Source organism: Flavobacterium cauense R2A-7 (genome assembly GCF_000498475.1).
In the GTDB taxonomy this organism is placed as follows: domain Bacteria; phylum Bacteroidota; class Bacteroidia; order Flavobacteriales; family Flavobacteriaceae; genus Flavobacterium; species Flavobacterium cauense.
This window is the reverse complement of the sequence record NZ_AVBI01000024.1, coordinates 1-57,671: the sequence shown is the minus strand read 5'-3', so window position 1 is coordinate 57,671 and position 57,671 is coordinate 1. Positions and strand designations below refer to the sequence as shown.

General features: G+C 38.3%; 52 protein-coding genes (1 of these 52 running past the window's edge). 36 read left to right on the top strand and 16 right to left on the bottom strand.

Annotation, left to right across the window (positions count from 1 at the left end):
• Together FCR2A7T_RS13615 and FCR2A7T_RS13610 are read right to left on the bottom strand one after the other, a co-directional pair.
• Nucleotides 1-1,324: the 5' portion of a YfhO family protein gene (locus FCR2A7T_RS13615; protein WP_023571882.1), read on the bottom strand. The gene continues 1,100 nt to the left of window position 1, outside the view; the window shows 1,324 of its 2,424 coding nt (coding positions 1-1,324); it begins with the start codon at nucleotides 1,322-1,324; its stop codon lies off the left edge, out of view.
• A gap of 100 nt (nucleotides 1,325-1,424) precedes the next feature.
• A complete protein-coding gene (locus FCR2A7T_RS13610) occupies nucleotides 1,425-1,694 on the bottom strand; it encodes a DUF4834 family protein (protein WP_023571881.1) in 270 nt (89 codons plus the stop codon).
• 119 nt (nucleotides 1,695-1,813) lie between these two features.
• Between FCR2A7T_RS13610 and FCR2A7T_RS13605 the strand changes: the two genes are divergently transcribed.
• Both FCR2A7T_RS13605 and FCR2A7T_RS13600 read left to right on the top strand, forming a co-directional pair.
• Complete coding sequence (locus tag FCR2A7T_RS13605) at nucleotides 1,814-2,764, top strand: transporter (protein WP_023571880.1); 951 nt, start codon at nucleotides 1,814-1,816, stop codon at nucleotides 2,762-2,764.
• 1 nt (nucleotide 2,765) lies between these two features.
• Nucleotides 2,766-3,884: a hypothetical protein gene (locus tag FCR2A7T_RS13600; protein ID WP_023571879.1), complete on the top strand. Its 1,119-nt coding sequence runs from the start codon at nucleotides 2,766-2,768 to the stop codon at nucleotides 3,882-3,884.
• A 294-nt stretch (nucleotides 3,885-4,178) separates the two neighbouring features.
• Here FCR2A7T_RS13600 and FCR2A7T_RS13595 read toward each other — a convergent pair whose 3' ends face one another.
• A complete protein-coding gene (locus FCR2A7T_RS13595; RefSeq protein ID WP_023571877.1) occupies nucleotides 4,179-5,438 on the bottom strand; it encodes an aminotransferase class I/II-fold pyridoxal phosphate-dependent enzyme in 1,260 nt (419 codons plus the stop codon).
• A 443-nt stretch (nucleotides 5,439-5,881) separates the two neighbouring features.
• Here FCR2A7T_RS13595 and FCR2A7T_RS13590 point away from each other — a divergent pair, with 443 nt between their 5' ends.
• From FCR2A7T_RS13590 to FCR2A7T_RS13535, 12 genes are all read left to right on the top strand, one after another.
• Nucleotides 5,882-6,475: a TetR/AcrR family transcriptional regulator gene (locus FCR2A7T_RS13590; RefSeq protein WP_023571876.1), complete on the top strand. Its 594-nt coding sequence runs from the start codon at nucleotides 5,882-5,884 to the stop codon at nucleotides 6,473-6,475.
• The gene (locus tag FCR2A7T_RS13585) at nucleotides 6,475-7,728 is read left to right on the top strand and encodes a TolC family protein (protein WP_035118695.1); all 1,254 of its coding nucleotides are present in this window, start codon (nucleotides 6,475-6,477) and stop codon (nucleotides 7,726-7,728) included. The genes FCR2A7T_RS13590 and FCR2A7T_RS13585 overlap by 1 nt, the downstream gene beginning before the upstream one ends.
• Nucleotides 7,729-7,738: 10 nt before the next feature.
• Nucleotides 7,739-8,614, top strand: coding sequence for an HlyD family secretion protein (locus tag FCR2A7T_RS13580; RefSeq protein WP_023571874.1), 876 nt, complete (start codon nucleotides 7,739-7,741; stop codon nucleotides 8,612-8,614).
• A 24-nt stretch (nucleotides 8,615-8,638) separates the two neighbouring features.
• Nucleotides 8,639-9,103: a hypothetical protein gene (locus FCR2A7T_RS13575; RefSeq protein WP_051369568.1), complete on the top strand. Its 465-nt coding sequence runs from the start codon at nucleotides 8,639-8,641 to the stop codon at nucleotides 9,101-9,103.
• Nucleotides 9,100-9,387 carry a hypothetical protein gene (locus tag FCR2A7T_RS13570; RefSeq protein WP_023571873.1) on the top strand — a complete coding sequence of 96 codons (288 nt, stop codon included), beginning with the start codon at nucleotides 9,100-9,102 and terminating at the stop codon, nucleotides 9,385-9,387. The genes FCR2A7T_RS13575 and FCR2A7T_RS13570 overlap by 4 nt, the downstream gene beginning before the upstream one ends.
• Before the next feature lie 31 nt (nucleotides 9,388-9,418).
• Nucleotides 9,419-10,315 (top strand): ABC transporter ATP-binding protein, encoded by an 897-nt coding sequence (locus tag FCR2A7T_RS13565; protein ID WP_023571872.1) that lies wholly within the window; start codon nucleotides 9,419-9,421, stop codon nucleotides 10,313-10,315.
• Nucleotides 10,316-10,327: 12 nt separating this feature from the next.
• Nucleotides 10,328-11,068, top strand: a complete 741-nt coding sequence (locus FCR2A7T_RS13560) for an ABC transporter ATP-binding protein (protein WP_023571871.1) — start codon at nucleotides 10,328-10,330, stop codon at nucleotides 11,066-11,068.
• A 31-nt stretch (nucleotides 11,069-11,099) separates the two neighbouring features.
• Entirely contained in the window at nucleotides 11,100-12,203 is a 1,104-nt protein-coding gene (locus FCR2A7T_RS13555; protein ID WP_023571870.1) for an ABC transporter permease, read from the top strand.
• A 9-nt stretch (nucleotides 12,204-12,212) separates the two neighbouring features.
• A complete protein-coding gene (locus tag FCR2A7T_RS13550; protein ID WP_023571869.1) occupies nucleotides 12,213-13,334 on the top strand; it encodes an ABC transporter permease in 1,122 nt (373 codons plus the stop codon).
• Nucleotides 13,335-13,417: 83 nt separating this feature from the next.
• Complete coding sequence (locus FCR2A7T_RS13545) at nucleotides 13,418-13,990, top strand: non-canonical purine NTP diphosphatase (protein WP_035118694.1); 573 nt, start codon at nucleotides 13,418-13,420, stop codon at nucleotides 13,988-13,990.
• A 99-nt stretch (nucleotides 13,991-14,089) separates the two neighbouring features.
• On the top strand, nucleotides 14,090-15,985 hold the full coding sequence (locus FCR2A7T_RS13540; RefSeq protein WP_023571867.1) for a DEAD/DEAH box helicase: 1,896 nt from the start codon (nucleotides 14,090-14,092) through the stop codon (nucleotides 15,983-15,985).
• A gap of 77 nt (nucleotides 15,986-16,062) precedes the next feature.
• The gene (locus FCR2A7T_RS13535; protein WP_023571866.1) at nucleotides 16,063-16,833 is read left to right on the top strand and encodes a carboxypeptidase-like regulatory domain-containing protein; all 771 of its coding nucleotides are present in this window, start codon (nucleotides 16,063-16,065) and stop codon (nucleotides 16,831-16,833) included.
• Between the two features lie 101 nt (nucleotides 16,834-16,934).
• On the opposite strand, the gene FCR2A7T_RS13530 is transcribed toward FCR2A7T_RS13535, so the two are convergent.
• The gene (locus tag FCR2A7T_RS13530; protein ID WP_023571865.1) at nucleotides 16,935-17,615 is read right to left on the bottom strand and encodes a TrmH family RNA methyltransferase; all 681 of its coding nucleotides are present in this window, start codon (nucleotides 17,613-17,615) and stop codon (nucleotides 16,935-16,937) included.
• A 58-nt stretch (nucleotides 17,616-17,673) separates the two neighbouring features.
• Here FCR2A7T_RS13530 and FCR2A7T_RS13525 point away from each other — a divergent pair, with 58 nt between their 5' ends.
• The 5 genes from FCR2A7T_RS13525 to FCR2A7T_RS13505 all read left to right on the top strand — a co-directional run bounded on the left by FCR2A7T_RS13525 (nucleotide 17,674) and on the right by FCR2A7T_RS13505 (nucleotide 23,874).
• Nucleotides 17,674-18,204, top strand: a complete 531-nt coding sequence (locus FCR2A7T_RS13525; protein WP_023571864.1) for an RNA polymerase sigma factor — start codon at nucleotides 17,674-17,676, stop codon at nucleotides 18,202-18,204.
• Nucleotides 18,204-19,004 carry an anti-sigma factor gene (locus FCR2A7T_RS13520; RefSeq protein WP_035118693.1) on the top strand — a complete coding sequence of 267 codons (801 nt, stop codon included), beginning with the start codon at nucleotides 18,204-18,206 and terminating at the stop codon, nucleotides 19,002-19,004. The genes FCR2A7T_RS13525 and FCR2A7T_RS13520 overlap by 1 nt, the downstream gene beginning before the upstream one ends.
• Before the next feature lie 185 nt (nucleotides 19,005-19,189).
• Nucleotides 19,190-19,870 (top strand): SIR2 family NAD-dependent protein deacylase, encoded by a 681-nt coding sequence (locus FCR2A7T_RS13515; protein WP_035118690.1) that lies wholly within the window; start codon nucleotides 19,190-19,192, stop codon nucleotides 19,868-19,870.
• Nucleotides 19,871-19,952: 82 nt separating this feature from the next.
• Nucleotides 19,953-21,296, top strand: a complete 1,344-nt coding sequence (gene purB, locus FCR2A7T_RS13510; protein WP_023571862.1) for an adenylosuccinate lyase — start codon at nucleotides 19,953-19,955, stop codon at nucleotides 21,294-21,296.
• Nucleotides 21,297-21,633: 337 nt separating this feature from the next.
• Nucleotides 21,634-23,874, top strand: a complete 2,241-nt coding sequence (locus tag FCR2A7T_RS13505; RefSeq protein WP_023571861.1) for a cation:proton antiporter domain-containing protein — start codon at nucleotides 21,634-21,636, stop codon at nucleotides 23,872-23,874.
• Between the two features lie 69 nt (nucleotides 23,875-23,943).
• On the opposite strand, the gene guaB is transcribed toward FCR2A7T_RS13505, so the two are convergent.
• The 3 genes from guaB to FCR2A7T_RS13490 all read right to left on the bottom strand — a co-directional run bounded on the left by guaB (nucleotide 23,944) and on the right by FCR2A7T_RS13490 (nucleotide 27,428).
• Nucleotides 23,944-25,416: an IMP dehydrogenase gene (guaB, locus tag FCR2A7T_RS13500; RefSeq protein ID WP_023571860.1), complete on the bottom strand. Its 1,473-nt coding sequence runs from the start codon at nucleotides 25,414-25,416 to the stop codon at nucleotides 23,944-23,946.
• Nucleotides 25,417-25,506: 90 nt separating this feature from the next.
• Nucleotides 25,507-26,370 (bottom strand): hydroxymethylglutaryl-CoA lyase, encoded by an 864-nt coding sequence (locus FCR2A7T_RS13495; protein ID WP_023571859.1) that lies wholly within the window; start codon nucleotides 26,368-26,370, stop codon nucleotides 25,507-25,509.
• A 38-nt stretch (nucleotides 26,371-26,408) separates the two neighbouring features.
• Complete coding sequence (locus FCR2A7T_RS13490) at nucleotides 26,409-27,428, bottom strand: quinone-dependent dihydroorotate dehydrogenase (RefSeq protein WP_023571858.1); 1,020 nt, start codon at nucleotides 27,426-27,428, stop codon at nucleotides 26,409-26,411.
• A gap of 190 nt (nucleotides 27,429-27,618) precedes the next feature.
• Here FCR2A7T_RS13490 and FCR2A7T_RS13485 point away from each other — a divergent pair, with 190 nt between their 5' ends.
• On the top strand, nucleotides 27,619-27,915 hold the full coding sequence (locus tag FCR2A7T_RS13485) for a hypothetical protein (protein WP_023571857.1): 297 nt from the start codon (nucleotides 27,619-27,621) through the stop codon (nucleotides 27,913-27,915).
• A 42-nt stretch (nucleotides 27,916-27,957) separates the two neighbouring features.
• Here FCR2A7T_RS13485 and FCR2A7T_RS13480 read toward each other — a convergent pair whose 3' ends face one another.
• Both FCR2A7T_RS13480 and FCR2A7T_RS13475 read right to left on the bottom strand, forming a co-directional pair.
• On the bottom strand, nucleotides 27,958-29,004 hold the full coding sequence (locus tag FCR2A7T_RS13480) for an RluA family pseudouridine synthase (RefSeq protein ID WP_035118687.1): 1,047 nt from the start codon (nucleotides 29,002-29,004) through the stop codon (nucleotides 27,958-27,960).
• On the bottom strand, nucleotides 28,994-29,623 hold the full coding sequence (locus FCR2A7T_RS13475) for a PASTA domain-containing protein (protein WP_023571855.1): 630 nt from the start codon (nucleotides 29,621-29,623) through the stop codon (nucleotides 28,994-28,996). Before FCR2A7T_RS13475 ends, FCR2A7T_RS13480 begins: the two co-directional genes overlap by 11 nt.
• A 189-nt stretch (nucleotides 29,624-29,812) precedes the next feature.
• On the opposite strand from FCR2A7T_RS13475, the gene FCR2A7T_RS13470 reads away from it, so the two are divergent.
• From FCR2A7T_RS13470 to FCR2A7T_RS13455, 4 genes are read left to right on the top strand one after another with little or no spacing between them, the layout of a single operon-like run.
• Complete coding sequence (locus FCR2A7T_RS13470) at nucleotides 29,813-30,787, top strand: D-alanine--D-alanine ligase (RefSeq protein ID WP_023571854.1); 975 nt, start codon at nucleotides 29,813-29,815, stop codon at nucleotides 30,785-30,787.
• Between the two features lie 3 nt (nucleotides 30,788-30,790).
• The gene (gene coaD, locus FCR2A7T_RS13465; protein ID WP_023571853.1) at nucleotides 30,791-31,246 is read left to right on the top strand and encodes a pantetheine-phosphate adenylyltransferase; all 456 of its coding nucleotides are present in this window, start codon (nucleotides 30,791-30,793) and stop codon (nucleotides 31,244-31,246) included.
• Nucleotides 31,247-31,253: 7 nt separating this feature from the next.
• Complete coding sequence (locus FCR2A7T_RS13460) at nucleotides 31,254-32,987, top strand: M14 family zinc carboxypeptidase (protein ID WP_023571852.1); 1,734 nt, start codon at nucleotides 31,254-31,256, stop codon at nucleotides 32,985-32,987.
• 2 nt (nucleotides 32,988-32,989) lie between these two features.
• Nucleotides 32,990-33,211, top strand: coding sequence for a hypothetical protein (locus tag FCR2A7T_RS13455; RefSeq protein ID WP_035118683.1), 222 nt, complete (start codon nucleotides 32,990-32,992; stop codon nucleotides 33,209-33,211).
• Between the two features lie 49 nt (nucleotides 33,212-33,260).
• Here the strand turns inward: FCR2A7T_RS13455 and FCR2A7T_RS13450 are convergent, their stop codons facing one another.
• The gene (locus FCR2A7T_RS13450) at nucleotides 33,261-34,610 is read right to left on the bottom strand and encodes a DEAD/DEAH box helicase (RefSeq protein ID WP_023571850.1); all 1,350 of its coding nucleotides are present in this window, start codon (nucleotides 34,608-34,610) and stop codon (nucleotides 33,261-33,263) included.
• A gap of 389 nt (nucleotides 34,611-34,999) precedes the next feature.
• Entirely contained in the window at nucleotides 35,000-35,599 is a 600-nt protein-coding gene (locus FCR2A7T_RS13445; RefSeq protein WP_023571849.1) for an NUDIX hydrolase, read from the bottom strand.
• A 7-nt stretch (nucleotides 35,600-35,606) separates the two neighbouring features.
• Here FCR2A7T_RS13445 and pyrE point away from each other — a divergent pair, with 7 nt between their 5' ends.
• Together pyrE and FCR2A7T_RS13435 are read left to right on the top strand one after the other, a co-directional pair.
• Nucleotides 35,607-36,254 (top strand): orotate phosphoribosyltransferase, encoded by a 648-nt coding sequence (gene pyrE, locus FCR2A7T_RS13440; RefSeq protein ID WP_023571848.1) that lies wholly within the window; start codon nucleotides 35,607-35,609, stop codon nucleotides 36,252-36,254.
• Between the two features lie 27 nt (nucleotides 36,255-36,281).
• Complete coding sequence (locus FCR2A7T_RS13435) at nucleotides 36,282-36,674, top strand: hypothetical protein (protein WP_023571847.1); 393 nt, start codon at nucleotides 36,282-36,284, stop codon at nucleotides 36,672-36,674.
• A 54-nt stretch (nucleotides 36,675-36,728) separates the two neighbouring features.
• Here FCR2A7T_RS13435 and FCR2A7T_RS13430 read toward each other — a convergent pair whose 3' ends face one another.
• On the bottom strand, nucleotides 36,729-37,460 hold the full coding sequence (locus tag FCR2A7T_RS13430) for a biotin--[acetyl-CoA-carboxylase] ligase (RefSeq protein ID WP_023571846.1): 732 nt from the start codon (nucleotides 37,458-37,460) through the stop codon (nucleotides 36,729-36,731).
• Nucleotides 37,461-37,555: 95 nt separating this feature from the next.
• Between FCR2A7T_RS13430 and rsfS the strand changes: the two genes are divergently transcribed.
• The 8 genes from rsfS to FCR2A7T_RS13390 all read left to right on the top strand — a co-directional run bounded on the left by rsfS (nucleotide 37,556) and on the right by FCR2A7T_RS13390 (nucleotide 43,629).
• Nucleotides 37,556-37,927: a ribosome silencing factor gene (gene rsfS / locus FCR2A7T_RS13425; protein ID WP_023571845.1), complete on the top strand. Its 372-nt coding sequence runs from the start codon at nucleotides 37,556-37,558 to the stop codon at nucleotides 37,925-37,927.
• 12 nt (nucleotides 37,928-37,939) lie between these two features.
• The gene (gene ftsH, locus FCR2A7T_RS13420; RefSeq protein ID WP_023571844.1) at nucleotides 37,940-39,874 is read left to right on the top strand and encodes an ATP-dependent zinc metalloprotease FtsH; all 1,935 of its coding nucleotides are present in this window, start codon (nucleotides 37,940-37,942) and stop codon (nucleotides 39,872-39,874) included.
• Between the two features lie 113 nt (nucleotides 39,875-39,987).
• Nucleotides 39,988-40,590 carry a hypothetical protein gene (locus FCR2A7T_RS13415; protein ID WP_023571843.1) on the top strand — a complete coding sequence of 201 codons (603 nt, stop codon included), beginning with the start codon at nucleotides 39,988-39,990 and terminating at the stop codon, nucleotides 40,588-40,590.
• 1 nt (nucleotide 40,591) lies between these two features.
• Nucleotides 40,592-41,410, top strand: a complete 819-nt coding sequence (locus FCR2A7T_RS13410) for a phosphatidate cytidylyltransferase (RefSeq protein ID WP_023571842.1) — start codon at nucleotides 40,592-40,594, stop codon at nucleotides 41,408-41,410.
• Nucleotides 41,391-42,050: a phosphatidylserine decarboxylase family protein gene (locus tag FCR2A7T_RS13405; protein ID WP_035118678.1), complete on the top strand. Its 660-nt coding sequence runs from the start codon at nucleotides 41,391-41,393 to the stop codon at nucleotides 42,048-42,050. The genes FCR2A7T_RS13410 and FCR2A7T_RS13405 overlap by 20 nt, the downstream gene beginning before the upstream one ends.
• 2 nt (nucleotides 42,051-42,052) lie before the next feature.
• The gene (locus FCR2A7T_RS13400; protein WP_023571840.1) at nucleotides 42,053-42,334 is read left to right on the top strand and encodes an acyl-CoA-binding protein; all 282 of its coding nucleotides are present in this window, start codon (nucleotides 42,053-42,055) and stop codon (nucleotides 42,332-42,334) included.
• 33 nt (nucleotides 42,335-42,367) lie between these two features.
• The gene (locus tag FCR2A7T_RS13395; protein ID WP_023571839.1) at nucleotides 42,368-43,150 is read left to right on the top strand and encodes a superoxide dismutase; all 783 of its coding nucleotides are present in this window, start codon (nucleotides 42,368-42,370) and stop codon (nucleotides 43,148-43,150) included.
• 32 nt (nucleotides 43,151-43,182) lie between these two features.
• On the top strand, nucleotides 43,183-43,629 hold the full coding sequence (locus tag FCR2A7T_RS13390) for a PepSY-like domain-containing protein (protein WP_023571838.1): 447 nt from the start codon (nucleotides 43,183-43,185) through the stop codon (nucleotides 43,627-43,629).
• A gap of 48 nt (nucleotides 43,630-43,677) precedes the next feature.
• Here the strand turns inward: FCR2A7T_RS13390 and FCR2A7T_RS13385 are convergent, their stop codons facing one another.
• The gene (locus tag FCR2A7T_RS13385) at nucleotides 43,678-46,308 is read right to left on the bottom strand and encodes a valine--tRNA ligase (protein ID WP_035118757.1); all 2,631 of its coding nucleotides are present in this window, start codon (nucleotides 46,306-46,308) and stop codon (nucleotides 43,678-43,680) included.
• A gap of 339 nt (nucleotides 46,309-46,647) precedes the next feature.
• On the opposite strand from FCR2A7T_RS13385, the gene FCR2A7T_RS13380 reads away from it, so the two are divergent.
• A complete protein-coding gene (locus FCR2A7T_RS13380; RefSeq protein WP_023571836.1) occupies nucleotides 46,648-47,082 on the top strand; it encodes a DUF1573 domain-containing protein in 435 nt (144 codons plus the stop codon).
• Nucleotides 47,083-47,129: 47 nt separating this feature from the next.
• On the opposite strand, the gene FCR2A7T_RS13375 is transcribed toward FCR2A7T_RS13380, so the two are convergent.
• Nucleotides 47,130-48,446, bottom strand: a complete 1,317-nt coding sequence (locus FCR2A7T_RS13375) for a PDZ domain-containing protein (protein ID WP_035118673.1) — start codon at nucleotides 48,444-48,446, stop codon at nucleotides 47,130-47,132.
• 128 nt (nucleotides 48,447-48,574) lie between these two features.
• Here FCR2A7T_RS13375 and FCR2A7T_RS13370 point away from each other — a divergent pair, with 128 nt between their 5' ends.
• Nucleotides 48,575-49,765: a pyridoxal phosphate-dependent aminotransferase gene (locus FCR2A7T_RS13370; RefSeq protein WP_023571834.1), complete on the top strand. Its 1,191-nt coding sequence runs from the start codon at nucleotides 48,575-48,577 to the stop codon at nucleotides 49,763-49,765.
• Nucleotides 49,766-50,022: 257 nt separating this feature from the next.
• On the opposite strand, the gene FCR2A7T_RS13365 is transcribed toward FCR2A7T_RS13370, so the two are convergent.
• Together FCR2A7T_RS13365 and FCR2A7T_RS15375 are read right to left on the bottom strand one after the other, a co-directional pair.
• Nucleotides 50,023-57,378, bottom strand: a complete 7,356-nt coding sequence (locus FCR2A7T_RS13365) for a PKD-like domain-containing protein (RefSeq protein ID WP_023571833.1) — start codon at nucleotides 57,376-57,378, stop codon at nucleotides 50,023-50,025.
• 157 nt (nucleotides 57,379-57,535) lie between these two features.
• On the bottom strand, nucleotides 57,536-57,671 hold a 136-nt coding region (locus FCR2A7T_RS15375), incomplete at its 5' end, for a T9SS type B sorting domain-containing protein (protein ID WP_131494804.1).

Below are 57,671 nucleotides of genomic sequence, written 5' to 3'. Positions count from 1 at the left end.
TCCATAAGGCTTTAAAACGGGCTTTTTCCTCTTCCTTAAAGAAAGCCTGTAATCCTAAAATAGCCATTACCGGAATACACAATTCCAACACCACCTGTATTGAGGAAACGGCACGGAATTTATCGTACATCGGTACAAAATCAATAAAGAAATCCGTCAGCGCCGGAAAGTTTTTTCCCCAGGAAAGCAGCAAAGACAAAATTGCACCGCCCAAAAAGGCGTACTTTATTTTTCGTTTATCGACAAACATGCCCAAAACAAACAGGAAGAAAACAATTGCCCCGATATACGCCGGAGCCGCCACTATAGGCTGATCGCCCCAATAGGTTGGTACCGAAGACGCAAACTCTTTCGCTTCCGTTGGCGCAGCACCCTGACTTAAAACAAAATCATACATTGGCGAATTTTCTCCCACGTTTTCATTATTCGAACCACCGAATAAACGAGGGGAAATTAAATTCAAGCTTTCTGCAATCCCATAACTGTATTCCGTTATATAATCATACGGCATTGAAGATGTTGTATTGTTTTTAGAGCCATCCGGATTGAACGTCAATTCGCTTTTTCCACGCATACTGAAATCAGCATACTCGGAAGTCGCCATTAAATTCGTCGCATTCGCACCAATCGCCAAAACAGCGGCTAACGCAAATACTCCAGAGGTGATTCCAATACTTTTATAATCTTTATTTCGGATGTATTGAATGATAAAATAAATACCGATAATCAATAGCAAAAACAACAGATAATAAGTCATCTGAAAGTGGTTCGCATTGATTTCAAACGCTACAGCAATCATGGTTAGCAATCCACCCGCTATGTATCGCTTCTGATACACCATAATTACACCTGCCACAACCATTGGCATATAGGCAATGGCGTGCGCTTTGGCATTGTGTCCGACACCCAAAATAACTATCATATAGGTAGAAAAACCAAAAGCGAGCGCTCCGAAAAAGGCTTTCAGATTATCGACTTTTAACGCTTTGAGTAAGATGAAAAAACCAACAAAATAAAGGAAAAGATAATCGGCAGGACGCGGTAAAAAGCGAATCAGATTATCGAGTTGTTTGATGTAATTATGCGGATAATTGGCTCCCAACTGATAGGTTGGCATTCCACCGAAAGCACTATTCGTCCAATAAGGTTCATCTCCAGTTTCTTTTCTGAAGTCATTTTGTTCCTTCGCCATTCCGGTATATTGTGCAATATCGCTCTGGTAGATTTTTTTACCCTGCATTACCGGATAAAAATAAAGTAAGGATATAACCGTAAAGCCGATTACAACTAACAAATAAGGATAAATCTTGTTCAGGTTTTTCATATAACTGCTTCAATTAGCTTAAAAATCAGGCTAAAATAGCAATAAAAACCCTTTAAAAAAAGAAAACGAATAACTCGGCTGTTATTCGTTTTAAGTAAAGTTATTCAATTTCTTCAAAATCAATGTACTCGCCTACTTTCTTCTTCTCCTGAGGCTTTTCGAAATTGGAAGATGGCTGTTGATTTTGCTGTTGCTGTTGTTGCTGATTTCTATAGTGTTGCTGTTGTTGTTGGAAATTCTCTTCAGCTTTTTTTACTACTTGCTGTAAAAAATACGGTGCCAACAAACGCATAACGAATTTTAATGCATAATAAATAAAAAGAATCCAAACTAAAGCTTTTATTAAACCTGTAAATGATGCTGTTTCCATCTTAAATCTAAATTTTGTCAAATTTAAGCAAAGCTACATTTAAAAATAAAAACTGTTTCTTAAAATAATAATAAATTAACTATTTTTGGAAGGCATAATTTAATCGAAACACAAACAACATGCTTCAGATAAAAACAAAACTACTTGGTTTTTTATTGCTAACCACAGGAATCACCTTTGCGCAGTATACCGATGAAATCAACTCCAACCGTCCCGGAAAATCATTCGGTGCGTATTCCATCGGAAAAAAGGTTATTCAGGCGGAATCCGGTATTTTTTATACCAAAGAAAAGCATCGCCTTTTGGAGTCGGAAGCCAAAGGTTTCGGATTGGATCTTGCGCTGCGTTACGGTGCACTTTTGGAACAATTGGAATTCATTGCAGAAATGCAATACCAAACCGACACCTATTCTTCGCCATATTTAGACGAAAAACGAAACGGGTTCAAACAGCTGACCGTTGGTGCAAAATATTTGTTTTACGATCCGTGGAAAAACTATAAAGAAAAAGTAAACGTTTACAGCTGGAAAGCCAATAAAAAATTCAAATGGCGTAAATTGTTACCTGCAGTAGGTGCTTATGCCGGGGCAAATTTCAATATTGGCGACAATCCGTATACGTTCCCGACAGATCCTAAAGTGAGTCCGAAATTAATGTTGGTTTTACAAAATCACTTCGGATCAAGAACGGTACTGACCACAAATATTATCGCTGATAAATTTACAACCGACTATCCTACATACGGATACATATTAACACTAAGCCGAGGAATCGACGAACATTGGTCGATGTTTATTGAAAATCAGGGGTATAAAAGCGATTGGTATGCCGACAGTATTTTACGTGGCGGAGCGGCTTATCTGTTAAAAAAGAACATGCAGATTGATGCTTCCATCGGAACCAATATCAAAACCACACCTTCTATTTTCGGAGGTGCAATCGGATTTTCCTGGCGCTTTGACAAATCTTACAAGCCTGTTGAAATTCAGAGCGAAAAAGAAGTAAAAGGAGCTTCCAAAGGAAAAAAAGCCGAAATGGAAAAGAAAAAACGTTCAGACGAAGTACAATAATATGATTACCGTAAAAGAAGTAAGCTCTAAAAAGGAACTCAAAGAATTCGTATTGTTCTCCTTTGAACTTTTTAAGAACAATCCATATTGGATTCCACCGATTATTGCTGACGAACTCGAATCTTTTGACAAAGAAAAGAATCCTGCGTTCGCATCAGCTGAAGCGCATTTTTATCTCGCCTACAAAAACGATAAAATTGTCGGTAAAATCGCCGTGATTATCAATTGGGATGAAGTAAACCAATTGGGTAAAAAGAAAGTGCGATTTGGCTGGTTTGATGTTATCGACGATATCGAAGTGACTAAAGCGTTACTTGAAAAAGCATTCGAACTGGGCAGAAAACACCATATGGATCATATAGAAGGTCCGATGGGTTTTTCTAATTTAGACAAAGTTGGTGTGCTTACGGAAGGTTTTGATCAATTGGGAACCATGATTTCCTGGTACAGTCCGCCCTACTACAAAGAACATTTCGAGCAACTGGGAATGGTTACGGAAAAAGAATACATTGAAAGTTATTTTTCAATGGCAGCCGTAAATCCGGCACCTTTTCAACGCGCCAGTAAAATGGTGAAAGACCGCTACGGGTTGAAAGTTTTAAATTTTACAAAAACGGCCGACATCATGCCTTATGTGGATCAGATGTTCGATTTATTTAACGAAACGTATGCCCGATTGCAATCGTTTGTGGCTATAAATGAAGAAACCAAAAGTTATTTCAAAAAGAAATACATCAACTTTATGAATCCGGAGTATATTAAATTCATTATGGACAGTAATGATAACATGATCGGATTTACCATAGTGATGCCTTCATTCGAGAGAGCACTGCAAAAAGCGAAAGGGAAACTGTTCCCTTTTGGATTCATTCATCTGTTACAGGCCAAAAAAAATGCAAAAGAAGTGGTTTTTTACCTGATCGGCGTACATCCGGACTACCAGAATAAGGGCGTGACCGCAATTATATTTGACGAATATTACAAGGTTTTTGAAGAAAAGAAAATTGAGAAATTCATCCGTACACCGGAATTGGTAGAAAATCTGGCAATGCAAAATCTCTGGAAAAATTTTGATCCGACCATTCACAAAAGAAGAAAAACCTATCGAAAAAACATCTGATTCTAAATCAGAATGCCGATAAGGCAATAATTACCAATATCGCATAGAGTACCATCAGGACAATTTCGAGACGTTCGTTTTTTTGCAGTGGTTTCATAGACATCATTTTAAATAAAAATACAATCAAAACCCGATGTCTTCCGGATAACTTTCTGAAAAGCGGTTTTTAGTTTATGAAACCCTTATTTCCGTTTACGAACAGTCTTAAAACTTTATTTATTTCCGATAATTTAAAATTAAAAAGCCATCTGAAAACAGATGGCTTTTTAATTTATTTTGAATTTCGCTTTTTAATTAAGAAACGTCAACTGTGGTTTCTTCAGCAATTTTCTTGTAAGTTCCGTTAACCAATTTCTCACGAATTGCTTCGAAAGCGGTTAACGTTTCGTTGATATCTTCTAAAGTATGCGATGCTGTTGGAATCATACGCAACAAGATAATCCCTTTTGGAATTACCGGATACACCACAATAGAAAGGAAAATACCGTAATTTTCACGAAGATCATTTACCATTACCATGGCTTCCGGAATTGAACCTTCCAAATACACCGGCGTGATACAGGTATTGGTATCCCCAATGTTGAATCCTTTTTCTTTTAATCCGTTTTGTAACGCATTTACGTTTTCCCAAAGTTTATCTTTGATTTCAGAAGAATTACGCAACAACTCCAAACGTTTCAAAGAACCGATGGTCTGAATCATTGGCAACGCTTTAGCAAACATTTGCGAACGTAAATTGTATTTTAAATAATCGATAATGTCTTTATCTGCCGCTACGAAAGCTCCGATATTCGCCATTGATTTTGCGAAGGTTGAGAAATAAACATCGATTCCGTCCTGACAACCTTGCTCTTCTCCTGCTCCTGCACCTGTTTTACCAAGTGTTCCGAAACCGTGTGCATCGTCCACCAACAAACGGAAGTTGTATTTTTCCTTCATGGCAACGATTTCTTTCAGTTTTCCTTGCTGACCGCGCATTCCAAAAACACCTTCTGTAATGAATAAGATTCCGCCACCCGTTTCTAAAGCCATTTTGGTTGCACGCTGAAGATTTTTCTCCATGCTTTCCAAATCGTTATGCTTGTAGGTAAAACGTTTTCCCATGTGCAAACGAACACCATCAATGATACAAGCATGAGAATCTACGTCATAAACGATAATATCATTTTTAGTTACCAAAGCATCGATAATGGAAACCATTCCCTGATAACCGAAGTTTAACAAATAAGCTGCTTCTTTCATTACGAAAGCCGCCAATTCGTTCTCCAGTTGCTCATGGTATTTGGTGTGGCCTGACATCATTCTGGCACCCATAGGATAAGCTGCTCCGAATTGTGCTGCCGCATCTGTATCTGCCTTACGAACTTCCGGATGATTAGCCAAACCTAAGTAGTCATTCAAACTCCAGTTCAAAATATCTTTTCCGTGAAACTGCATTCTCGGTCCTAACTCTCCTTCCAATTTTGGAAACACATAGTAACCTTCTGCCTGTGAGGCCCATTTTCCTAACGGACCTTTATTGTTTTGTATTCTTTCAAATAAATCTTTAACCATAATTCAAAAGTGTATATTTCTGATTTTTAATCGCTCCAAAAGTAACCATTTCTATTTTCCTATCATAATAATTTTAAAAATAGATACCAACACATTTTATTTTAATTTTTTCATAGAATTTATTAGGTAATACAAAAGATTGTCTTACATTTGTACCCGAACGCACAGCAATGTGGTTACACGTTCAACCAAAAAGTCGGGGGCTCCACCTCGGCTTTTTATTTTTTATACAATTAGCAAAATTTTAAAAAATTCAACATCCTTCATTCTTCTTTGCTGATTCATTTTATTTCATAAGTACATTCTGATTACATTAACCGACAATTCTCTCTGAAACACTCACGATAGAGGGTTAATTTAGTGTTAAAAAAATCTAAAAAATAAGATTCAATACTATTATTTGTATTTTTGTTAACCAAATGGTTAAACCTAAAAGTTAACACATGACAACCGAAGAAAAAATATTCGAAGCAGCCTTTAATGTATTTCAAAAAAAAGGCTTTACAGGAGCCAGAATGCAGGAAATAGCCGATGAAGCAGAAATAAACAAAGCCATGCTACATTACTTTTTCAGAAGCAAAGAAAAATTGTTTGAAGCAGTTTTCATGAATGCTTTTGGAAAATTAGCCCCACAAATCAATGGAATATTCAACTCGGACGAAGCTTTATTTGAAAAAATTAAGAAGTTCACGGACAGTTATATTTCATTTGTCATGGAGTATCCTTTTTTGCCCCAATTCATCATTCAGGAAATGAATAACAATCCTGAATTTGTGGCTAAATTTCTAAAAGATGAAAAACGACCGGATCCTACGAAATTACTCAAGCAAATTGAAAGCGAAATTGAATTGGGCATTATTAAACCAATTTCACCTAAGCAATTGCTCTTGGATATTTTTGCTATGACTGCTTTTCCTTTTGCCGCACAAAACCTAGTGAAAGGAATTATTAATATTTCTAATGACGAATTCTTTCAATTAATGAAAGAACGAAAAATCCACATCTCGGAACAAATTATCAACGCAATTAAAAAGTGATGAAAAAAATTTTTCAAATACTCTTACTCTTGACAGCTCCAACTATTTGGGCTCAGGAAAAACTAACGCTCGAAAAATGCTATGAGTTGGTAGAAAAGAACTATCCATTGGCAAAACAAAACCGTTTGTTACAAAACCAATCGGAATTACATTCAGAAATTTTATCAAAAGACAGATTACCAAAAGTAGCATTAAACGCACAGGCTACTTACCAATCGGAAGTCACTCAAGTACCCTTTTCAATGCCTAACACGACTATCGATCCTCTGAATAAAGACCAATACAGAGCCACCATTGATGTTAACCAATTGATTTACAATGGCGGGATCATCAAAGCGCAAACCCAACTCAAAGCATCGCAAATAAAAGCCCAACAAAAACTTGTAGATATTAATTTGTACCAATTAAAAAACTTCGTCAATCAGTATTATTTTGGACTCTTATTAGGTCAAGAAAAAGAAGAATTATTATTGACGAAACGAAAGTTACTTCAAGAAAAAAGTAAAGAAATACAAGTAGCCGTAAAATTTGGAGCGGTTTTACCAGCATCGGAACAAGTGATAGAGGCCGAAATCATCAAAATCAACCAACAAGTAAATGATGTGAAATACGACCAACTCAAACTTTGGCAGCACTTAGAAGAACTTTCAGCAACTGCATTTAATACGAACGCAAAGTTGGCAATTCCAGAAAATTTCTCTTCCATAAACGAAGTTAATCGTCCAGAATTAGACCTATTTGAATTACAAAAACAACAAATCGAAACGTCACAAAAAGTAATCGCTACCAACAATGCACCAAAACTAAACGCTTTTTTACAAGGTGGCTACGGAAATCCCGCCTTGAACATGTTAAATAATTCATTTGAAGCCTTTTACATGACGGGAATAAAATTGAATTGGACCTTATTCGATTGGAACAAAACAAAAAAAGAAAAAGAAGTACTGGAAATTTCAAAACAAATCGTTGCTTCTGAAAAGGAAACCTTTGAAGTAAATCAAAAACGGAATTTGCAAGAAATCAATTTTGAAATCGGAAAAATTGAAACCCAACTAAAATCGGATAAAGAAATTATCCAATTACGAGAAAAAATTGTTCGTTCGGCTGAAGCGCAAATGAAAAACGGAGTAATCACTTCTTCTGATTATTTAAACGAAGTTACCCAACTTTTCGAATCAAAAATAACCGAAAAAACACATCAGATTCAATTGCAATTAGCCAAAGCGAATCACCAAATTATAAAAGGAATTTAAAGCATATACCATGAAAAAAATAGGAATTCTACTTACGGCAATTACAATAATAAGTTGCAATAAAAACAACCAAAAAGCCGATGCTTATGGCAATTTTGAAGCTACAGAAATCATCGTTTCTTCCGAATCTAATGGAAAAATTGAGTTTTTAAATGTAGAAGAAGGTGCCCAACTTAAAAAAGGATCGCTTGTGGGTTTGATTGATACGTTGCAAATACATTATAACCGAGAACAGCTTAAAGCTTCCATTGAAACGGTTCAATCCAAATCGGCTTCGGTGTTGTCGCAAATAAATGTTTTAAACGAACAACTGAAAACCGCTAAAATCGAACAAAACAGAATCCAAAATATGTTTGCCGAAAATGCCGCAACCAAAAGACAAATTGACGAAATTGACGGAAAAGTAAAAGTCATCGAAAAACAAATCAGCAGTGTACAAACACAAAATGCACCAATTTTAAACGAAATAAAAGCAATTAAAGTCCAAATTGAAAAATTAGACGACCAAATAAAGAAATCAAAAATCAATAATCCAGTCCATGGAACCGTTTTAACGAAATACGCAGAACCTTCTGAAATCACAGCTTTTGGCAAACCTTTATACAAAATCGCCAATTTAAGCGAAATGGAATTACGCGTCTATGTGACCGAAACCCAATTGGCACAAATCAAAATCGGACAAAAAGTTATCGTAGCCATTGATGCGGAAAACAATACAAAAAAATACGAAGGAAATATCATTTGGATTAGCGCTCAAGCCGAATTCACGCCAAAAGTTATCCAAACCAAAGAAGAAAGAGCTAATTTGGTGTATGCAGTAAAAGTAGCCGTTAAAAATGACGGAAGTTTAAAAACAGGAATGCCAGCAGAAGTTTGGCTAAAATAATAATAAATAAATACCTCTAAAATCATGAAAAATTCAAATGTAAAAATGATGCTTTTTAGCACAATTGCAGTGTTAACACTTTCTTGCAACTCCGGCGCAAAAGAAACAGAAAAAAGTAGCGTAACTCCAACCGAAACAACCACCGAAACAGAACACCATCACGACGAACACGAAGCAATCGTCTTAAACAATGGTGAAAAATGGAAAGTCGATGACAACATGATGGAGCACATTCGCAATATGGAGAAAGATGTTATTGCCTTTGCTGGTAATTCAGATAAAAATTATGCGCAATTGGCAACAAATTTAAAAACCAATCTTGATTTACTAACCTCAAACTGCACCATGAAAGGGCAAGCGCACGACGAATTACACAAATGGTTAGTACCATACATTGAGTTAGTGGATAATTTAGAAAAAGAATCTTCAGAAGCTCAATTCAAAGCAATACAAGATTCTTTTACAACCTTTAATCAGTATTTCCAATGAATTTAACCGACTTACATTCAGGTGACAAACCGGTTCAAACACAAGTGTTGTTTGAACCTACAGATTTCAAAGTTATTGCTTTACAAATTGCAAAAAACGAGCAGTTGAAAGAGCACGTTACCAACGTTCCAGCACTTTTGGTATGCGTTTCTGGAGAGGCCATATTTAGCTTTGAAAACGGTGAAAAAAGCCATTTAAAATCAGGTGATTTCATCAAAATTCCAGTCGATGTAAAACATTGGATAGATGCCCAAGAACTAAGCAATTTTCTATTAATTAAATAGACTCTTCACTAATCACTTTTCACCTTACCCCATGAGTATTTCCGTTAAAAATATTTCTAAAAAATATAAGACCGTTCAGGCACTACAAAACATCACGTTTGAAGTACAGGAAGGCGAACTTTTTGGCCTAATTGGACCTGATGGTGCGGGAAAAACTACGCTATTTCGTTTGTTGACAACATTATTGCTTCCAAATGAAGGTAGTGCAACGGTTGCGAATTATGACGTGTTAAAGCAGGTAAAAGAAATACGGAATTCGGTGGGTTATATGCCAGGGAAGTTCTCATTGTATCAAGATTTAACCATTGCGGAAAACTTAGCTTTTTTTGCCACAATATTCGGAACAACCATTGAAGAAAATTACGATTTGATAGAAGATATTTATGTCCAAATCGAACCGTTTAAAAACCGAAGAACCGGGGCGTTATCAGGTGGAATGAAACAAAAGTTAGCCTTGTGTTGCGCTTTAATCCACAAACCAAAAGTTTTATTTTTAGACGAACCCACAACCGGTGTTGACCCTGTTTCCAGAAAAGAATTTTGGGAAATGCTAAAACGCTTGAAACAAAAAGGCATTACCATTTTAGTTTCCACACCCTACATGGATGAAGCCAGTTTGTGCGATAGAATTGCACTTATTCAAAAAGGAAAAATCCTTAAAATCGATTCTCCCGATGCCATTGTGAAAGCGTATGAAAGAACAATCTACGAAGTTGCAACCAATCAAATGCACCAATTGATTTTGGATTTAAAAGAGTTTCCTTCGCAGTACAGTGTGTATGCTTTTGGCGAATTCATGCATTACATCGACAAGAACGATACTTTTGAAACCGAAACCTTACGAGCCTATTTGCACAAAAAAGGACATCAAAACATAAGCATTCGAAAAGCAACCGCAACTATTGAGGATGTTTTCATGGATTTATAAAATGAAAAGCAAATGGAAAGTGTACAAGAGAAAATCATTATCGTAGAAAATTTAACTAAACAATTTGGCGACTTCACTGCCGTAAAAGGCATTAGTTTTCATGTGAATAAAGGCGAAATATTTGGCTTTTTAGGAGCCAACGGTGCCGGAAAAACGACAGCAATGAAAATGTTGATTGGGATTTCCAATCCAACTGATGGCACAGCTAATGTCGCAGGTTTTGATGTGCATACACAAAGCGAAGAGGTCAAACGAAATATCGGTTACATGAGTCAAAAATTCTCCATGTATGATGATTTAACGGTGCAGGAAAACATTACTTTTTTTGGCGGTATTTACGGTTTATCGCGAAAACAAATTAAAACAAAAACAGAAGAGCTGATCGCGGAATTACAGCTAGGCAACATTACTAAAACTAAAGTAGGCGATTTACCTTTAGGCTGGAAACAAAAATTAGCCTTTTCTGTAGCCTTATTACACGAACCTAAAATTGTTTTTCTAGATGAACCCACTGGCGGTGTCGATCCAATAACGCGAAGACAATTCTGGGAATTAATTTATGCTGAATCCAATAAAGGCACAACAATTTTTGTCACCACGCACTACATGGATGAAGCCGAATATTGCAATCGGGTATCAATAATGGTGGACGGTGTCATTGAAGCATTGGACACCCCAAAAAAATTAAAAGAGCAATTTCAGGTCAATTCTATGAACGAAGTCTTCTTGAAACTAGCCCGAAATATCGAGTAACAATAACCTGAAACTTGAAACAAAAAAATAAATGAAACGATTCATAGGTTTTATTAAAAAGGAATTTTATCATATTTTTCGTGATAAACGCTCGTTGTTTATCCTTTTTGGCATGCCTGTTGCCCAAATTCTGTTGTTCGGATTCGCTATTACTAATGAAATCAACAATGTTGACATCGCGGTTTTGGATTATGCCAAAGACGTTGAATCGCAAAAAATAATCCAAAAGATAAAAGCCTCACCTTACTTTCATGTAGAAAATGAAATTTTAAACGAAAAAGTCATTGAAGGAGAGTTTAAAAAAGGAAAAATAAAAGCGGTTCTGTTATTTGAAAAAGATTTTGCCAAAAAATTACAAACCGAAAAAAAAGCTACGGTTCAAGTCATTACCGATGCCACCGAACCCAATGTAGCCAGCACCATTGCCAATTATACACAATCGATTATCCAAAATTATCAAAACCAAAAAAGTACGGTTCAAAAAAGTAATGGAGTTATCATACAAAGTCGCATGTTATACAATCCGGAATTAAAAAGTGTTTTCAATTTTGTTCCTGGAGTCATGACTGTAATTTTAATGTTGGTTTCCGCGATGATGACGTCTATTTCCATCACAAGAGAAAAAGAATTGGGTACCATGGAAATCTTATTGGTTTCACCTCTAAAACCGTTTCAGGTGATTTTAGGCAAGGTGTTTCCTTATGTTTTTCTGTCGATTATCAATGCAATAGTGATTGTTTCCATGGGATATTTCATCTTTGGAATGCCCATTAACGGTAGTATTTTCCTGTTAGCCTTCGAAAGTATTTTATTCATTATCACAGCATTGTCATTGGGTATTTTAATTTCAACGATTTCCAATACACAACAAACCGCCATGATGATCTCGTTGATGGGATTAATGCTTCCAGTGATTATTCTTTCAGGGTTTATCTTTCCAATCGCTTCTATGCCGTTGCCTATGCAAGTTATCAGTAACATCATTCCTGCCAAATGGTTTATCATCATTGTAAAATCCATTATGCTAAAAGGCGTAGGATTAGAATATATTTTTAAAGAAACCTTAATTCTAATAGGAATGACCTTACTTTTCATTGGATTGAGCATCAAAAATTACAAAACCCGTTTGGAATAAATTATACTTATGAAAACGATTTTATTCATCATACAAAAAGAATTCAAGCAAATTTTTAGAGATAAAAGTATGCTTCGTTTGATATTTATTCTGCCTATTTTACAACTTTTAATTCTTTCCAATGCGGCTACTTTTGATGTGAAAAATATTCGGGTAACCCTTGCTGATTATAGTAATTCCTCTTCATCTCGTGCTTTGATAGAAAAAGTAAAGGCAAATGCATATTTTTCGGAAGTAGAAAACGTATCGCACACTCACGAAGGCATCGAACGATTAAACAAAGGAACAACCGATGTCGTCATCGAAATTCCAAACCTGTTTGAAAAACAATTGCAAAATGACAATACCACCCAAATTCAAGTCTTAATCAATGCCATAGACGGAGCCACAGCAGGCGTACAAAATGTGTACATTACCCAAATTGTGCAATTGTTCAATCAAAATATTCTGGTAGAAAACAAACTAGTAATCAACGAGCAAATTGTTCCAAACCGAATCGAAACCATTCCTTCGTTTTGGTACAATAGTACACTCAATTACAAAACGTTTATGGTGCCAGGTATTTTAGTTTTATTGGTTACTATGTTAACTTTATTTCTTTCGGCTATGAATATTGTAAGAGAAAAAGAATTGGGAACACTAGAGCAAATCAATGTTACTCCAATTAAAAAACACCAATTCATCATTGGAAAATTATTCCCTTTTTGGATATTAGGATTAATAATCTTAACAGTAGGATTACTTATTTCAAAAATCGTTTTTAATGTCCCAATGTTGGGTAACATCCTGTTAGTGTATTTTTTTACCGCTATTTATCTCTTACTAATTTTAGGCTTCGGCTTATTCATTTCCAATCATACCGAAACCCAGCAACAAGCAATGTTTATCGCATGGTTTTTCATGGTGATTTTTATTTTAATGAGCGGCTTATTCACGCCTATCGAAAGCATGCCAAAATGGGCACAAAACGTCACTTTATCGAATCCGATTCGTTATTTTGTAGAATTCATTCGCATGGTCTTGCTAAAAGGCGCTGGATTTCAGGAAGTGTTACCAAATTTAGGCATCATCACTTTTTTCGCCATTGCTGTTAACGGATTAGCCGTTTGGAGTTATAAGAAAACGAATTAATATAATTTCCTATAGTTTTTTTTTACAAAATCTCTGAAACTACAAAATTCAAAATAATATATTTGTTCCTTAATTTATTTCAAATGCAACTCGTTTTCGCCTCCAACAATAAAAACAAAATAAAGGAAATCCAACAACTCGTTCCTGCCGATATTCAAATTCTATCTTTAGAAGATATCGGTTGTGATGTAGATATCCCCGAAACGGCTGATACCATTGAAGGCAACGCCATTTTAAAAGCCAATTACGTTACCGAACATTACGGCTACAACTGTTTTGCTGATGACAGCGGCTTGGAAATTGATGCCTTAAACGGCGCTCCGGGTGTGTATTCCGCCCGATTCGCAGGACCGCAACGCAATGATAACGACAACATTAACAAAGTACTCGAACTCCTTGAAAACGAAACCAACCGCAATGCTAATTTCAAAACGGTTATTGCGCTTAATTTAGACGAAACACAACATCTTTTTACCGGAATAGTAAATGGTAAAATCATAAAAGAGCCCCGCGGAACGAACGGTTTCGGCTACGATCCAATCTTTATTGCAGATGGTTTTTCCGATACATTTGCGCAAATTTCACTCGAAGAAAAGGCTCGAGTAAGCCATCGTGGTAAGGCTGTAGCCCTTCTGACGTCCTTTTTAAAAAAGTAACTTATTGATTTTCAAATGATAATAAAATTTTAATATTGGTTTTTGCATTAGTTTATTCCATTAATAATCAATACCTTTGCACCCAATTTAAAATATTTTATGAATAAATTTGAACAATTAGGATTGAATGAGTCGCTACTGCTGGCGATTAAAGATCTAGGATTTGAGAATCCGTCAGAAGTGCAAGAAAAAGCGATTCCAGTACTATTGGAACAAAACACAGATTTAGTTGCCCTAGCGCAAACAGGAACAGGGAAAACCGCCGCTTTTGGTTTTCCGCTAATTCAGAAAATTGATGCCGAGAACAGAAACACTCAGGCACTGATTTTGTCGCCAACACGTGAGTTATGCTTACAAATCACCAACGAGATTAAATTATACTCAAAGTACATAAAGGGGTTACATACCGTGGCTGTTTATGGTGGTGCAAGCATTACAGAACAAGCTAGAGAGGTAAAACGTGGTGCACAGATTATTGTGGCTACACCAGGTAGAATGCAAGACATGATCAACAGAGGTCTTGTGAACATCAAAAACATCGACTTTTGTATCTTAGATGAGGCAGATGAGATGTTGAACATGGGATTCTATGACGACATTTGTTCCATATTATCGGACACACCGGAGGAAAAAAACACTTGGTTATTCTCTGCAACCATGCCTGCTGAAGTAGCACGCATCGGAAAACAATTCATGTCTAACCCGGTAGAAATTACCGTAGGACATAAAAACTCAGGTTCTGCAACGGTTTCACACGAATTTTACTTAGTAAATGCACGTGACCGTTATGAGGCTCTAAAACGTTTGGCAGATGCTAACCCGGATATTTTCTCGGTTGTTTTCTGTCGTACGAAAAGAGACACTCAGGCGATTGCCGAAAAATTAATCGAAGACGGATACAACGCTGCGGCTTTACACGGAGATTTATCTCAGGCACAACGTGATGGGGTAATGAAATCGTTCCGTGGCCGTCAGATCCAGATGTTGGTAGCAACTGATGTAGCTGCCCGTGGAATTGACGTTGATAATGTTACTCACGTAGTAAATTACCAGTTACCGGATGAAATCGAAACCTACAACCACCGTTCTGGCCGTACAGGTCGTGCAGGTAAATTAGGTACTTCCATCGTTATTATCACGAAAAGTGAATTGCGTAAAATTTCTGCTATCGAAAGAATCATCAAACAGAAATTCGAAGAGAAAACGATTCCAAACGGAATTGAAATCTGCGAAATCCAGTTATTACACTTAGCGAACAAGATTAAAGATACGGAAGTTGATCACGAAATTGACAACTACTTACCGGCAATCAACGAAGTGTTGGACGGTTTATCGAAAGAGGAATTAATCAAGAAAATGGTATCTGTGGAATTCAACCGATTCATCAGCTACTACAAAAAGAAAAGAGATTTATCAAGCCAATCAGCCGGAGAAAGAAGTTCTGAAGGCAGAGCTCCTCAAGCAGGTGACGCGGTTCGTTATTTCATCAACATCGGTTCAAGAGACAACTTCGATTGGATGTCTTTGAAAGACTACTTAAAAGAAACATTAGACTTAGGTCGTGATGACGTATTTAAAGTAGACGTTAAAGAAGGTTTCTCTTTCTTTAATACCGATGCAGAGCATTCTGACAAAGTAATGGAAATCTTAAACAACGTTCAATTGGAAGGAAGACGTATTAACGTTGAGATTTCTAAAAACGACGGTGGTGGAAGACGTGATCACAACGGAAGACATTCAGGTGGAGAAAGAAGAGGCGGCTTTGGCGGCGGAAGAAGCTTTGGCGGAGAACGCAAGAGTTTCGGAGGCGATCGCGAAAGAGCACCAAGAGGTGAAAGAAGTGACCGCGGCGGTTTCGGAGGCGAAAGACGTTCTGACCGTTCTGAAAGAAGAAGCGATTCTTCAGAAAGAGCACCGCGTAACGAGCGTCGTTCCGGAGGTACAACTCCAAGACGTTCTGACAGTTCAGCACCTAGAAGACCAAGAAGAAGCTAATTCTTTTTGTTAATTTTCTTCTAATAGAAACAATAACTACGAAATATCTCTTACATTTAGACCTTTCTAAATTCAGTATGAAATATTTCGTAGTTTTTTTATTGGCTATATTTTCCTTTTCGGCTTTTGCACAAGATGGGGAGTATACTAAAATTTCAGGAGTTGTTGTAAATGAAGCGAATCTGCTTCCAAAAAGCGACGTAAACGTTATCAATCTTTCCACCGTAAAAGGAACCACTACTAATGGTAGAGGTGAATTTGAAATTGATGCCAAAGTCAACGACACACTTCACTTTTCCTACATTGGTTTTCAATCGATAAAAATTCGTGTTTCTGCCGACTGGATTAAAAACAAAACCGGCTTCAAAGTAAAACTGACCGAGAAAGCCTATGCCCTTGAAGAAATTTTCATTCCACGATATCTGCTTACGGGATACATTGAAGTAGACACTAAGCTAATTGCCCTTAATGAAGCACAACGCTACAGTATTTCAGGACTACCTTATGGCTATGAATCCGGAGGAAGCTCTTCTTCCCAGATAGGAAAAGTATTGGGCTCCCTATCCAATCCTGCTGATGCTTTATACAATCTCTTTGGAAAAAAACCAAAAGAAATGAAAAAGCTGCGCGAATTCAAAAAAGATGAAACCGTACGTAACGTACTGGCTTCAAAATACGACCGGGAAACCGTAGCGGCTCTTTTAGGAATTGACAAAAAAGAAATCAAAGAAATCCTTAAAGGCTGCAATTACTCCGATACCTTTATCGAAACCGCCAATGACCTTCAGATCATGGACGCCATTAAAGGGTGTTACGAGGACTATAAATTACTAAAGAAGAATAAGTAGATTGCAGATTACAGGTCGCAAATTGCAGAAAAAACCAGAAAAAACAGGATGTCTTCTGACAACTTGCCTTTTAAATACTGACTACTGTCTTCTAAACACTGTTACCTGCTACCTGCAACCTTCTCCAAATACTTCTTAGTAATATACTCGATATCCTTGATTGATTTACGGGTCCAATCGATACGTTTTTCAAACAATTCTGCTTCGGTAAGCTGCCAATCGATATCCGAATGTCGCAAACGGGAAGAAATGTGTTGAAGTATAATCGCTGCCGAAACCGAAATGTTCAAACTCTCCGTAAAACCAAACATCGGGATTTTCAAAAACCCGTCTGCCTGTTGCAACACTTCATCTGACAAACCATATCTTTCGGTACCAAAAAAGATGGCCGAGGGTTTACTAATGTCAAAATCCTCCAGCATACAATCATTTTCGTGCGGCGTGGTTGCAATTATTTGATATCCTCTCGCTTTCAAGTCGTCAATACAATCCTGATTGGAATTGAATCGATGAATATCCACCCATTTTTCGGCACCCAACGCAATTTCCTTGTCAATTTTTTTACCGTATCGCTGTTCCACCACATGCAATTCCTGTATGCCGAACACTTCACAACTGCGCATCACCGCACTCGTATTATGCAACTGATACACATCTTCAATAGCCACCGTGAAATGCTTGGTTCGGTTTTTAAGAACTTCAAAAAAACGCTCTTTACGGCTTGGCGTGATAAAATCTTCCAAATAATTCAGATAATCGGGGTCAGATAACAGGTTTTCCATTAAAAATATGGGATTTTTGGATATTGTTTAGTATTTTAGTCGGAGTTAATTCCTACGCATGACACAAGAAGAACTATTGCCGCAAATTTATAAAAAAGACGACAAAGCTTTCACACTTTTGTATGATATGTATGCCAAGAGCCTTTTTGGTGTAATTTTCAACCTTATCAAAGACAAAGAAGAAGCCGAAGACGTACTTCAGGACACATTCGTAAAAATCTGGAAAAACATCGATTCCTACAACGAAAGTAAAGGACGGTTTTTCACTTGGATTCTCAACATCGCACGCAATACCGCTATCGATAAATTGCGTTCGAAAAACTTTAACAACAATCAGAAAAACTTATCGGCTGATAATTTCGTACATATCCTTGACGATCCTTCGAAAACCAACAACAAGATTGACACCATTGGTATTCAGGAGTTTGTCAAAAAATTAAAACCCAAGTGCATTCAGTTAATCGATTTACTGTTTTTTAAAGGCTACACACAACAGGAAGTTTCGGATGAACTCGAAATTCCGCTGGGCACCGTAAAAACACAAAACAGAAACTGCATCAACGAATTAAGAAACCTATTGAAAGTATAATGAACAGCAGAGAATATATAGAAAGTGGTATTTTAGAACTTTATGTTTTCGGAAAACTCTCCGAAGAAGAAAGACTTGAAGTACAACAAATGGCCGCAGACAATCCTGCCATCCGAACAGAAATTGCCGCAATTGAACAAGCCGTGATTAACCTGTCGCACAGTGTTTCCCCAAACATTTCAGCCGAAACCTATGATAAAATCCGCGCTGAATTACTTGGCAACGATCCTAAAATTATCCAAATGAAAACCAAAACCAACTGGTCACAGTACATAGGTTGGGCAGCTTCGGTGGTTATTCTTTTGGGTGCCGCCTTTATGTATCTGCAAATGAACAATCAGATGAATGGCATTATCAATAAGGAAATCGAAAAAAACAAATCCGATTTCGACAAAATGCAGAAAACCATTGTAACGCTGGAAAACAAAAACAAAGCAACCGAAAGCATGATGGAGATTCTTAGGGACAAAAACAATACAATTGTAATGCTCGAAGGACAAGCCGCTATGCCGGGCGCCACTGCAAAAGTATACTGGAACAAAGCCACTCAGGAAGTGTATATTGATGCCCAAGACTTACCGGAAGCCCCTCAGGGAATGGTTTATCAGGTTTGGGCACTAAAAATGAATCCGTTAACCCCAACCAGTATCGGTTTGTTGGAAAAAGCTACTGCTTCAACCACCAAAATGTATAAAGTCGACAATACCGCAGAAGCCGAAGCTTTCGGAATCACCTTAGAACCGGAAGGTGGAAGCGCCACGCCAACCATGGAACAATTGTATACGTTAGGAAAAGTGTAGTTTTTTTTTGAGGAGCGAATGGCTTGGGCCTATTTGGAATCCATTTTCCCGCTGTCCGTTTTATCTTTTTTGGTGACTTCGAGAGCCTCAGTCACCAAAAAAGGATGCCACTCCCATCGGGGCTATTGAGACGTCCTTTTTGTATCTGTTATCATATTCTGACTACTTTATTTGGTTTTAAAAAAATGAAAAAGAAACTCGTTATCCTTTCCGGTGCCGGCATGAGTGCCGAAAGTGGCATTAAAACCTTCCGCGATGCTGACGGACTTTGGGAAGGGCATGACATTATGGAAGTCGCCTCTCCCATCGGTTGGAACAAAAATCCGGAATTGGTTCTGGATTTCTACAACAAACGCCGCGCGCAACTTTTCGAGGTACAACCCAACCGCGGACACGAAATCATCGCCGAAATGGAAGACCAATTCGACATTCACGTAATCACCCAAAACGTAGATGATTTACACGAACGCGCCGGAAGTACAAAAGTTCTACACTTACATGGCGAGTTGTTAAAAGTACGAAGTATTGCCAACGAAAACCACATTCTCGACTGGAAAACCGATTTAAATCTGGGTGATACCGACAAACACGGCCACCAACTCCGCCCCCACATTGTTTGGTTTGGCGAAGCCGTTCCCGCTATTGACGAAGCCATAGAAATCGTAGAAACCGCTGATTACCTCATCGTCATCGGAACATCACTACAGGTTTATCCCGCCGCCGGACTTATGAATTACGCCAAACAACAGGTTCCGGTGTATTACATCGATTTAAAACCCGCCACGATTTACGATTTACCCAATCCATTAGAAGTTATCCCAATGAGCGCGAGCGAAGGAATGGAATTCGTGAAAGGACGGTTGTAAAAACAATAATTTTCAAATTATCTAATTTCCAAATTAACTAATTATCCTATCTTTGCGCTTTCTTAAAAACAACACAACAAACATGCAACTAACTGAATTGAACGCTATTTCACCTATCGACGGTCGTTATAGAAATAAAACTGTTTCCTTATCCCAATATTTTTCCGAAGAAGCCTTAATCCGTTACCGTGTTTTGGTGGAAGTGGAATATTTTATCGCCCTTTGCGAATTGCCGTTACCGCAACTTTCAGGTGTTGATAAAAAAGTATATCCGGAATTGCGCAAAATGTATGAGAACTTCTCCACAGAAGATGCCCTTTGGATAAAAGAAACCGAAAAAACGACCAATCATGATGTGAAAGCGGTGGAATATTTCATCAAAGCGGCTTTCGACAAGTTAGGATTGCAACAATACAAAGAATTCATCCACTTCGGACTGACTTCTCAAGACATCAACAATACCGCGATTCCACTTTCTACCAAAGAAGCGTTTGAAAAAGTATATTTACCGGGCTTAATCAGTGTGGTTTCCAAACTGAAAGAATTAAGCATCGAATGGAAGGACATTCCAATGTTAGCACGTACACACGGACAACCGGCTTCTCCTACCCGTTTAGGAAAAGAAATTCAGGTTTTCGTAGAACGTTTGGAAGAGCAAATGCGTTTGTTGTTCAACGTACCGTTTGCTGCGAAATTCGGGGGTGCAACCGGAAACTACAACGCACACGTAGTGGCTTATCCTAATAACGACTGGAGAAAATTCGGAAACGATTTCGTGGAGGAAATTTTAGGCTTACACCACTCTTTCCCTACGACTCAAATCGAACATTACGATCATTTTGCAGCGTTTTTTGATACCTTGAAACGTATCAATACCATCTTAATTGATTTAGACCGAGACATTTGGACGTATGTTTCCATGGATTATTTCAAACAGAAAATCAAAGCAGGAGAAATCGGATCGTCAGCAATGCCTCACAAAGTTAACCCAATCGATTTTGAAAACTCGGAAGGTAACTTAGGTATTGCTAATGCGATTTTCGAACATCTATCAGCAAAATTACCGGTATCCAGATTACAACGTGATTTGACCGACAGTACCGTTTTAAGAAATATCGGTGTTCCGATGGGACACACCTTAATCGCTTTTGAAGCTACTTTGAAAGGATTGAACAAATTGCTTTTAAACGAAGACAAATTCGCAGAAGATCTGGAAAGAAATTGGGCAGTAGTTGCTGAAGCGATCCAAACGATTTTACGTCGCGAAGCCTATCCGAATCCATACGAAGCACTAAAAGAATTAACGCGAACCAACACGGTAATCAACAAAGAAGCGATTCATAATTTCATTGGTACTTTAAATGTTTCCGATGAAATTAAAGCCGAGCTGTTGAAGATTACGCCAAGTAATTATTTGGGGATTTAATTCCATCAACATATAAAGTACAATCCGCAACAATTTCAGTTGCGGATTTTTTTTTTTTTGCAATTTAGTTTTAATACGTTACCTGACGTATTAAATGGCGTTGCTGATGTATTAAAAGAGGTTGTTGACGCATTAAAATACGCTCACCAACGTAATAAATGGCGCTCAGAACATATTAAACCTCACTTAATCGAAATAATAATTTTAACAAAAACACTCCAATTTTCATAAATTCATCTTAAAAAAGACCCTTTTCAACGTTAAAACTTGAAAAAACGGGCTTTTTTTTCTATTTTACGCCATAGTACATTTTCAATATTCAAAATTTTACACGCCTATGCTTTTAACTGTTGCCGCACAAGCCACTACCTCCCATCTGCAACCCTTAATCAGTGATTTGGGGTTAATTCTTATGACCGCGGGAATTGCGGTACTTATTTTCCGAAAATTAAAACAACCTTTGGTTTTAGGCTATCTGATTGCCGGATTTTTAGCGGGAAATCATTTTGATTTTTTTCCATCGGTAAAAGATACCCATAGTGTCGAGGTTTGGGCAGAAATCGGGGTAATCTTTTTACTGTTTAGTCTCGGACTCGAATTCAGTTTCAAAAAGCTAGTAAAAGTGGGCGGAACGGCTTCTGTAACAGCCATAACCCAAATTGTCACCATGGTTGTTCTGGGTTTTTGTGTGGGACAGTTAATGGGTTGGCATAAAATGGACAGTCTCTTTTTAGGGGTAATTATATCCGTTTCTTCCACAACAATCATCTTAAAAGCTTTTGACGAACTGGGAGTGAAAACTCAAAAATTTGCCGGAAATGTTATTGGTGCACTGATTGTTCAGGACATCATGGCTATTTTGATGATGGTACTACTGTCTACCGTTGCTGTAAGTCAGCAATTCTCGGGAAGTGAATTGGTAATGTCGGTTTTAAAATTGGTTTTCTTTTTAACGATTTGGTTTATAGGTGGTATTTTCTTCATCCCGACCCTATTAAAAAAAGCCAAAGATCTTCTTACCGACGAAATGCTCCTGATACTGGCCATTGCTTTATGTTTGGTTATGGTAATTTTAGCGGCTAATGTTGGATTTTCACCGGCATTAGGGGCTTTCATCATGGGTTCCATCATTGCAGAAACGACACAGGCCGAACATATTGAACATCTCGTAAAACCTGTAAAAGACTTATTCGGTGCCGTTTTCTTTGTATCCGTAGGGATGCTGATTAATCCGGATGCCTTAATCGAACATGCCATTCCGGTTGCAATCCTAACCTTAGTCGTTATTTTTGGACAATCCATCAGTGCTTCGGTTGGATCACTACTTTCCGGGCAACCTTTAAAACAATCGGTTCAGGCCGGGATGAGTTTGTCTCAGATTGGCGAATTTTCCTTTATCATTGCTACGTTAGGCATGTCTTTAAACGTAACCAGCGATTTCTTATACCCAACCATCGTGGCTGTTTCGGCCATTACTGCATTTACAACACCTTATATGGTAAAATTGGGCGCACCTACTGCTGTTTTTCTCGAAAAAAAATTACCCCGAAAATGGGTACGGGCCATTGCCAATTACAGTGCCAATACTGAAGCTATTAAAACGGTCAGCACCTGGCAGGTGGCTTTAAGAGCGTATCTTTTTCAGATTGTAATTCACTCCATCATCATCATGGCCATTGTATTACTGTCATCCAAATATATTTTACCGTTGGTGGAAGGATCCAAATTTGGTCACGGTATTGCCGCCTTAATAACCTTGGTACTGCTTTCGCCTTTCCTTTGGGCGCTTTCGTTACGACGAATTGCTGTAAACGAAGTCAGTGAATTATTCGAAAACCGAAAACACCGCGGTCCGATCGTACTGCTGATTTTCTTCCGAATGGCACTCGGATTGTTTTTCATCGGATTCATCCTGAACAATTTCTTTTCGCCCGGAATTGCTTTCATCGCTTTAATCATCGCGCTGACAGCCTATTTCCTGTTTCCGAAACAATTGCACGCCCGATACCATCGTATTGAACGTCACTTCTTGAGTAACCTCAACGATCGGGAAATTGCGAAAGAACAAAAAACACGAAAAGACCTGACGCCTTGGGACGGACACATGGCAACATTTGATATTGTTGCGGAATCCAATTTGATTGGAAAAACACTGGAAGAACTCCGTATGCGGGAGAAAATCGGGATTAATATCGCTTTTATCAAACGAGGTGAAATCATGATAAATGTACCCAGCAGAAACGAACGTTTGTTTCCGGGTGATGAGATCTGTGTTATCGGAACCGACTTTCAAGTAAAGAAATTCAAAAAATACCTCGATCAGAACGAAATTGAACCGGAAGAAAATGTAACCGAATCCGATATCGTTTTACAACATTTGGAACTGAAAAACGAATCGTTTATCGGAAAAAGTATCCGGGAATCTCAAATTCGGGAAAAAACTAACGGTTTGGTGGTAGGTATCGAACGAGAAGGCCGACGCATGCTTAATCCCGATTCGCATCTGATACTGGAACAAGGCGATATTCTTTGGGTTGTTGGTGATAAAAAACTATTAACCAGTTTAAGCAGAAGTTAATACAACAAATTAAAAACAAAAAAGGGATAAGTTTAAAACTCATCCCTTTTTTGTTATCTGAACACTAAACTATCTTGAATAATTTGGAGCTTCTTTAGTAATCGTCACATTGTGCGGATGACTTTCTCCGATTCCACTGGCAGTGATTCTAACGAAACGACCCGTTTCCTGAAGTGTTTGAATGTCTTTGGCACCACAGTAACCCATTCCGGCACGAAGTCCGCCAATGAATTGCAGCATGCTTTCGTTTAATTCCCCTTTGTACGGTACACGACCAACAATTCCTTCCGGAACCAGTTTCTTCACATCGTCTTCCACATCTTGGAAATAACGGTCTTTTGAACCTTCTTTCATGGCTTCCACAGAGCCCATTCCGCGGTAAGATTTGAACTTTCTTCCTTCGAAAATGATGGTTTCTCCCGGAGATTCCATCGTTCCTGCTAATAAGGAACCCAACATCACACAATCCGCACCGGCAGCAATTGCTTTCGGAATATCACCTGTGTAACGAATTCCTCCATCGGCAATTACCGGAACACCTGTGCCTTTTAAAGCAGCAGCTACTTCCAATACCGCTGAAAACTGAGGAAAACCAACACCAGCCACTACACGAGTCGTACAGATAGAACCTGGTCCGATTCCTACTTTCACCGCATCAGCACCATTTTCTGCTAAATATAAAGCAGCTTCCGGAGTAGCGATGTTACCAACCACTACGTCTAAATCTGGGAATTTTGCTTTTACCTGTTTCAAAACATCTACCACACCTTTAGTATGACCGTGCGCCGTATCGATAATAACAGCATCAACCCCGGCATTAACCAAAGCGGTTGCTCTTTCTACTGCATCGGCTGTAACACCTAAAGCAGCAGCTACACGCAAACGTCCGAATTTATCCTTATTGGCATTAGGCTTTTGGGTAAGTTTTGTAATATCTCTGAAAGTGATTAATCCGATTAACTTGTTATCAGCATTCACCACCGGTAATTTTTCGATTTTATTTTCCTGAAGAATTTCTTCGGCAGTCGCTAAAGTTGTTCCTTCCGGAGCAGTTACCAATTTTTCTGAAGTCATTACTTCGGTAATATCGCGCGTGTTGTTTTTTTCAAAACGTAAATCGCGATTGGTGACAATACCTTTTAAGATTTGATTGTCGTCTACTACCGGAATTCCTCCGATACCGAATTCACGCATCGCTTGTTTGGCATCACCAACCGTTGCTGTTAAAGGTAAGGTAACCGGATCAAGAATCATTCCGCTTTCGGCACGTTTTACTTTGCGCACTTTGGCAGCTTGTTGCTCAATGGTCATATTTTTATGCAAAACACCAATTCCACCTTCCTGAGCCATAGCAATTGCCATAGAACTTTCGGTAACGGTATCCATTGCAGCTGAGACAATTGGAACGTTTAAAGTAATGTTTTTTGAAAATTTCGTTTTAATGCTGACTTCACGAGGAAGTATTTCAGAATAATTGGGAACTAAGAGAACATCATCGTAGGTTAGACCTTCTCCGATAATTTTAGCTGTGTGTGCTTTCATGTTGCAATTTGTAGTTGAATTGCATGCAAATGTAAGCATTTTTATTTAGACTGACAAAGGCCTAAAACACAAAGAGATGTTAAACTGGGATTAATGATATACGGTAAAGATTTTCAAGGCTTCGTTATAGGCACTTTCAAAACTCATCGGACTCAAATTGGAATCGGCTTTTACGGTCGTGAAATAAGACAACATTTTTTCGGTTGGCATGTTTCCGGTTAAATCGTCTTTGGCCATCGGGCAGCCACCAAAGCCCTGAATCGCCCCGTCAAAACGACGACAGCCTGCTTTGTAAGCTGCATCTACTTTTTCAAACCATTTTTCCGGCGTGGTATGCAAATGTGCACCAAACTCGACATTTGGGTATTTCGGAATCAAATTGGAAAACAAATAATCGATAACTTCAGGTGTAGAACTGCCAACAGTATCAGAAAGTGACAGAATTTTAACGCCCATATTGGCCAGTTTTTCGGTCCACTCGCCTACTATATCCACATTCCACGGATCGCCATACGGATTTCCGAAGCCCATGGAAATATAAGTCACCACTTCTTTATTGGTCTTATCAGCAATGTTTAAGATTTCCTGCAACGTTACCAATGATTCGGCAATGGTTTTGTGGGTGTTTCGCATCTGGAAATTCTCAGAAATCGAAAAAGGAAAACCCAAATACTGAATTTCCGGATGAATTGAGGCATTTTCAGCACCTTGGGTATTGGCAATAATGGCCAATAACTTACTTTGGGTTTGCGACAAATCCAATTTTGCCAAAACTTCAGCCGTATCTTGCATTTGCGGTATCGCTTTCGCGGAAACAAAACTCCCAAAATCAATGGTATCAAAGCCAACACGCAATAACGATTGGATGTACTGTACTTTTTTATCTGATGGAATAAACTCTTTAATGCCTTGCATGGCATCGCGCGGACATTCGATAATTTTGACTTTTTCCATTGAAGGTTTGTGGTTCTGAGTGGCTAAGATACTATGTTTTATGCTTTTTCTAAAATCTTTTTGTTGATGGCTTTTATCAGTGCCGGTCCTTCATAGATAAATCCGGTATACAATTGCACCAAGCTCGCTCCGGCTTCCAGTTTTTCGATAGCATCTTCGGCTGTGTGAATGCCGCCCACACCAATAATAGGAAAGGCTTTATTGCTTTTTTCGGAAAGAAAACGAATCACCTCAGTAGAACGTCTGGTTAAAGGTTTACCGGAAAGCCCGCCCATTTCAATTTTGTTCACCGATTTTAATCCATCGCGGGAAATTGTCGTATTCGTTGCAATTACACCCGCAATTTTCGTTTCTTTCACGATATCAATAATGTCCAGCAATTGCTCATCGGTTAAATCGGGAGCGATTTTCAGAAGAATCGGTTTTTGCTTTTGCTTTGTTGTATTTTTATTCTGAAGTGCCTGTAATAATTGTGTCAACGGCTCCTTATCCTGCAAGGCTCTCAAATTAGGAGTATTGGGCGAACTCACATTCACCACAAAATAATCGACGTAATCGTATAAAGCATCGAAACAGATTTCATAATCCTTTACTGCTTCTTCGTTTGGAGTAACTTTATTTTTTCCGATGTTTCCGCCGATAAGCACACCATTATTTACATTCAGTCGTTTTACTGCTTCATCGACACCGCCGTTGTTGAAACCCATTCGGTTTACAATCGCCGAATCTTCTCTTAAACGGAACAATCGTTTTTTAGGGTTGCCTTCTTGTGCTTTTGGGGTAAGGGTACCGATTTCAATAAATCCGAATCCGAAATTGGAAAGCTCTTTGTACAATTTGGCATCTTTATCGAATCCGGCTGCCAATCCTACCGGATTTTTAAATTTCAATCCGAAAACCTCACGTTCCAAACGCTTATCGTTTACGGTATAAAGAGATTTGATTAACGAAGAAATTCCGGGGATTTTGTTTACAAATCGGACCAACGAAAAGGTAAAATGATGAACCGCCTCAGGGTCAAAACAAAAAAGTATCGGACGAATAATTTGTTTGTACATGGTTGTGTTGTGTTGTAGTGCAAAAATAGAAATTTGAATTCAGAATTCAGATAGTATCATCGAGAATGTTTCATTTACTAATTCAACCAAAACATCTAAATTAATTTTAAATAATTGATTTACAATATCTTATATTTTATAAATTCTTAACTTTGTTAGTCATTTTTGTTTAATTTAAACATCAGAAATCATGTATATCGTTCGTGAAATATTTTATCTGCAATTTGGCCGATACAAAGAAGCCAAAGCGCTATGTGATGAAGCCGCCGGGCTCGGTTTAATGACACAACCTGCAGGAGGCAGAATCCTAACCGATTTTACCGGTGCCGGTTACCGACTGATATTCGAATCGCCTTATAAAACTCTTGCCGATTTTGAAACCGATTTAGCCAAAGAAATGAATGCCGCCGCCTGGAAAGAATGGTATGAAAAATTCAAAGCTTACGTAAGTCACTCCGAACGGGAAATTCTGAAACAGATTGCTTAACATATACAAATAAAAAAATCCCTCAAATGAGGGATTCGTTTTTTAATTTTCTTCTTCTACCGTATGTGATTTCGAATACACACGCCATTTTTCAATACATTCTTTCATGTCCTGAGGAATTTCGGTATCGAAACGCATGAATTCCTTTGTAATTGGATGTTCGAAACCAAGAGTTTTGGCGTGCAAGGCTTGTCTTGGCAACGTTTTAAAACAATTGTCGATAAACTGTTTGTATTTGGTAAACGTTGTTCCTTTTAAAATCAGATGACCGCCGTAACGTTCGTCATTAAACAAGGTATGCCCAATGTGTTTCATGTGCACACGGATTTGGTGGGTACGACCGGTTTCCAATTTACAGGAAACCAATGTTACATAGCCAAACCGTTCTATAACCTTATAATGGGTCACCGCCCATTTTCCGTATTCTTCATTGTCATAACACGCCATTTGCATGCGGTCTTTCATATGCCGTCCGATGTATCCGGTTACGGTTCCCTCCTCTTCCACGACATTTCCCCAAACCAGGGCAACATATTCTCTTTCAGAAGTTTTCTCTTCAAACTGTTTTGCCAGATACGCCATCGCATGATCGGTTTTGGCAACCACTAACAATCCGGAAGTGTCTTTATCAATTCGATGTACTAGTCCGGGACGTTCGCTGCTGTTCATCGGAAGGTTCTCAAAATGATAGGCTAAAGCATTTACCAAAGTTCCGGTGTAGTTTCCGTGACCGGGATGAACCACCAAACCAGCCGGTTTGTTGATTACCAATAATTGATCGTCTTCGTAAACGATATCCAACGGAATATTTTCCGGAATTATAATATTTTCAAAGGGTGGATGCTCTAACAATACGCGCACCACATCATTCGCTTTTACTTTATAATTGGATTTTACCGGAATGTTGTTCACAAAAATATTCCCATTCGCTGCCGCTTGTTGGATTTTATTTCGTGTGGCATTTTCCACTAAATTCATTAAAAACTTGTCTACACGCAAAGGCGATTGCCCATTACCTGCTTCAAAACGATGATGTTCATACAACTCGTCTTCTAATTCTTCCTGATCTGTATTCTGATTATTGAGCATTTTCTTCTGCCGGAACCGGCGCTAATTTTTCACTTGCATTAATACTATCCATCTCCTGATCCTGGAATCCGGTTTTACCGTCACCTAAAACAAAATCAATTTTAGACGATTTTAAAATTTTATCTCCGGCTTTTAAAGTTTTACCGTTTTGTTTCACTTCCAAAACCACATCCTTTGCCATGTATTCCACATATTTCACATCGCCTTCTTCCAATCCTAAGGCACGCAAGGTAGATAATGCTTGTCGGTAGGTTTTCTGTACTAATTCGGGTAAAGCAACTTTGGTAAATCCTCCGGCATTAATTTTCACATACACTTTACGTCCGTCTTTCACGGTTACAGCAGGCAACGGATCTTGTTCTACAATAGAATAAGGTGGAAAAGACGGATTATAATCCACTGTATCCAACAAATGCAATTCCAAATCAATATCATTTAAGCGCTCCTCTGCCTTTTCAACGGACATTTTAGAAAGGTTCGGCACCGGAATTTCCTCACCGTGATTTGTAGCTACACTTAAAAACTTCATCACTCCAAATACGGCTACCGCTACAATTAATAACGCTATTGCGAGGTTTTTAAAAAATACAGGACTTGTTAAAAATTTTTTCCAACTCATAGTTTTGGTTTTGGGCAAAGATATAAAATACTAAAGATTTTTTGTTTCTTCCGAAAAGTAATTGTTTGCCAAAGGTCATCAGGAACCCACTTTTTTATTTTTATCGGAAGAAAAATATTTTTTGATGTGGGTTTCAACAAATAGTGATAATTTTGTAAGAACTATTACTTATCAAATAACGTACGATTTATGAAAAATGTTGCCATCATCATGGGAGGCTATTCCAGCGAATATCAAATTTCCATAAAAAGCGGAAATGTAGTATACAACTTCTTGGATAAATCAAAATACAATGCCTACCGAATTCATATTTTTAAAGAAAAATGGGTAATGGTGGACGACAATGAAAACGAATTCCCGGTAAACCGTCACGATTTTTCAGTGAACTATGCAGGAGTAAAACTTACGTTCGATGTGGTTTTCAACGCGATTCACGGAACTCCGGGCGAAGACGGACTAATGCAGGCGTATTTCGAACTATTGGGTATTCCGCAAACTTCCTGCGATTATTATCAGGCGGCATTAACCTTTAACAAACGCGACATGCTTTCGGTTTTAAAACCTTATGGCATCAAAACGGCCACTTCTTTCTATTTGGATAAAGGCGATGTAATTAACGAAGACGAAATTATCAAAACCGTTGGTTTACCAATGTTTGTGAAACCGAACAAATCGGGTTCCAGTTTCGGAATTTCGAAAGTAAAATCGAAACAAGAATTGCTTCCGGCGATTGAAAACGCTTATAAAGAAGACAACGAAATCATTATCGAAAGTTTCCTTGACGGCACCGAAGTTTCTGTTGGCGTAATCAATTACAAAGGCGAAACCACCGTTTTACCAATTACGGAAATCGTATCCGAAAATGACTTCTTCGACTATGAAGCTAAATATTTAGGAAAATCAAAAGAAATCACACCGGCAAGAATTTCAGACGAAATCCGCCTAAAAGTGGAAGCCGTTTCCAAAAAAGCTTACGAAGTTTTAAAAATGAAAGGGTTTTCAAGAAGTGAATTCATTATCGTAAACGGAGAACCTTTTATGCTGGAAATGAATACAATTCCGGGCTTAACCACCGAAAGTATTTTACCACAACAAGCCAAAGAAGCCGGAATTTCATTAACCGAATTGTTTGATAACGCTATTGAATTGGCATTAGTACAATAAAAAATGAGAAAAGCTATATTCCCAGGTTCCTTCGACCCAATTACCTTAGGTCATTACGACATCATCAAAAGAGCCTTACCTTTGTTTGACGAAATTGTAATCGCCATTGGTATCAACGCTGAAAAAAAATACATGTTTTCCTTGGAAGACCGTAAAAAATTCATCGAAGATTCCTTTAAAAACGAACCAAAAGTCTCTGTAGTAAGTTATGAAGGATTAACCATCGATCTTTGCCATAAACTTGACGCGCAGTTCATTCTCCGCGGACTAAGAAATCCGGCCGACTTCGAGTTTGAAAAAGCCATTGCCCATACCAACCGTCAGTTGTCAGACATAGAAACGGTTTTTCTTTTAACGGCTATCGATACTTCGCACATCAGTTCCAGCATCGTTCGTGATGTTATCCGAAATGGCGGCGATTACACCATTTTAGTTCCCGAATCTGTAAAAATAAAATAACACATCAATGAAGAACATTTTAGGAATATTCCTTTTAAGCTCGTCCATGTTGTTTGCCCAGCAACCGGATTTAAAAACACCTTTCGAAAAAGGAAACGGAAACCAATCGGCAACCTATCAGGAAACCATGAATTATTATCAGATGCTTGATAAAAATTTCGAAACGATTTCCATGAAAACCATGGGAGCAACCGATAACGGCGAACCTTTACATATTGTTACTTTCAATGCCGATAAAGTATTTGATTTCAAACAAATAAATGCTTCAAATAAAACCGTAATGCTGATTAACAACGGAATACATCCCGGAGAAACCGACGGAATTGACGCTACCATGTCCTTCATGAGAGATTTGGCCAGCGGAAAAATTGTAGCTCCTAAAAATACCGTTATTGTTACTATTCCGGTATATAACATTGGTGGCGCCATGAACCGAAATTCAACTTCCCGTGTGAATCAGAATGGACCGGAATCGTACGGTTTCAGAGGAAATTCAAGAAATTTTGATTTGAATCGCGATTTCATCAAATCGGACACCAGAAATTCAAGAAGTTTTCAGGTGATTTTCAATATCGTAAATCCGGATGTTTTCATCGACAATCATGTGAGTAATGGTGCGGATTACCAATACACACTGACTTACATCGCCACACATTATCAGAAATTAGGCGGTAATTTGGGAACGTTTTTTAACGAACAAATGATGCCGGCCATCCTAAAAGATCTTAAAACAAAGAAAATCGAATCGGTTCCATATGTAAACGTTCATAACGATGTTCCGGAGAAAGGTTTTGCAAAAAGCATGGAAACACCGCGTTTCTCTACTGGATACGCTTCGATGTTCAATACTTTAGGAGCAATGGTGGAAACACATATGCTGAAAAAATATGCCGACAGAGTCAAAGTAACCTACGAATACATGTTGTCGACCTTAAATTATACCGATAAAAATGCTGCTGAAATCAAAAAACTGCGTCAGGAAAACTTAACGAATTATTATCCGCACAACAAGTATACGGTGCAATGGGAAATTGATTCGGCAAAGGTAAAACAGATTCCTTTTTTAGGCTACGAAGGGAAATACAAACCCAGCGAAGTTTCCGGAAAACCGCGTTTGTATTACGACAGAACGAAACCTTTCAGCAAAATGATTCCGTATTATGAAGTATATAAAGCGAAAAAAGAAATCACCATTCCGGAATCCTACATCGTACCAAAACAATATTGGGAAGTAATCGACTTACTGAAACTGAATAAAATTGAAATGAGTCCGTTAAAAAAGGATACCATCATCAATGTGGAAAGTTATAAAATCACCGATTATAAAACGTCAAAAGAAGCCTTTGAAGGGCATTACGGTCATTCCAATACTTCGGTTAGTGCCAGCCGTGAAAATGTAAAATTCAGTCAGGGTGATTTTGTGGTGAAAACCAATCAGAAAAACGTAAAATACCTTTTGGAAACCTTGGAACCGGAAGCAGCCGATTCGTTCTTTAACTGGAATTTCTTCGATACCATTTTACAACAGAAAGAATATTATTCGGCCTATGTTTTTGAAGATTTGGCGAAGAAAATTTTAGACGAAAACCCGAAATTAAAAGCCGAACTGGAAAAGAAACGCCAGGAAGACAAGAAGTTTGCCGAAAACGGCGACGCCCAATTAGACTGGGTGTACAAACATTCCAAATACTATGAAAAAGAACATTTGCAGTATCCGGTTTACAAAGTAATGCGTTATTAATTATGCAAAAGACAATCTTTTTAATACTTTTCTTAATTTTAATGACAACTCCAATGTTTGCAGAAGATACCATTCAGCGAACCATCATTAATCAAGGGGTTGGATTAGGTACTGTAATTGCTGTTGTTACCTCATGGTCCAGAAACAAGTCCATCTTACTCGCAATTATACATGGTATTTTTAGCTGGCTCTATGTGATTTACTTCGCACTGACAGATAAATAACCAAAAAAGGTCGCAATAAATTGCGACCTTTTTTTATAATTATTACTGACTATTTCTCTTCTTCCTTCTTAATGACATTTCGGGCCACTTCAATTTTGAATTTTTTGCCCTTCATTTTTTCGTCTTTAATATTGCGTAGCAATTCATTTACTTTTTTGAATTTCACTGCGGCAAACGAAACAAAATCTTTGACTTCAATCAGCCCCAAATCGCCTTTTTCCAGTTTTCCTTTTTGCGAAAAGAAGCCAACAATGTCAATTTTATTAAGCTTGTTTTTCTTTCCACCGCTAATGTAAATCGTTTTAAATTCCGGCGGTTTCGGTAACGATTTGGCATTTTCCACATTTAAAACCGGCATTTGATAATCGATATACTCCATTTTCTTTTCACTTTCATGTACGATAATATAAGCCGTTCCCGAAGCCAACATCCTTGCGGTTCGTCCGTTTCTATGGGTAAACTCCTCTTCTTTGGCAGGCAGATGATAATGGATAACATGATTCATTTCCGGAATGTCCAAACCACGCGCTGCCAAATCGGTTGTAACCAAATACGTTACACTACCGTTTCGAAACTGAATTAAAGCACGTTCGCGTTCGTCCTGATCCATTCCGCCGTGATAATAAGTAGCGTAAATGCCTTTTTCATTCAACGTGTCGCTAATACGTTCCGCAACATCACGATGGTTGCAGAAAATAATTGCCGATTCCGAATTTAAAGAACATAACAATTGAAACAAACTTCCGATCTTGTCTTTTTCTTTGGAAACCACCATATTCATGGAAAGATTCAGGTTCTCTTTATCAGTCGGAACAAAATCCAAAACGGTCGGATTTACAACCCGTGTATATTTCGGAATTTCAATATCCGAAGTCGCCGAAACCAAAACACGCTTGTTTAATTTCGGTAATCGTGCAATAATATATGACATCTGCTCATGGAAACCCAATTGCAGGGATTTGTCAAACTCGTCCAAAACCAACGTCTGAATCGTATCGGTTTTAAAGGTTTCACGGTCAATATGATCGGCAATTCGGCCCGGAGTTCCAATTAGAATCGCCGGTGGATTGCTTAAATTCTTGATTTCAGTTTCGATATTATGTCCGCCATAACAAACATTTACTTTATAATCAACCGTCATCTGTTTCCAAACCTGCTGAATCTGCAAGCCTAATTCCCTTGAAGGAACAATAATGAGACATTGCACGCCATTGACTTCCGGCTGCAACATTTCGAAAATGGGTAACAAAAAAGCCAGTGTTTTTCCGGAACCTGTCGGCGAAAGCAGTAAAACATTAGGGTCATTCAAAATAGCATCCTGTGCCATTTCCTGCATTTCATTCAGACTTTCAATTCCTAAATTGAGAAGAATATTATTGGAACGGGGATTTTTATACATACGGCAAAGGTAAGAAAAAAGTTTTCAGTGGTCAGAATGAAGTATTCAGTGGTCAGTCGCAGTGTTCAGTTTTTTTGGAGCGAAAGGTTCGGGCTTCTTTAGAATCCTTGTTCCTGCTGTACGTTATATCTTTTGTTTCACAAAAGGATAACACTCCCATCAGGGCTATAGAGCCGACTTTAAAACTTTTTGAATGTCTAATTCCGCTTCATTTTTGAATTAACCGAAAGAAAATTATAGTATGTCATTTCAACGAAGCAGAAACTATAGCTCAGTGTAGCTAAATAGCATCAAGTTATTCAGATTATGGGATTTCTCCTCCGTCGAAATGACAGTATTATCAATAGATATTCCAATATTTTTTATTGATAAAACCGTTTAAAAATATTTTAAACCACTTTTTCTTCCTGAAAAAGCAATTTTATATTTTCATACGAATTGCCAAGCGCTTCCTTAATTTGTTCGGGTTTCAGCCAGGCTACTTTCTCGATTCCTTCGTCTTCCTGACCTACCGGAGTCCCTTCAAAATCGGTTTTCATTTCAAACCAATGCGTAATTTTTAGTTTGTAACGCCCGTTGCGTTTAAAAACATGATAGGTTTTTTGTAGTTTTTGCGTGATTTTTAGTCCGGTAACGCCGGTTTCTTCTTCCACTTCACGAATGGCCGTTTCTTCAATTACTTCACCTTTTTCGGTTCCCCCTTTTGGCAAATCCCATTTTCCGTTGCGAAAGATGAATAAAACTTCACCATTTTTATTAAAAACCAAACCTCCTCCTGCTTTTACAGCTGGAATTTTTTCTTTTAATTTGGTAAGAATTTCTTTTTCATCGGGATGGTATAAAAATGCTTTTTGAATTTTATTCTGAAACATTTTTACAATAATTTGCTTGATATCAACGCTTTCCAAAAGAAAAAGTTGAAAATCAGTTTCTTTAACAACTTGATTTGTCAAAAAAAGAGGCTTATCGTTTACAAAAACTTTATACATTTGTAGTATGATTTTTAACACAGACACAGCTAAAAAAACTGCCGAATTGCTTTTACAAATAAACGCAATTAAATTAAATCCAAAAAATCCTTTTACATGGGCTTCTGGATGGAAATCGCCTATTTACTGCGATAATCGTATAACCCTCTCATTTCCACCGATTAGAAATTATCTTCGTGAGGAATTTGCCAAAAACATTGAAAAACAATTTGGCAAACCCGACGTAATTGCCGGAGTAGCTACCGGAGCCATCGGAATCGGGATGCTTGTAGCCGAAATTATGGGGCTTCCGTTCGTATATGTTCGTCCGGAACCAAAAAAACACGGCCGCGAAAATCAGGTGGAAGGCTTTTTACAGAAAGGACAAAACGTATTGGTAGTAGAAGATTTGATCAGCACTGGAAAAAGCAGCCTGCAAGCCGTTGAAGCTTTAAAAGCAGCCGGAGCAAACGTTAAAGGAATGGTGGCCATTTTCACGTACGGATTTGAAATCGCAGAAAAAAACTTCAAAGACGCGAATATCGAAGTGTACACGCTTGGTAATTACGACATGCTTTTAAAAGAAGCCGTTGCCAAACAATACATCACCGAAGACGAGTACGATACCTTGAAAGAATGGCGTAAGAGTCCGTCAACCTGGGGTGTGGAAGTTTAAAATAACAAACAAGATTTATTTAAAAATATGAATTTAGAAAGCCCAAAAGTTAACGTTGAAAAATCTGCTGAGTATTTGTTCACATCACTGACAGACGTTAAGAATTTTGAAAAATTAATGCCGGATTCCATTGCCAAATTTGAGGTTTTGGATGAGAATGCTTTTATCTTTGGATTGAAAGGCATGCCGGAAATTAAATTAAAAATGAAAGACAAAGTAGCTCCAAACAAAGTAGTTTTGGGTGCTGCCAGTGATAAATTACCGTTTACCTTAACAGCAAACATCAATTCGTTAACGCCAAACACTTCGGAAGTACAATTGCTTTTTAATGGTGATTTTAACCCAATGATGGCCATGATGATTAAAGGTCCAATTACTAAGTTTATTGAAACGCTGGCACAAAACATGAATAAATTATAATTTCAACATGTCGGAATAAAAAAGGCTTTTAGTTATCTCTAAAAGCTTTTTTTTTTAATATAACATCTGAATTTCTTTAATATCATAGGTTTTTACTGCATCATCCTCAAGCATAACCTTTAGTTTTCCATAAGTGGAAACACCTTGAATGATTCCCATAAACCGAATACCGTCATTCCCTTCGAAAGGCATCGGAATTCCTTTTTTGAATAATTTTTTATTGTAGGTCTGCCAAAACTTGTCGTACTCGCCAATTTGAAGCAAGGCCACGTTTCGTTTCAGGTTTTGAATAACGGAAACCATAACTGCTTCTTTATCCAAATCATGATTTAATATACAACTCAGTGATGTCGCTTTGGGTAACTCATCAAAGTTTTTCTGATTAACGTTAAGTCCGATTCCTACCACCGAAAAAATCTCACCATTGCTCTTCAAACTGTTTTCGATTAAAACGCCGGCAATTTTTTTACTCTCTGCCAAAATGTCGTTAGGCCATTTAATGGCTAAATTCGGAATATTAAAATGTTCCAATGCTTCGATAATGCTTACCGCTACCAAAACATTCAAATGAAAAATCGAGTTGATTTCCGTCAGCACATCCTTAACCAACACACTAAAAGTCAAGTTTTTACCGAATTCCACTTCCCACTTCGCACCCATTTGTCCTCTGCCTGAAGTTTGGTTTTCGGCAGTGACAACTGTGAAATTTTCAACAAACTGATTTGTCAGTAACTCTTTTAAAAAGTCATTTGTTGAAGGTGTGGCATCGAGTTTGATGATATTCATGGAAATAATTTTGCTTTATGAAGTTTAATCTTATGTTAAGGTTCAAAAATAAAGACAAAAATTGGTAACTTTGCGAAAAACATATTAAATAATAGATGGCGAAAAAGGAGATTAACAATGATGTGCTGTTGGCAAACATCATTAAAGGAATTGAAGACGTAAAAGGTAACGATATAGATATACTGGATTTAAGAGCAATCGACAATACCGTGTGCGATTATTTCGTAATATGTAACGGTAACTCCAATACACAGGTTAACGCGATAGTTAACTCTATTCAAAAAGTAGTTTCAAAAGAATTAAAAGACAAACCTTGGCACGTTGAAGGTAATGAAAACGGCGAATGGGTATTGATGGATTATGTGAACATTGTGGTTCACGTTTTCCAGAAACACATTCGTGAATACTACAACATCGAGAGTTTGTGGGGTGATGCGAAAATCACTACAATCGAAAACAAATACTAACAGTCATACTACATGTCAAAAGATAAAAAACCCAATCCTACCAAAATTAAGGTAAGTCCATGGATTATCTATGGAGCAATACTATTGATTTTAGTGACAATACAATTAGTTTCCAGCGGCGCCAATTTTCAGGAAGTCCGCCCTACTTCATTGTCCAAATTTTACCAGTATTTAGATTCCGGTCAGGTAAGCAAAGTGGTTTTTAACAAAACAACTGCTAAAGTTTATCTGAAAAAAGAGGCTTTAAAAAGTAAAACTCATGACAAAGTAGAAAAGCAAACTATTTTAGGTAAAGAAAATGTTGGCCCTCATTACACTTTGGACATCGGTAACACTGAATTGTTCCAAAAGAAACTGGACGAAGCCCGTACCAGTGGAAAATTAAGTGATTATTCATCAGAACCCGAAAGCAATTGGGGTGATATTTTAATCAATTTCCTTCCATTGATAATCATTATCGGATTCTGGATCTTCATGATGCGCAGAATGTCTGGTGGTGGCGCCGGCGGTGGTGGCGGACAAATTTTCTCCATCGGAAAATCGAAAGCCAAATTATTCGACGAAAAAACCGATGTTAAAACCACTTTTAAAGATGTTGCCGGATTAGAAGGTGCCAAAGAAGAAATTCAGGAAATCGTTGAATTCCTTAAAAACCCTGAAAAATACACCGAAATTGGAGGTAAAATTCCAAAAGGAGCCTTATTGGTTGGTCCTCCGGGAACCGGTAAAACCTTATTAGCAAAAGCCGTTGCCGGTGAAGCGCAAGTACCATTCTTTTCCCTTTCCGGATCGGATTTCGTGGAAATGTTTGTGGGCGTTGGAGCATCGCGTGTACGTGACTTATTCAAACAGGCAAAAGAGAAATCTCCATCGATTATTTTCATTGATGAAATTGATGCTGTGGGTCGTGCTCGTGGCAAAAACAACATGTCAGGATCAAACGACGAACGTGAAAACACGCTAAACCAGTTATTAACCGAAATGGATGGTTTCGGAACCAATACACACGTAATCGTTTTGGCAGCGACCAACCGTGCCGATGTATTGGACAAAGCTTTAATGCGTGCAGGACGTTTTGACAGACAGATTTATGTGGATTTACCGGACATCCGTGAACGTAAAGAGATTTTTGAAGTACACTTGAAACCTTTGAAAAAATCAGAGGAATTGGATACCGAATTCTTAGCGAAACAAACTCCGGGATTCTCAGGAGCAGATATTGCCAATGTTTGTAACGAATCGGCTTTAATTGCTGCCCGAAAAGGTAAAAAAGCAGTAGACAAGCAAGATTTCCTTGATGCGGTCGACCGAATCGTGGGTGGTCTAGAAAAGAAAAATAAAATTGTAACTCCGGCAGAAAAACGTGCCATTGCCATCCATGAGGCTGGTCATGCCACTGTGAGCTGGATGTTGGAGCATGCTGCGCCTTTGGTAAAAGTAACCATTGTACCGCGCGGTCAAAGTTTAGGAGCAGCCTGGTATTTACCGGAAGAGCGATTAATAGTTCGTCCTGAGCAAATGCTGGATGAAATGTGTGCCACTATGGGCGGTCGTGCTGCTGAAAAAGTAGTATTCGATAAAATTTCAACCGGTGCTTTGAGTGACTTGGAAAAAGTTACCAAACAAGCCAGAGCAATGGTAACCGTTTACGGATTGAACGACAAATTAGGTAACGTTACCTATTACGATTCATCCGGTCAGAGCGATTATAATTTCTCTAAACCGTACTCGGAAGAAACGGCACAGGTAATTGATAAAGAAATCTCTAATTTAATCGAAAATGAATACCAGAGAGCAATTCGCATTCTGAATGAAAACCGCGACAAATTAATGCAATTAGCCGATATTCTGATTGAAAAAGAAGTTATTTTCAAAGACGACCTTGAAACTATTTTCGGGAAGCGTCCTTTCGAAAAATCAGAGAGTGAAGCAATTACAGAAATGTAATACTTTATTTTAATAAAAATTTAGAAAAATCTTAACTCAATTGTATGATTGAATTAAGATTTTTTTATCTTTGAGTGTTTTCAAACGCAAAATTTCGAGATTTTATATAATTTATGAATCTTTTCAGAAAATTTTTTGGTGCCGCTTCAGAAGGTTCTCATGACGATAAAGAAGGCGAATTAAGCCCTTATCATCCGGAGCCCCAAATGCCCATAGACGAACTTTTTACTTTTAACTTCAAAAAAAATGGAGGTAAGTTTTTGTATTGTGAAAACTTAAACGAAGTCCATGATAATTTTGAAAGTATATTGGAAGAAAACGACTGGTTTGAGAAAGAGGCCATGTGCATGGAACCAAAACTTTTTAGTCTGTTGGATGAAAATAAATTAAATTACACAAATCCGAAAAATCCAATCTTTTTATTGGCTTCCTGCGAAAATCTGATTGCCGATGAAGGTTCCATTTTATTTTCTTCCAATCAGATCAGACAGTTCAAACCAAACGACTTACCTTCGCATATCGTAATTCTTGCCACTACTAGCCAAATCATTGGAAACAAAAGTGATGGTTTGCGAGAAATCAAAAAACGCTACGACAAAGAATACCCTACCAATATCACTACTTTTAAATATTTTGAAAAAGCAAAAGAAGAAGACTTTTTACAATATGGTAGTTGTCCTAAAAACTTATATTTGCTTCTTTTAGAAGACTTATAGTATGCATGAAAGTGTAACAAGAACCCTTTCCGGGTTACTTTATATTTTGCTACTTGTTTCAGCAACCTTATATTCCGAATACAGTTTTTCGCTGCTTTTTGGGCTATTCATGCTAATTACAGTTTCCGAATTCTGTAAATTGATTCATCTGAAACAAAACCTTCCTATTCTACTCGCTTTGGGAAGCTATATTATTTTTGTTTTTTTCAACGGAAACCGATTTTCAACCGATATTTTACTGAATCTTGCAGCACTTTTTGTTTCAGTAAATCTGATTGTCGATTTGTTCAGTGAGAAAATCAAACCAAAATCGGATCAACAATCGAAATACGTTACACTATTCGGCTATATTATCTTACCATTTGTTTTACTGATGAAAATCCCAAACATCGGAGCACATTTCAATCCGAAAATAATCATCGGGATTTTCATTCTGATTTGGGTTAATGATACTTTTGCTTATATAGTTGGGAAATCCATTGGAAAACATAAACTTTTTGAACGCATTTCCCCTAAAAAAACTATTGAGGGCTTCATTGGAGGATTAGTGTTCACCATGATTGGAAGCTATTTGTTAAGCATGTATTTTACTTTCTTTTCGCCAATAGTTTGGATTTGCACCGGTTTAATCGTGGGGTTCTTCGGTACTATCGGTGATTTAATCGAATCCAAATTCAAACGTTCCGCCGGCGTAAAAGACAGCGGAAAAATCATGCCGGGACACGGAGGCATCTTAGATCGCTTAGATAGTGTTATATTTGCAATACCATTTCTTTATTTGTTTTATCAAATCTTAAATTATGTTCATACAATTTCATAAAGAGGGCGCTAAAATTATTTTAGGAACAACAATAGCCGTAGTTGCGGTTGTATTTTTGGCAGATGCGTTCCTACCGATTTTCTGGCTTCAAAAAGCAGTTCAGATTCTTGCATTATTCATGCTAATCATGGTTTTGCAGTTTTTCAGAAATCCAAAACGTGTGGTAGCCATAAATGACAATCATATTATTGCTCCCGTTGACGGAAAAGTAGTAGTAATTGAAGAAGTTTTTGAACCGGAATATTTCAAAGACAAACGTTTAATGGTTTCCATTTTCATGTCTCCCATTAACGTTCACGTTACCCGTTATGCGGTAAACGGATTGGTAAAATTCAGCAAATACCATCCTGGAAAATATTTAGTGGCCTGGCATCCAAAAGCCAGTGAGGAAAACGAAAGAACTACAGTAGTTGTAGAAAACCGCGTTTTTGGGGAAATTTTGTACCGACAAATTGCAGGAGCCTTGGCGCGTCGTATTGTAAACTATGCACAAGAAGGAATGCAGGTCGTACAGGGAACTGATGCCGGTTTCATTAAATTTGGTTCGAGAGTAGATTTATACTTACCTTTAGGTACCCAAGTTAACGTAAAACTTAACGAAAAAGCCGTTGGCGGAAAAACTATCATTGCTATTAAATAACAATGGAGAAAGATTTAGATACATTATTTGAGGAAGCGTTTGAAAATGCGCAATTGATTCCGCAATCTTCCGTACCGATAGATTTGCAGTTGATTTTGTATGGTCTTTACAAACAGGCTACCGCTAATGAATCTGATAGTTTTTATTTCCGGCAGGAATCACAAAACCTCAGAAGTGCTTTCAAGCTAAATGCCTGGATGCAAGTGAATCACATTTCGCCTGAAGAAGCAAAAAAACAATACATCGAGATTATCAACAGACTCATGAAAGAACGAAATTTGTAAGCAGATTTCGTTTTTTATTTTAAACTAATTACCATGAAAATTCAAAAATTAGCCTTACTCAGTTTTACATTTTTAATGCTATTCGCGTGCCGGGAAAAAAACAATCTTGAAGAAGTTATTCAAATACCGGAACCGGAAGCCCAGGAAACACAATCCGTTTACGGAAATCCTGCCGATGTAAAAGCCGAAAAGGGAAAATTTAAAATGCGTGGTTTATCGTATGCTTACAACGCGTTAGAGCCTTACATCGATGGAAAAACGATGGAATTACACTATTCCCGACACCATTTAAGCTATTGCAATAATTTGAACAAAGCCTTAGCCGGAACCGATTTAGAAAAATGGAGTTTAGAAGATATTTTAAAAAAATCTGATCCGAACAACTTAGCCATTCGTAACAATGCCGGAGGTTATTACAATCACAATTTATATTGGGAAGTAATGGGGCCCAAAGCGGGCGGACAACCAAAAGACAGTCTGGCAGCAGCCATTAATCGCGATTTTGGTAATTACGATACTTTTAAAGCACAATTTGTAGATGCAGCCACCAAACATTTTGGCTCAGGATGGGCTTGGTTGGTAGTCGACAAAACCGGAAAACTAGTTGTTGGAAGTACGCAAAATCAAGACAATCCATTAATGCCGGATATGCCTGTTTCAGGAACTCCTATTTTAGCAATAGATGTTTGGGAACATGCTTATTATTTAAAATACCAAAACAAACGCGGGGAATACATTTCGGCCTTCTTCAATGTGGTGAATTGGAATGTCGTGGAAAAAAAATATCTTGACGCTATGAAACGCGTAGTAAAATAATCCTATAAAACACATTTAACGATACCATAAAAATGAAATCAGTCCTATTATTGTTAAGCACCATACTATTTAGTACAACCGTTTCGGCGCAAAAAATTTCAGAAAGCAAAGTTCCAACAGCGGTATTAATAAGCTTTAAAGACAAATTTCACGATGCCACAAAGGCCAGTTGGAGAATAGAAAACAATAGTGGGTACGAAGCCGAATTCCTTATAGACAGAACAAAACAATCCGCTAAGTTTGCCAAATCCGGAAAATGGTTAAAAACCAAAAACGAAATCAAAGTGGAGGAATTACCAATTGAAGTAAGCCAAACCATCGCAAAAGAATTTGCCGGTTACAAGATTGAGAAAGCTGAAAAAGCCGAAACAGCAAGTAGCGGAATCGTTTACGAAATAAAACTCAAAAAAGGCAATGAAATTTACGAGGCAATAATAAACGCTTCAGGCAAAACACTGAAAAAAAACAGTAAAAAATAAACACTTTACAGCAATAAAAAAGCCCCGAAATTCGGGGCTTTTCATTTTTTATTTCAAACTCATTAAGCTCTGCTCTATTGTAGCTATTTTTGCTAAAGCATCCGCTTCTTTCTTACGTTCCATTTCGATTACTTTCTCCGGAGCTCCGGCTACAAATTTCTCGTTGGATAATTTCGCCTGTACCGATTTCAGGAAACCTTTGTTGTAATTCAACTCTTCGGTTAACTTCGCAATTTCAGCATCGATATCAATATTTCCGGTAATCGGAATAAAGTATTCGTTGGATTTCACACGGTACGACAATGCTCCGTCAACTTTTTCAGAAACGTACTCCAATGAAGTGATGTTTCCTAATTTGGTAATTACCGAATCGAAATGAGTTGACGCTTTTTCATTGTTCACCACTTTCAACTCAATGGTATCCTTGAACGGAATGTTTTTGTCTTTTCTGATGGTACGAATTCCTGAAATCACCTCCGTAGCAAAATCGAAATCGGCAATTAAAGCTTCATTATACGATTTCGCTTTTGGCCATTCCGCCACGATTAACGCCTGTTCTGGAGTTCTTTCGGCGATGTGGTGCCAGATTTCTTCCGTTAAGAACGGCATGAACGGATGCAATAATTTCAAATTAGTTTCCAACATTTCAATCGCTTTGTCGAAAGTCGCACGATCGATTGGCTGTTGGTAACCCGGTTTAATCATTTCCAGGAACCAGGAACAGAAATCGTCCCAAACCAATTTATATGTTGCCATTAACGCATCGGAAATTCTGTATTTCTCGAAGTTGTCTTCGATTTCGGCTAAAGTTCTCTGCAATTTCGCTTCATACCATTCGATGGCTACTTTTGAAGATTCCGGTTGTGCGATATCGGCTACCTCCCACCCTTTTATCAATCGAAACGCGTTCCAGATTTTATTGGCGAAACCTTTACCTTGGTTGCATAATTCTTCATCGAACAAAATATCGTTTCCTGCCGAAGCACTTAACAACAATCCACAACGAACACCATCGGCACCAAATTTCTCGATTAAACCAAGTGGTTCCGGAGAATTTCCAAGTGATTTTGACATTTTACGTCCTTGTTTGTCACGTACCAAACCTGTTAAATATACATTACTGAATGGTTTTTCACCGGCATATTCGTAACCTGCGATAATCATACGGGCTACCCAGAAGAATAAAATATCCGGACCCGTTACCAAATCATTAGTCGGGTAATAGTATTTGAAATCTTCATTTTCAGGATCCATGATGCCACCAAAAACAGCCATTGGCCATAACCATGAAGAGAACCAAGTATCTAAAGCATCGGCATCTTGTTTTAAATCGGCCAATTGCAACGAAGCATTTCCTGTTTTTTGTTTTGCCAATTCCAACGCTTCAGCAGGCGTTTCCGCCACAACGAAATCCTCTTTTCCTTCGCCATAGAAATACGCCGGAATTTGTTGCCCCCACCATAACTGACGGGAAATGTTCCAGTCGCGGATGTTTTCCATCCAGTGGCGGTAAGTATTATTAAATCGTGATGGATATAATTTTACTTCTTCCGTTTCCAAAACAGCTTTAATGGCCGGTTTAACCAAATCTTCCATTTTTAAAAACCATTGATCTGATAATCTTGGTTCGATTACGGCTTTGGTTCTTTCGGAAGTTCCTACTTTATTTAAATGGGTTTCCGTTTTTGCTAAAGCGCCGATAGTTTCCAGTTCTTTGGCAATTTCTTCACGAACTACAAAACGGTCTTTTCCGGCATAATGCAATCCGAAAGAATTTAACGTTGCATCTTCATTGAAAATATCGATGATTTCCAAATTGTGCTTGTTACCCAATTCTTTATCGTTCATATCGTGTGCCGGAGTTACTTTTAAACATCCGGTTCCGAATTCTACATCTACATATTCGTCTTCGATAATCGGAACTACTCTGCCGCAAATCGGAACGATGGCTTTTTTACCTTTCAGATGAGTGAAACGCTCGTCATTAGGGTTAATACAGATAGCAGTATCCCCGAAAATGGTTTCCGGACGTGTAGTTGCCACCGTTAAAAATTCTTCTGATCCTTCAATTTTATAGTTGATGAAATATAATTTCCCTTGTCTTTCTTCGAAAATTACTTCTTCGTCGGAAAGTGTTGTTTTGGCTTCCGGATCCCAGTTTACCATTCGGTACCCGCGGTAAATCAATCCTTTGTTGTATAAATCTACGAATGAACGGATTACGGATGCCGACATGTCCGGATCCATGGTAAATTTAGTTCGGTCCCAATCGCAAGAACAGCCCAATTGTTTCAATTGTTCTAAAATGGTGCCACCGTATTTGTCAGTCCACTCCCAAGCGTGTTTTAGAAATTCTTCGCGAGACAAATCATTTTTATTGATGCCTTCTGCTTTTAATTTGGCAACCACTTTTGCTTCTGTCGCAATGGAGGCATGATCCGTTCCCGGAACCCAGCAGGCGTTGAAGCCTTTTAAGCGGGCGCGACGGATTAATACATCCTGAATGGTGTTGTTCAGCATGTGTCCCATATGCAAGACTCCGGTTACGTTAGGTGGCGGGATTACAATGGTATATGGGGTTCTGTGGTCGGGTTTTGAATGAAAATAGTTGTTTTTCATCCAGTAGTCGTACCATTTCTGTTCTGCTGCTTTCGCTTCAAATTGCGCCGGAATTGTCATATTCGTTTCTTCGGTTATTTGGTTATACGGATTCAATCGTGTTGTACCGCAATACTTTTTCTTACTATGCTTACAAAAAGACAAATGGTTTCCTTAATAGCCCCGATGGCAGTGGAAATCCTTTTATTTCGTTACTTTTAACGAAATAAAAGATGTAACGTACAGCGGGAAAATGGTTTACGGAAAAGCCCGAAACTTTCGCTCCAAAAACTTTGGTACGCTTTTTGTAATTATATCTGCAAAAATAGCTATAACTGAGCAAATAAAAAAAGAGCGTTAAATTATTTGTTCGTTTATTAAAACAATGTAATTTTACGATAACTATTAAAACTTAAAAAGATGAAAAAATTATTAGGATTAGTTGCAATTTTAGCATTTAGCGTTGCATCATATGCTCAAAAAGGACCAAAAATTGAATTTAAAGCAAAAGACAACACTATTGATTATGGAACTGTTTCTAAAGATGCCGACAATGGAGTAAGAACTTTTGAGTTCACCAATACCGGTGATGCGCCTTTGATTATCACTCATGTACAGTCAACCTGCGGATGTACCGTTCCTACAAAACCAACGGAACCAATTATGCCAGGAAAAACAGGAAAAATTGAGGTAAAATACAATATGAATCCCGGAAGAATTTCGAAAACGATTACTGTAGAATCCAATGCGGTAAATTATGAAGGAGGAAAAGTTGCTTTACGTATTAAAGGTGAAGTAATTGTGAAGGAAGAGAAAAATGTGCTTCAAAAAGAAAAAGTAGGTCCGCAATCGTAACCAACTTTACAGATAAAAAAAAGTCCGCTAAAAAGCGGACTTTTTTATTACAATAACTTTTTGAGTTTAAACTCAACTTTCTTTTTAATTCCTTTGCGCTCGATTTCGACTTCTATGGTCTTACCATCTTCTGATTGTAGCAATTCGTCAATTATTTGTTTTGTGAGGTTACCGACGCTTTTCCGGTCTATTCTTAAAATCTTGTCCCCAATGAGTAAACCAGCCGTTTCTGCAGGTGAATTTTTCCTTATGGAAGCAATTACATAAACCGGTTTCAGGGTGAATTTGTATTTTAGATTACTGTTTTCAAAGACCAAATCATTGGCATTAAGCGAGTTTGACGGCTTGGAATCTCTAACCAATTCATCTTTCACCCACTCGATTCCGCCATGTTGGACTTCAATACCACTCATGTTATAGTTAAACGGATCATCGTAAAACACACTTTTTTTCAAATAAAGCTGTTCTCCTTTATAATCCATAATCATTGAAAATCGTTTAAGCATGGCTCCACCCAAAGAACCGTTTCTGTTTTTTATCAGGCGTAATTGCTTATAGGATGCTGTGTCCGGATAACATACTAAAGGTGATTTAAAACTAAATTTCGAAAACTGCAACTCATCCAATCGCGACTTTTTACCGAACACGGTTCCTCCTATTCCTTCACCAAGAACATCTTCAAAATAATTAGCATTGGATTTGATCTCTTCATTTTCAAAAAGCCACAACCCGTCACCCAAACCAGTATCTACCAATAATTTCAGGTTATGTTCCTTCTCGTCCAGTTTTGCACGAACATTAAGATAAGCCCTGTCATTTACAACACTTATTGGTAAGGGTGTAAAAGACTTTATTTTTCTTTTTTCAAGAATCTTACGATCTTTATATACGGTGATCTTTTTTTTCTGATAATCAATTTGCACAATGTTATTTTTAAAAAAAGAATATCCCAAAATGCCGTTAACAGGAATCCCTATTCGGGAAGAAAAATTTAAGTTTTCATCCAGTATAACCAGCAAATCAAAACCTCTATTGATAAATCCACTCACATTAGCCGTATTCTTATCTGAATAAATTCCCTCTGCCATTTCTTCGTTCCCTAGCCCGGAAATTTTTATTTTTTTGGTATTGTAAAGTTGGATCGTATCGTTTTCGGGGAAACTGAAAATAAGAGACGGTTCAGAACCCGAATCCAACAACATATTTAATTTGGTATTATTAATTTCAACCGGAATAATAATGAGGTTATCCACAAAAGTAAACGGAATCTCAATTTTATCTTTATCAGACTCCCATTGAAAGCCCACTTGCCCATAATTTGTAAGGCCCAATAATAGAAAAAAGACTAAAAAAATTAATCTCATAAAAAAGTTATTTTGTGAAAATTACTACATAAATTTTTAATTTCCTAAAACTTTAAAAAATTAATAACAAATCGGATTGCTTAGTTTCTAAAAAATATTGCAAATTTGTATCTCAAAACAAACAAACCATGCCTAAAATTTCATTAAAAGGCCAACAAATGCCTGAATCACCAATTCGTAAATTGGTTCCTTATGCAGAAATTGCAAAAAAGAAAGGTCATAAAGTATACCATTTGAATATTGGCCAACCCGATATCAAAACACCGGAAGTAGCTTTAAATGCTGTTAAAAATGCCGACATTACAGTTTTAGAATACAGCCATTCTGCCGGTTTTGAAAGTTACAGAAACAAACTTGCAGCATACTATCAAAAACAAGGTTTACCGATAAATACTGCTGACATCATCATTACCACAGGAGGCTCTGAAGCTTTGCTTTTTGCTATGGGAAGTACTATGGATGCAGGCGATGAAATCATCATTCCGGAACCATTCTATGCTAATTACAACGGTTTTTCAACAGCTTCAGGAGTAAATGTAGTTCCGGTAATTTCAACTATTGACACAGGATTTGCCTTACCTCCTATTGCTGATTTCGAAAAATTGATTACTCCAAAAACTAAGGCAATCTTGATTTGCAACCCAGGAAATCCAACAGGTTATCTGTATTCGAAAGAAGAGATTATGCAATTGGCCGAATTGGTTAAAAAACATGATTTGTTCCTAATTGCCGATGAAGTATACCGTGAATTTGCCTACGATGGTTACACACACCATTCGGTTATGAATGTTGAAGGTTTGGAAGAACACGCTATCATGATTGATTCCGTGTCCAAACGTTTCAGTATGTGTGGCGCACGAATCGGTTGTATCGTTTCCAAAAACAAAGAAGTTATGGCTACGGCTATGAAATTTGCTCAGGCCCGATTGAGTCCGCCAACCTATGCACAAATTGCCAGTGAAGCCGCTTTAGACACGCCTCAAAGTTACTTCGACGATGTGATCACCGAATACAAAGACCGTCGTGACACCTTAATTGCCGAGTTAAATAAAATTGAAGGTGTTAAAGTAGCCACACCAAAAGGAGCTTTCTACTGCATTGCAAAACTGCCGGTAAAAAATGCCGATGATTTTGCACAATGGTTATTAGAATCATACGACTTCAATGGCGAAACCGTTATGGTGGCACCCGCAGCCGGATTCTACTCCACCAAAGGTGTTGGTTTGGATGAAGTCCGAATCGCCTACGTTTTGAAAAAAGAAGATTTAATAAAATCTGTTCAGATACTGAAAGAAGCCTTAAAAGCTTACAACAACTAAAACGAAAAGCCTCTGTAAAAAGAGGCTTTTTTATTTTAAGCAGCAACGCGTTTTCTATTTCAGAAGACCTTTACTCCTGCTGTCCGCTATATCTTTTCCGATCCTTTCGAGAGCCGCAATGACCGAAAAAGGATGTCGCTCCCATCAGGGCTAGAAAACAAATCTTTTTCTTTACACACTTCCATTTTTAAAACCTTATAAAAAACAAAACCATCTTGCTATTACAAGATGGTTTTGTTTTTATAAAATAGTATTATTTATCGTTTCATTGAGAAGTGCGCTTTGAAAATTTTCTCGGCACCGTTCTCCATGTATTTAACAGTGAACCAATAATCCGTAGATGGCAATAACTGTCCGTTAAACGTTCCATCCCATCCTGTTCCGGAAGGAACAATCTGTTTGACTAATTTACCATAACGATCAAAGATATGAATCTCAGCATTTGGCTGGTCTTTTTCTAATGACCAAATGTTCCAAGTGTCGTTATAACCGTCACCATTTGGTGTAAAGAAGTGCGGATAGCCAATTGTCCAAATATGTTCTAATACAATATCCGTACACCCTTTAGCATCACGGATGGCTACCGTATGTTCACCAGGTAAAACATGAGGGAATATGTTACTTGTCTGCCAAATTCCACTATGATCCAATTCGTACTCATAGATTCCGTTTCCATTCACAATCACTGTAATCGTCTGATCATCTTGGAAATAATTCGATACCATAGCGGTAGCACCTAGTGCAGGATTAGACGCCGTTACATCAATAATTGCAACATTTGTACAACCTGTAATCATATTCATAATTGAAACGGTATACTGACCAGCTTGAGTAGCAGTGTACGAGCTGTTTGTCCCAATAATGGTTGTCAAATCACTTCCGAAATACCATTGGAAATCGTAATCTGTATCACTCAATTGGGTATCCATTTCATAACCATATATTAAACTTCCGGTTATAGCATCAACACATATCACACCATCGGCAATTTGAGGGTTTGGTAACGGATTCACTTTAACTTCAACTGTTATCGGAGCACCCGAACAACCATTGTTAATTGGTATGATTGTATAAATTACGGTTCCTTGTATATTTCCTGTTGCTGTTAACACCTGATTAATAGAAATTCCAGCACCCGGCGTTGTCTCAGAACCACTTCCGTCACTAGCGCCCGTTACATTAGTCTGAACAACTGTCCAAGTAATTGAAGTTCCCGGAATATTAGGAAATACGGTAATTCCTGGCGACACCCCACTACAAATAAATTGTGGTGCTGATGAGCTGAATACCTCTGGTGTAGGATTTACTGTAACAGTTACAGTAACCGGATCACCGCTACATCCGTTAACTACTGGGGTAATTGTGTATGTTACTGTGCCCTGAACCAAACCAACCGTTGATAAAGTTTGACTGATTGTACTTCCAGTACCTGAAGCCGCGCCAAAAACACCAGTTTGTACAACTGTCCAATTGAAAACTGTTCCCGGTACAGTACTGGTCAAAGTAATATTAGTGGTTTGACCTGAACATAAAATTGCTGATGTAGGACTAGCCGTCACGATAGGTTTTGGATAAACTGTAACCATAACCGTTTTCGGAGTTCCAGGACATCCGTTATTAATCGGCGTAATTGTATAAATCGCCTGACCAATTGTATTTCCTGAAGCCGTAAGAACATCGGTAATAGCTGTTCCTGTTCCGTTGGTTCCTCCTGTTACCCCTCCGGACTGAACTACATTCCATCCAAAAGTTGTTGTGGCAATAGTACTTGTCATAGTAATGTTTGTTGTTTGACCAGTACAAATCGACTGTGAAGTCACATTAAGATTAACAACAGGAACCGGAGTAACTGTAATAGTAACAGAAATTGGAATTCCTGTACAGCTTCCCGCCGATGTAGGCGTTATCGTGTAGGTTACTGTTCCGGTTGTCGTACCGGCAGTAAGGACTTGTGAAATAATATTTCCACTTCCATTAGAAGCTCCTGTAACACCACCCGTTTGTGTATAGGTCCATGTGAAAGTTGCATTTGCAACATTACTTTGCAATTGAATACCTGTAGATTGACCTGAACATAGCGATTGTGAAGTTGGCGTTGCTATAACTGTAGGCGTTTGATTAAGAGTAACATTACCCGTTGCCAATGCACTAGAACACGAGTTAGTAGTATTGGTAATAACTACACTATAAGCTCCTGGTGTAGAAGTGACAAAACTTGCCACGTTACCCGGATTTGTAACCCCAGTAGGAACTGTCCATGAATAAGTATAACTTCCAGCAATACCTGGTGTAGCCGTTACTGTTGTTGAAGCTCCTGAACAAATTGACGGATTGTTTACCGTTACTGTTGGAACTGCATAATTGCTTACCGTTCCGGAGGCACTTAAACTAGAACAACTTGTTGTAGTGTTGGTAATAACCACACTGTATGTTCCTACTGTTGCTGTTGTAAAACTTGCAACGTTACCAGGATTCGTTACTCCTGTTGGAACTGTCCAAGCATAATTGTAAGTTCCAGGTGTTCCAGGCGTAGCAGTTACAGTAGCCAAAGCACCTGTACAAACAGTAGAACTGTTTACTGTTACCGTTGGTAATGGATTAACCGTTACAGTTCCGGAAACACTTACGCTCGAACATGTAGTAGTTGTATTGGTAATGATAACACTATAGTTACCCGCTGTTGTTGTTGTAAAACTTGCAACGTTGCCAGGGTTTGTCGCTCCCGCCGGAACCGTCCACACATAAGTATAAGTCCCTGCAATTCCCGGTGTAGCGGTTACTGTTGCAGCTGTTCCTGCACATACCGCCGGACTGTTTACTGTAACCGTTGGCAATGCATTAACCGTTACGGTCCCAGAAGCACTAGCGCTTGAACACGTAGTAGTTGTATTTGTAATTACAACACTATAGTTGCCCGCTGTTGTTGTTGTAAAACTTGCAACGTTGCCAGGGTTTGTAACTCCCGCCGGAACTGTCCATACATAAGTATAAGTCCCTGCAATTCCTGGTGTAGCGGTTACTGTTGCAGTGCCACCCGTGCATATAGACGGACTGTTAACTGTAACTGTTGGAACCGCATGGTTGCTTACTGTTCCAGAAGCACTTAAACTAGAACAGTTTGTTGTAGTGTTGGTAATAACCACACTGTATGTTCCTACTGTTGCTGTTGTAAAACTTGCAACGTTACCAGGATTCGTTACTCCTGCTGGAACTGTCCAAGCATAATTGTAAGTTCCAAGTGTGCCAGGCGTAGCAGTTACAGTAGCCAAAGCACCTGTACAAACAGTAGAACTGTTTACTGTTACCGCTGGTAATGGATTAACCGTTACAGTTCCGGAAGCACTTACGCTCGAACATGTAGTAGTTGTATTGGTAATGATAACACTATAGTTACCCGCTGTTGTTGTTGTAAAACTTGCAACGTTGCCTGGGTTTGTCGCTCCCGCCGGAACCGTCCATACATAAGTATAAGTGGCAGCTGTACCCGGTGTAGCTGTTACAGTTGCAGCTGTTCCTGCACATACCGCCGGACTGTTTACTGTAACCGTTGGCAATGCATTAACCGTTACGGTCCCAGAAGCACTGGCGCTTGAACACGTAGTAGTTGTATTTGTAATGACAACACTATAGTTGCCCGCTGTTGTTGTTGTAAAACTTGCAACGTTTCCAGGGTTTGTAACTCCCGCCGGAACTGTCCATACATAAGTATAAGTCCCTGCAATTCCCGGTGTAGCGGTTACTGTTGCAGTGCCACCCGTGCATATAGACGGACTGTTAACTGTAACTGTTGGAACCGCATAGTTGCTTACTGTTCCAGAAGCACTTAAACTAGAACAGTTTGTTGTAGTGTTGGTAATAACCACACTGTATGTTCCTACTGTTGCTGTTGTAAAACTTGCAACGTTACCAGGATTCGTTACTCCTGCTGGAACTGTCCAAGCATAATTGTAAGTTCCAGGTGTTCCAGGCGTAGCAGTTACAGTAGCCAAAGCACCTGTACAAACAGTAGAACTGTTAACTGTTACCGTTGGTAATGGATTAACCGTTACAGTTCCGGAAGCACTTACGCTCGAACATGTAGTAGTTGTATTGGTAATGATAACACTATAGTTACCCGCTGTTGTTGTTGTAAAACTTGCAACGTTACCTGGATTTGTCGCTCCCGCCGGAACTGTCCAAGCATAAGTAAAAGTTCCTGTAGTTAAAGGTGTTGCGGTTACTGTAGCCGGTGTCCCTGCACAAACAACTGGACTGTTTACCGTAACTTCAGGTAATGGATTAACCGTTACTGTAAAAGTTCGTGTAGGTCCGTTACAACCATATTTTGTTAAAGTAACCGTAATGGTTGCTGTTTGAGGCGTTGATACCGTTTGAGCTGTAAAGGATGGCAAGAAAAATGTTGAACCACTGGCCGGTAATCCAATAGCTGGGTTACTGTTAGTCCAACTAACCGAATCATAAGCATCAGAGGTTGTAAAGTTAAGTTGACTAACCGATTGACCAGAACAGAGAGATACGTTTGGTACTGCATTGATTATTGGCGCAGGACAACCACAAGTAATTGTTTCCGTAGGTACACACACACTACCAACTCCAGATAAAGTAAAGGTTATTGGCATTCCATTCGTTACAATATAAATAGAACTTGGACTATTCTGACTTCCTGTTACTACCGGACCTCCATTAATTGAATAACTATAATTAAAAGTAGTGATTCCCGGAACATTCGACCAATCAATATATATTGAGTTAGGGTAAGTTGGATTATTATTATAAGGACCACATTGTAAGTTCATACTTCCACCTGACGGACTTGCTGTTACAGTTCCAGAAGCACTTGCACTACTACAGCTTGTTGTTGTGTCGGTAATAACAACACTATATGTTCCTAAAATAGTCGTGGTAAAACTTGCAACGTTACCAGGATTGGTTACACCCGCTGGTACTGTCCACACATAAGTATATGTTCCTGCCGTTCCAGGTGTAGCGGTTACTGTAGCTGTTCCTCCGGCACATACCGACGAACTATTAACCGTAACAGTTGGCAATGGATTAATCGTAACTGTTCCCGATGCACTTGCACTTGAACATGTTGTTGCTGTATTCGTTATAACAACACTATATGTTCCAGCAATTGAAGTAGAAAAAGTAGCAACATTTCCTGGATTTGTAGCACCTGCAGGTACTGTCCAAGCGTAATTATAGGTTCCTGCTGCTCCAGGAGTAGCAGTTACAGTAACAGAATTACCTGCACAAGTAACAGGACTATTAACTGTTACAGTTGGCAATGAATTTGTACTAACTGTTCCTGATGCACTTGCACTTGAACAAGTTGTGATCGTATTTGTTATGACAACACTATAATTTCCAGCGATTGTTGTTGTAAAAGTGGAAACGTTACCCGGATTTGCAAAACCAGCCGGTACTGTCCACGAATAATTATAACTTCCCGCAACACCTGGAGTTGCCGTTACGGTAGCGGCATTTCCAGAACAAACCGAAGGACTGTTTACTGCCACAGTAGGCAATGGATTAATAGTAACTGTACCGGAACCAATCGCGCTCGAGCAATTTGTAGTGGTATCTGTTATAACTACTCCGTAAGCACCTCCAATTCCAGTTGAAAAACTAGCAACATTTCCAGGATTCGTAGCTCCAGCCGGTACTGTCCAAACATAGTTATAAGTACCTGCAAGTCCTGGAGTAGCAGTCAAAGTCACCGTTCCCCCTTGACAAGCAGAACCACTGTTAACCGTAACTGTCGGCAATGGATTAACTGTAACTATCGTTGTATTAGAACATCCGTTATTGTCAGTATATGTAATTGTAGAAGTACCCGAAGCAACCCCTGTAACCAAACCAGATGAATTCACTGTAGCTACAGTTGTATCTGAAGATGCCCAAGCATTCGAGGCACTAGGTGAACCTGTTCCGCTTAATTGGGTAGTAGAGCCCACACAAACAGACAACGTTCCTGATATTACTGGACGTGGATTGACAATCAATTGGAAAGTTGTATTGCCAAACACGGCCGGATTAGTTGCATCTTCCATTCTTACATAGATGGTTTGACCCGCACTAATAAAAGCTGCTAAACTACCTGCCGGTATTAAATTACTGTTAGGTGTTGTCCCATCAGCACTTGCAAGAGTTGTATGGTATGTGATATTATAATTTGCAGGATTTTGTCCCCCTAAAATTATTGTATTTTGTGGCGTCAAATCGAAAGATTCCGTACCATTACCATCGGCATCACAAAGCACTAAATTTGGTGGTTGAATTGGTGTAGCATTACAGTTTCTTACAATTAAATCAAAAGATTGTATGTTTCTACAACCGGTATTTAAATCCTCAACTGCTACCCATATCGTTACAGTTCCTCCAGAAGTTGTGTAATTAGTAATACTTCCCGTTATCAAATCAGCATCGGTTCCTTGTGCACTTGCTAAAGAAGTATGCAAACTAGGCACATACGTTCCCGGATCCAAAGCAGCCATAGCTGTAGTTTGATTCCCGGACAAATCCCATGTGTAAGTTGCCGCACCGGTGTTACATTGATATAAATTAACTGGTGTACCTGTTGGAATACTAATTAAATCAACAGTTACCACATCCGTTACCTGATAGTTAACCGAAGGACTACAAGAAGGATATGTAGCCGTTACAGTATATGTTGTTGTCGCTGTAGGACAAACAGAAATATTTTGTGTATTCCCTACTACATTTCCTGACCCGTCAGTCCACTGAAAAGTTGGAACAATTGGCACTCCATTTGGTGTAAAACGCCACGCTTCATTATTTGTAATCCATGTCCCTCCGTTTCTTCCTGCCGGTGTCACACCTGCAGTCCCTGCATTATTCTGAACACCGATTAATCCATTCCCACTTGACCATGAAACACAAGGGTATCTTCTCTTTACATATACATCGATAATATTTGTTCCTTCATAAAGCATCATCTGACTCGTTTGAGCCCCAACAGTTGCATCACTTGAACATCCATACTGAGCTACGTTAGCAACATTTACAACAAACACCCTATTAGGGTATACACCTGTAGTGTAATAATTAATATTTGGCGTTGCAAAACCATTACTTACTGCTGGATTAGTATCCTGAAATACTCCATTAATTGAATTTTTAAAAGGAGCATTACCACTTGGTCCTGAAAACGGAATAGCGCCAGAATTCACCCAAGTACTAAAAGCATTTGGACTATACAAACCTCCAGCAACAACACCGTTTATACTAAATGTTATTACTCCATTTGTTGACACCAAACATTTTACATAGCTATTATTATAAAAACAAAAATTAAAATCTTGCGGTGTAATTCCTTTTAAATCAATAATACCAGACCATTGATCATCTATAGTAAGCGCTGTAGCACTTCCCGCAGTAACACCAAAAGGAGGATTATAAGGTATTGAAGACACATTATACCCTGTAGTCTGGTAGGTCTGAAAAAATGTTGACGTTAAATTTGTACAGTCGCCGGGATTACAAATTGAAGCGGCTGAGTTTGCATTTACACCTATATTTCCTGGTCCCTGTGCCTTGACAAAAAACGACATGAATCCAAAAAGAAATAAAAAAAGGTAATTATTTTTCATAATAAGAAATTTAAACCGTAAAACGCAAAAGTAACACATCTAACTGTTAAAATTAAAATTTTATATCACTAAACGTCAAACAAAAACCAATTAATTTGTTATTAATACAAAAAAAGCCGCCCAAAGGCAGCTTTTTTTTGTTATTAAATTATAAATATTAACGTTTCATCGAGAAGTGTGCTTTGAAGATACGCTCCTCTTTATTCACTCCATCTTTAAACTTAACCGTAAACCAGTAATCTGTTGAAGGTAACGGTTCTCCGTTATACGTTCCGTTCCAGCCTTCTCCTACA

Coding starts and splice junctions, on each gene's coding strand:
- FCR2A7T_RS13610 (WP_023571881.1), bottom strand. CDS start 1,694: ATGGAAACAGCATCATTTACAGGTTTAATAAAAGCTTTAGTTTGGATT.
- FCR2A7T_RS13605 (WP_023571880.1), top strand. CDS start 1,814: ATGCTTCAGATAAAAACAAAACTACTTGGTTTTTTATTGCTAACCACA.
- FCR2A7T_RS13600 (WP_023571879.1), top strand. CDS start 2,766: ATGATTACCGTAAAAGAAGTAAGCTCTAAAAAGGAACTCAAAGAATTC.
- FCR2A7T_RS13595 (WP_023571877.1), bottom strand. CDS start 5,438: ATGGTTAAAGATTTATTTGAAAGAATACAAAACAATAAAGGTCCGTTA.
- FCR2A7T_RS13590 (WP_023571876.1), top strand. CDS start 5,882: ATGACAACCGAAGAAAAAATATTCGAAGCAGCCTTTAATGTATTTCAA.
- FCR2A7T_RS13585 (WP_035118695.1), top strand. CDS start 6,475: ATGAAAAAAATTTTTCAAATACTCTTACTCTTGACAGCTCCAACTATT.
- FCR2A7T_RS13580 (WP_023571874.1), top strand. CDS start 7,739: ATGAAAAAAATAGGAATTCTACTTACGGCAATTACAATAATAAGTTGC.
- FCR2A7T_RS13575 (WP_051369568.1), top strand. CDS start 8,639: ATGAAAAATTCAAATGTAAAAATGATGCTTTTTAGCACAATTGCAGTG.
- FCR2A7T_RS13570 (WP_023571873.1), top strand. CDS start 9,100: ATGAATTTAACCGACTTACATTCAGGTGACAAACCGGTTCAAACACAA.
- FCR2A7T_RS13565 (WP_023571872.1), top strand. CDS start 9,419: ATGAGTATTTCCGTTAAAAATATTTCTAAAAAATATAAGACCGTTCAG.
- FCR2A7T_RS13560 (WP_023571871.1), top strand. CDS start 10,328: ATGGAAAGTGTACAAGAGAAAATCATTATCGTAGAAAATTTAACTAAA.
- FCR2A7T_RS13555 (WP_023571870.1), top strand. CDS start 11,100: ATGAAACGATTCATAGGTTTTATTAAAAAGGAATTTTATCATATTTTT.
- FCR2A7T_RS13550 (WP_023571869.1), top strand. CDS start 12,213: ATGAAAACGATTTTATTCATCATACAAAAAGAATTCAAGCAAATTTTT.
- FCR2A7T_RS13545 (WP_035118694.1), top strand. CDS start 13,418: ATGCAACTCGTTTTCGCCTCCAACAATAAAAACAAAATAAAGGAAATC.
- FCR2A7T_RS13540 (WP_023571867.1), top strand. CDS start 14,090: ATGAATAAATTTGAACAATTAGGATTGAATGAGTCGCTACTGCTGGCG.
- FCR2A7T_RS13535 (WP_023571866.1), top strand. CDS start 16,063: ATGAAATATTTCGTAGTTTTTTTATTGGCTATATTTTCCTTTTCGGCT.
- FCR2A7T_RS13530 (WP_023571865.1), bottom strand. CDS start 17,615: ATGGAAAACCTGTTATCTGACCCCGATTATCTGAATTATTTGGAAGAT.
- FCR2A7T_RS13525 (WP_023571864.1), top strand. CDS start 17,674: ATGACACAAGAAGAACTATTGCCGCAAATTTATAAAAAAGACGACAAA.
- FCR2A7T_RS13520 (WP_035118693.1), top strand. CDS start 18,204: ATGAACAGCAGAGAATATATAGAAAGTGGTATTTTAGAACTTTATGTT.
- FCR2A7T_RS13515 (WP_035118690.1), top strand. CDS start 19,190: ATGAAAAAGAAACTCGTTATCCTTTCCGGTGCCGGCATGAGTGCCGAA.
- purB (WP_023571862.1), top strand. CDS start 19,953: ATGCAACTAACTGAATTGAACGCTATTTCACCTATCGACGGTCGTTAT.
- FCR2A7T_RS13505 (WP_023571861.1), top strand. CDS start 21,634: ATGCTTTTAACTGTTGCCGCACAAGCCACTACCTCCCATCTGCAACCC.
- guaB (WP_023571860.1), bottom strand. CDS start 25,416: ATGAAAGCACACACAGCTAAAATTATCGGAGAAGGTCTAACCTACGAT.
- FCR2A7T_RS13495 (WP_023571859.1), bottom strand. CDS start 26,370: ATGGAAAAAGTCAAAATTATCGAATGTCCGCGCGATGCCATGCAAGGC.
- FCR2A7T_RS13490 (WP_023571858.1), bottom strand. CDS start 27,428: ATGTACAAACAAATTATTCGTCCGATACTTTTTTGTTTTGACCCTGAG.
- FCR2A7T_RS13485 (WP_023571857.1), top strand. CDS start 27,619: ATGTATATCGTTCGTGAAATATTTTATCTGCAATTTGGCCGATACAAA.
- FCR2A7T_RS13480 (WP_035118687.1), bottom strand. CDS start 29,004: ATGCTCAATAATCAGAATACAGATCAGGAAGAATTAGAAGACGAGTTG.
- FCR2A7T_RS13475 (WP_023571855.1), bottom strand. CDS start 29,623: ATGAGTTGGAAAAAATTTTTAACAAGTCCTGTATTTTTTAAAAACCTC.
- FCR2A7T_RS13470 (WP_023571854.1), top strand. CDS start 29,813: ATGAAAAATGTTGCCATCATCATGGGAGGCTATTCCAGCGAATATCAA.
- coaD (WP_023571853.1), top strand. CDS start 30,791: ATGAGAAAAGCTATATTCCCAGGTTCCTTCGACCCAATTACCTTAGGT.
- FCR2A7T_RS13460 (WP_023571852.1), top strand. CDS start 31,254: ATGAAGAACATTTTAGGAATATTCCTTTTAAGCTCGTCCATGTTGTTT.
- FCR2A7T_RS13455 (WP_035118683.1), top strand. CDS start 32,990: ATGCAAAAGACAATCTTTTTAATACTTTTCTTAATTTTAATGACAACT.
- FCR2A7T_RS13450 (WP_023571850.1), bottom strand. CDS start 34,610: ATGTATAAAAATCCCCGTTCCAATAATATTCTTCTCAATTTAGGAATT.
- FCR2A7T_RS13445 (WP_023571849.1), bottom strand. CDS start 35,599: ATGTATAAAGTTTTTGTAAACGATAAGCCTCTTTTTTTGACAAATCAA.
- pyrE (WP_023571848.1), top strand. CDS start 35,607: ATGATTTTTAACACAGACACAGCTAAAAAAACTGCCGAATTGCTTTTA.
- FCR2A7T_RS13435 (WP_023571847.1), top strand. CDS start 36,282: ATGAATTTAGAAAGCCCAAAAGTTAACGTTGAAAAATCTGCTGAGTAT.
- FCR2A7T_RS13430 (WP_023571846.1), bottom strand. CDS start 37,460: ATGAATATCATCAAACTCGATGCCACACCTTCAACAAATGACTTTTTA.
- rsfS (WP_023571845.1), top strand. CDS start 37,556: ATGGCGAAAAAGGAGATTAACAATGATGTGCTGTTGGCAAACATCATT.
- ftsH (WP_023571844.1), top strand. CDS start 37,940: ATGTCAAAAGATAAAAAACCCAATCCTACCAAAATTAAGGTAAGTCCA.
- FCR2A7T_RS13415 (WP_023571843.1), top strand. CDS start 39,988: ATGAATCTTTTCAGAAAATTTTTTGGTGCCGCTTCAGAAGGTTCTCAT.
- FCR2A7T_RS13410 (WP_023571842.1), top strand. CDS start 40,592: ATGCATGAAAGTGTAACAAGAACCCTTTCCGGGTTACTTTATATTTTG.
- FCR2A7T_RS13405 (WP_035118678.1), top strand. CDS start 41,391: ATGTTCATACAATTTCATAAAGAGGGCGCTAAAATTATTTTAGGAACA.
- FCR2A7T_RS13400 (WP_023571840.1), top strand. CDS start 42,053: ATGGAGAAAGATTTAGATACATTATTTGAGGAAGCGTTTGAAAATGCG.
- FCR2A7T_RS13395 (WP_023571839.1), top strand. CDS start 42,368: ATGAAAATTCAAAAATTAGCCTTACTCAGTTTTACATTTTTAATGCTA.
- FCR2A7T_RS13390 (WP_023571838.1), top strand. CDS start 43,183: ATGAAATCAGTCCTATTATTGTTAAGCACCATACTATTTAGTACAACC.
- FCR2A7T_RS13385 (WP_035118757.1), bottom strand. CDS start 46,308: ATGACAATTCCGGCGCAATTTGAAGCGAAAGCAGCAGAACAGAAATGG.
- FCR2A7T_RS13380 (WP_023571836.1), top strand. CDS start 46,648: ATGAAAAAATTATTAGGATTAGTTGCAATTTTAGCATTTAGCGTTGCA.
- FCR2A7T_RS13375 (WP_035118673.1), bottom strand. CDS start 48,446: ATGAGATTAATTTTTTTAGTCTTTTTTCTATTATTGGGCCTTACAAAT.
- FCR2A7T_RS13370 (WP_023571834.1), top strand. CDS start 48,575: ATGCCTAAAATTTCATTAAAAGGCCAACAAATGCCTGAATCACCAATT.
- FCR2A7T_RS13365 (WP_023571833.1), bottom strand. CDS start 57,378: ATGAAAAATAATTACCTTTTTTTATTTCTTTTTGGATTCATGTCGTTT.